The sequence below is a fragment of the Breoghania corrubedonensis genome, assembly GCF_003053845.1.
GTDB lineage: Bacteria > Pseudomonadota > Alphaproteobacteria > Rhizobiales > Stappiaceae > Breoghania > Breoghania corrubedonensis.
Genome location: NZ_QAYG01000003.1, coordinates 343,219 through 400,889 on the forward strand (window position 1 = coordinate 343,219; position 57,671 = coordinate 400,889).

The 57,671-nt window shown below is 62.0% G+C and carries 49 protein-coding genes (2 of these 49 only partly in view); 40 read left to right on the forward strand and 9 right to left on the reverse strand.

The features are described 5' to 3' along the window. The 36 genes from nuoE to lpxB form a co-directional block, all read left to right on the forward strand. Positions 1-471: the final stretch of an NADH-quinone oxidoreductase subunit NuoE gene (gene nuoE / locus C8N35_RS11990; RefSeq protein ID WP_107989915.1), read on the forward strand. Its footprint begins 675 nt before the window's first position; only the last 471 of its 1,146 coding nucleotides appear in the window; its start codon lies beyond the left edge, outside the window; its stop codon occupies positions 469-471. A gap of 4 nt (positions 472-475) precedes the next feature. Next, on the forward strand, positions 476-1,780 hold the full coding sequence (gene nuoF, locus C8N35_RS11995) for an NADH-quinone oxidoreductase subunit NuoF (RefSeq protein WP_107989916.1): 1,305 nt from the start codon (positions 476-478) through the stop codon (positions 1,778-1,780). 4 nt (positions 1,781-1,784) lie between these two features. Then, entirely contained in the window at positions 1,785-2,132 is a 348-nt protein-coding gene (locus C8N35_RS12000) for a pentapeptide repeat-containing protein (protein ID WP_107989917.1), read from the forward strand. After that, positions 2,132-4,228 carry an NADH-quinone oxidoreductase subunit NuoG gene (gene nuoG / locus C8N35_RS12005; RefSeq protein WP_107989918.1) on the forward strand — a complete coding sequence of 699 codons (2,097 nt, stop codon included), beginning with the start codon at positions 2,132-2,134 and terminating at the stop codon, positions 4,226-4,228. The genes C8N35_RS12000 and nuoG overlap by 1 nt, the downstream gene beginning before the upstream one ends. Positions 4,229-4,244: 16 nt before the next feature. Then, positions 4,245-5,300, forward strand: coding sequence for an NADH-quinone oxidoreductase subunit NuoH (nuoH, locus tag C8N35_RS12010; protein WP_107989919.1), 1,056 nt, complete (start codon positions 4,245-4,247; stop codon positions 5,298-5,300). 9 nt (positions 5,301-5,309) lie between these two features. Next, positions 5,310-5,552 carry a hypothetical protein gene (locus C8N35_RS12015; protein WP_107989920.1) on the forward strand — a complete coding sequence of 81 codons (243 nt, stop codon included), beginning with the start codon at positions 5,310-5,312 and terminating at the stop codon, positions 5,550-5,552. A gap of 56 nt (positions 5,553-5,608) precedes the next feature. Further along, entirely contained in the window at positions 5,609-6,097 is a 489-nt protein-coding gene (gene nuoI, locus C8N35_RS12020) for an NADH-quinone oxidoreductase subunit NuoI (RefSeq protein WP_107989921.1), read from the forward strand. A gap of 102 nt (positions 6,098-6,199) precedes the next feature. Further along, complete coding sequence (locus C8N35_RS12025) at positions 6,200-6,814, forward strand: NADH-quinone oxidoreductase subunit J (RefSeq protein WP_107989922.1); 615 nt, start codon at positions 6,200-6,202, stop codon at positions 6,812-6,814. Positions 6,815-6,890: 76 nt separating this feature from the next. Further along, positions 6,891-7,199, forward strand: coding sequence for an NADH-quinone oxidoreductase subunit NuoK (gene nuoK, locus C8N35_RS12030; protein WP_107989923.1), 309 nt, complete (start codon positions 6,891-6,893; stop codon positions 7,197-7,199). 6 nt (positions 7,200-7,205) lie between these two features. Further along, positions 7,206-9,176: an NADH-quinone oxidoreductase subunit L gene (nuoL, locus tag C8N35_RS12035; protein ID WP_107989924.1), complete on the forward strand. Its 1,971-nt coding sequence runs from the start codon at positions 7,206-7,208 to the stop codon at positions 9,174-9,176. Continuing rightward, complete coding sequence (locus C8N35_RS12040) at positions 9,176-10,693, forward strand: NADH-quinone oxidoreductase subunit M (protein ID WP_107989925.1); 1,518 nt, start codon at positions 9,176-9,178, stop codon at positions 10,691-10,693. The genes nuoL and C8N35_RS12040 overlap by 1 nt, the downstream gene beginning before the upstream one ends. 12 nt (positions 10,694-10,705) lie before the next feature. Beyond that, entirely contained in the window at positions 10,706-12,148 is a 1,443-nt protein-coding gene (nuoN, locus tag C8N35_RS12045) for an NADH-quinone oxidoreductase subunit NuoN (RefSeq protein ID WP_107989926.1), read from the forward strand. A 7-nt stretch (positions 12,149-12,155) separates the two neighbouring features. Further along, complete coding sequence (locus C8N35_RS12050) at positions 12,156-12,944, forward strand: biotin--[acetyl-CoA-carboxylase] ligase (RefSeq protein ID WP_107989927.1); 789 nt, start codon at positions 12,156-12,158, stop codon at positions 12,942-12,944. Beyond that, positions 12,941-14,608, forward strand: coding sequence for a ribonuclease J (locus C8N35_RS12055; RefSeq protein WP_107989928.1), 1,668 nt, complete (start codon positions 12,941-12,943; stop codon positions 14,606-14,608). The genes C8N35_RS12050 and C8N35_RS12055 overlap by 4 nt, the downstream gene beginning before the upstream one ends. A gap of 222 nt (positions 14,609-14,830) precedes the next feature. Further along, positions 14,831-15,235 (forward strand): methylmalonyl-CoA epimerase, encoded by a 405-nt coding sequence (mce, locus tag C8N35_RS12060; RefSeq protein WP_107989929.1) that lies wholly within the window; start codon positions 14,831-14,833, stop codon positions 15,233-15,235. Positions 15,236-15,366: 131 nt separating this feature from the next. Next, a complete protein-coding gene (locus C8N35_RS12065; RefSeq protein ID WP_107989930.1) occupies positions 15,367-15,651 on the forward strand; it encodes a DUF1467 family protein in 285 nt (94 codons plus the stop codon). A gap of 615 nt (positions 15,652-16,266) precedes the next feature. Further along, a complete protein-coding gene (locus tag C8N35_RS23660; RefSeq protein WP_146177388.1) occupies positions 16,267-16,491 on the forward strand; it encodes a hypothetical protein in 225 nt (74 codons plus the stop codon). 49 nt (positions 16,492-16,540) lie between these two features. Continuing rightward, the gene (proS, locus tag C8N35_RS12075; protein WP_107989932.1) at positions 16,541-17,866 is read left to right on the forward strand and encodes a proline--tRNA ligase; all 1,326 of its coding nucleotides are present in this window, start codon (positions 16,541-16,543) and stop codon (positions 17,864-17,866) included. A 115-nt stretch (positions 17,867-17,981) separates the two neighbouring features. Continuing rightward, positions 17,982-19,259 (forward strand): lipoprotein-releasing ABC transporter permease subunit, encoded by a 1,278-nt coding sequence (locus C8N35_RS12080; protein WP_210203496.1) that lies wholly within the window; start codon positions 17,982-17,984, stop codon positions 19,257-19,259. Beyond that, positions 19,256-19,990: an ABC transporter ATP-binding protein gene (locus C8N35_RS12085; RefSeq protein WP_107989933.1), complete on the forward strand. Its 735-nt coding sequence runs from the start codon at positions 19,256-19,258 to the stop codon at positions 19,988-19,990. Before C8N35_RS12080 ends, C8N35_RS12085 begins: the two co-directional genes overlap by 4 nt. A gap of 260 nt (positions 19,991-20,250) precedes the next feature. Beyond that, positions 20,251-21,363: a DUF3734 domain-containing protein gene (locus C8N35_RS12090; RefSeq protein WP_107989934.1), complete on the forward strand. Its 1,113-nt coding sequence runs from the start codon at positions 20,251-20,253 to the stop codon at positions 21,361-21,363. Positions 21,364-22,191: 828 nt separating this feature from the next. Then, positions 22,192-25,629 carry a DNA polymerase III subunit alpha gene (gene dnaE, locus C8N35_RS12095; protein ID WP_107989935.1) on the forward strand — a complete coding sequence of 1,146 codons (3,438 nt, stop codon included), beginning with the start codon at positions 22,192-22,194 and terminating at the stop codon, positions 25,627-25,629. A 204-nt stretch (positions 25,630-25,833) separates the two neighbouring features. Further along, the gene (gene rpsB / locus C8N35_RS12100) at positions 25,834-26,667 is read left to right on the forward strand and encodes a 30S ribosomal protein S2 (protein WP_107989936.1); all 834 of its coding nucleotides are present in this window, start codon (positions 25,834-25,836) and stop codon (positions 26,665-26,667) included. A 146-nt stretch (positions 26,668-26,813) separates the two neighbouring features. Then, positions 26,814-27,740 (forward strand): translation elongation factor Ts, encoded by a 927-nt coding sequence (gene tsf, locus C8N35_RS12105; protein WP_107989937.1) that lies wholly within the window; start codon positions 26,814-26,816, stop codon positions 27,738-27,740. 82 nt (positions 27,741-27,822) lie between these two features. Beyond that, a complete protein-coding gene (pyrH, locus tag C8N35_RS12110) occupies positions 27,823-28,542 on the forward strand; it encodes a UMP kinase (RefSeq protein WP_107989938.1) in 720 nt (239 codons plus the stop codon). 245 nt (positions 28,543-28,787) lie between these two features. Further along, a complete protein-coding gene (gene frr / locus C8N35_RS12115) occupies positions 28,788-29,351 on the forward strand; it encodes a ribosome recycling factor (protein ID WP_107989939.1) in 564 nt (187 codons plus the stop codon). Positions 29,352-29,384: 33 nt separating this feature from the next. Next, positions 29,385-30,155, forward strand: coding sequence for an isoprenyl transferase (locus C8N35_RS12120; protein ID WP_107989940.1), 771 nt, complete (start codon positions 29,385-29,387; stop codon positions 30,153-30,155). Between the two features lie 59 nt (positions 30,156-30,214). Then, positions 30,215-31,003, forward strand: a complete 789-nt coding sequence (locus C8N35_RS12125; RefSeq protein ID WP_210203497.1) for a phosphatidate cytidylyltransferase — start codon at positions 30,215-30,217, stop codon at positions 31,001-31,003. 79 nt (positions 31,004-31,082) lie between these two features. Next, positions 31,083-32,312 (forward strand): 1-deoxy-D-xylulose-5-phosphate reductoisomerase, encoded by a 1,230-nt coding sequence (locus C8N35_RS12130; protein WP_107989999.1) that lies wholly within the window; start codon positions 31,083-31,085, stop codon positions 32,310-32,312. A gap of 129 nt (positions 32,313-32,441) precedes the next feature. Then, positions 32,442-33,578 carry an RIP metalloprotease RseP gene (gene rseP, locus C8N35_RS12135; RefSeq protein WP_107989942.1) on the forward strand — a complete coding sequence of 379 codons (1,137 nt, stop codon included), beginning with the start codon at positions 32,442-32,444 and terminating at the stop codon, positions 33,576-33,578. 199 nt (positions 33,579-33,777) lie between these two features. Beyond that, entirely contained in the window at positions 33,778-36,111 is a 2,334-nt protein-coding gene (gene bamA, locus C8N35_RS12140; RefSeq protein WP_107989943.1) for an outer membrane protein assembly factor BamA, read from the forward strand. 73 nt (positions 36,112-36,184) lie between these two features. Continuing rightward, positions 36,185-37,237 carry a UDP-3-O-(3-hydroxymyristoyl)glucosamine N-acyltransferase gene (lpxD, locus tag C8N35_RS12145; RefSeq protein WP_107989944.1) on the forward strand — a complete coding sequence of 351 codons (1,053 nt, stop codon included), beginning with the start codon at positions 36,185-36,187 and terminating at the stop codon, positions 37,235-37,237. Positions 37,238-37,309: 72 nt separating this feature from the next. Further along, a complete protein-coding gene (fabZ, locus tag C8N35_RS12150) occupies positions 37,310-37,774 on the forward strand; it encodes a 3-hydroxyacyl-ACP dehydratase FabZ (protein WP_107989945.1) in 465 nt (154 codons plus the stop codon). Positions 37,775-37,781: 7 nt separating this feature from the next. Continuing rightward, positions 37,782-38,582, forward strand: coding sequence for an acyl-ACP--UDP-N-acetylglucosamine O-acyltransferase (gene lpxA / locus C8N35_RS12155; RefSeq protein WP_107989946.1), 801 nt, complete (start codon positions 37,782-37,784; stop codon positions 38,580-38,582). Positions 38,583-38,613: 31 nt separating this feature from the next. After that, the gene (locus C8N35_RS12160) at positions 38,614-39,519 is read left to right on the forward strand and encodes an LpxI family protein (protein WP_107989947.1); all 906 of its coding nucleotides are present in this window, start codon (positions 38,614-38,616) and stop codon (positions 39,517-39,519) included. Continuing rightward, entirely contained in the window at positions 39,512-40,699 is a 1,188-nt protein-coding gene (gene lpxB / locus C8N35_RS12165) for a lipid-A-disaccharide synthase (protein WP_107990000.1), read from the forward strand. Before C8N35_RS12160 ends, lpxB begins: the two co-directional genes overlap by 8 nt. Positions 40,700-40,862: 163 nt before the next feature. Here the strand turns inward: lpxB and gltA are convergent, their stop codons facing one another. Both gltA and gltX read right to left on the reverse strand, forming a co-directional pair. Next, on the reverse strand, positions 40,863-42,155 hold the full coding sequence (gene gltA / locus C8N35_RS12170) for a citrate synthase (protein WP_107989948.1): 1,293 nt from the start codon (positions 42,153-42,155) through the stop codon (positions 40,863-40,865). A 231-nt stretch (positions 42,156-42,386) separates the two neighbouring features. Further along, complete coding sequence (gene gltX, locus C8N35_RS12175; protein ID WP_107989949.1) at positions 42,387-43,820, reverse strand: glutamate--tRNA ligase; 1,434 nt, start codon at positions 43,818-43,820, stop codon at positions 42,387-42,389. Positions 43,821-44,105: 285 nt separating this feature from the next. Here gltX and C8N35_RS12180 point away from each other — a divergent pair, with 285 nt between their 5' ends. Continuing rightward, positions 44,106-46,721 carry a ComEC/Rec2 family competence protein gene (locus C8N35_RS12180; protein WP_146177389.1) on the forward strand — a complete coding sequence of 872 codons (2,616 nt, stop codon included), beginning with the start codon at positions 44,106-44,108 and terminating at the stop codon, positions 46,719-46,721. A gap of 451 nt (positions 46,722-47,172) precedes the next feature. Here the strand turns inward: C8N35_RS12180 and lexA are convergent, their stop codons facing one another. The 7 genes from lexA to C8N35_RS12215 form a co-directional block, all read right to left on the reverse strand. Further along, positions 47,173-47,895: a transcriptional repressor LexA gene (gene lexA, locus C8N35_RS12185; protein WP_107989951.1), complete on the reverse strand. Its 723-nt coding sequence runs from the start codon at positions 47,893-47,895 to the stop codon at positions 47,173-47,175. Between the two features lie 329 nt (positions 47,896-48,224). Next, entirely contained in the window at positions 48,225-49,040 is an 816-nt protein-coding gene (locus C8N35_RS12190; RefSeq protein ID WP_107989952.1) for a ferredoxin--NADP reductase, read from the reverse strand. 322 nt (positions 49,041-49,362) lie between these two features. After that, complete coding sequence (locus C8N35_RS12195) at positions 49,363-50,568, reverse strand: molybdopterin molybdotransferase MoeA (RefSeq protein WP_107989953.1); 1,206 nt, start codon at positions 50,566-50,568, stop codon at positions 49,363-49,365. 13 nt (positions 50,569-50,581) lie between these two features. Next, the gene (moaC, locus tag C8N35_RS12200; RefSeq protein ID WP_107989954.1) at positions 50,582-51,085 is read right to left on the reverse strand and encodes a cyclic pyranopterin monophosphate synthase MoaC; all 504 of its coding nucleotides are present in this window, start codon (positions 51,083-51,085) and stop codon (positions 50,582-50,584) included. A 4-nt stretch (positions 51,086-51,089) separates the two neighbouring features. Further along, positions 51,090-51,902 (reverse strand): indole-3-glycerol phosphate synthase TrpC, encoded by an 813-nt coding sequence (gene trpC, locus C8N35_RS12205; protein ID WP_107989955.1) that lies wholly within the window; start codon positions 51,900-51,902, stop codon positions 51,090-51,092. Positions 51,903-51,947: 45 nt separating this feature from the next. Continuing rightward, the gene (gene trpD / locus C8N35_RS12210; protein ID WP_107989956.1) at positions 51,948-52,961 is read right to left on the reverse strand and encodes an anthranilate phosphoribosyltransferase; all 1,014 of its coding nucleotides are present in this window, start codon (positions 52,959-52,961) and stop codon (positions 51,948-51,950) included. Positions 52,962-52,988: 27 nt separating this feature from the next. Beyond that, positions 52,989-54,878: a SurA N-terminal domain-containing protein gene (locus tag C8N35_RS12215; protein WP_107989957.1), complete on the reverse strand. Its 1,890-nt coding sequence runs from the start codon at positions 54,876-54,878 to the stop codon at positions 52,989-52,991. A gap of 174 nt (positions 54,879-55,052) precedes the next feature. Here C8N35_RS12215 and tpiA point away from each other — a divergent pair, with 174 nt between their 5' ends. From tpiA to pyrG, 3 genes are all read left to right on the forward strand, one after another. Further along, complete coding sequence (gene tpiA / locus C8N35_RS12220; RefSeq protein ID WP_107990001.1) at positions 55,053-55,817, forward strand: triose-phosphate isomerase; 765 nt, start codon at positions 55,053-55,055, stop codon at positions 55,815-55,817. Between the two features lie 145 nt (positions 55,818-55,962). Beyond that, entirely contained in the window at positions 55,963-56,448 is a 486-nt protein-coding gene (gene secG / locus C8N35_RS12225) for a preprotein translocase subunit SecG (protein WP_107989958.1), read from the forward strand. Positions 56,449-56,639: 191 nt separating this feature from the next. After that, positions 56,640-57,671: the 5' portion of a CTP synthase gene (pyrG, locus tag C8N35_RS12230; protein ID WP_107990002.1), read on the forward strand. The gene runs 597 nt beyond the window's last position; 1,032 of the gene's 1,629 nt are visible here — the first part of the coding sequence; its start codon is at positions 56,640-56,642; its stop codon lies off the right edge, out of view.

The following is a 57,671-nucleotide window of genomic DNA, read 5'->3' on the forward strand; positions in this document are numbered from 1 at the left end:
GGGGCTTCGATCAATGGCGGGCCGGGCGGCGCGCCGATGAATGGCGGCGTCGGCTCCAGGCCGGCAAAGGCGGTTTCGTCCGGCAAGGCGGAGCCGGTCAGCAAGCCTGCCGCCAAAGCAGCTTCCGCCAAGACACCGTCAAAGGCTGCCGCAAAGGCTGCCGCCGAGACGGAGGAGGGGCAGCCTGAGCTTCTCAAGGCGCCGCGCGGCGGAAAAGCCGACGATCTCAAGAAGATCAAAGGCTTGGGCTCAAAAATTGAAGGTATGCTGAACGATCTCGGTGTTTTTCATTTCGACCAGATCGCCTCTTGGGGCGATGTGGAGAAGAACTGGATCGACGGCAAGTTGACATTCCGCGGCCGGATCGAGCGCGAGAACTGGGTGGAACAGGCCAAGGCCCTGGCGGCCGGCGAGGAAACCGAGTTCTCAAAGCGTGTCGAAGCCGGCGACGTGCCGACGAGCAAGGGGTGAGGCGATGCTGAAGGATCAAGACCGCATCTTCACCAATGTCTACGGCCTTCACGATTGGGGGCTGAAGGGCGCTATGCAGCGCGGCCAGTGGGATGGCACCAAGGCCATTCTGGAAAAGGGCCGCGACTGGATCATCGAACAGATGAAGGCGTCGGGCCTGCGCGGGCGCGGCGGTGCCGGCTTTCCGACAGGACTGAAATGGTCTTTCATGCCCAAGGAAGTTGGTGAACGGCCGCATTATCTTGTGGTCAATGCCGACGAATCCGAGCCCGGTACCTGCAAGGACCGCGAGATCCTGCGTCACGACCCTCACCATCTGGTGGAAGGGTGCCTGATCGCCGGTTTCGCGATGAGAGCGCATACGGCCTTCATCTACGTGCGCGGCGAGTTCATCCGTGAACGCGAGCGTCTGCAGGCTGCGATCGATCAGGCCTATGAGGCGAAGCTGATCGGTAAGAACAACAAGAATGGCTGGGACTTCGACATCATCGTCCATCACGGCGCAGGTGCCTATATCTGCGGCGAGGAGACGGCGTTGCTGGAAAGCCTGGAAGGCAAGAAGGGCCAGCCACGGCTGAAGCCGCCTTTCCCGGCCAATGTCGGTCTTTATGGCTGCCCCTCCACGGTGAACAACGTGGAATCGATAGCTGTCGCTCCCACGATCCTGCGCCGGGGCGCGTCATGGTTCTCCGGGCTCGGCAAGCCGAACAATACCGGTACCAAGCTTTTCGCGATCTCCGGCCACGTGGAGCGTCCCTGCGTGGTGGAAGAGGAGATGGGCATTCCCTTCCGCGAGCTTGTCGAGAGGCATTGCGGTGGCATTCGGGGCGGCTGGGACAACCTGAAGGCCATCATTCCGGGTGGTTCGTCGGTGCCTCTTCTGCCGGCTTCCGAATGCGACGAACTCGACATGGATTTCGATACGTTGCGCGGCAAGCAGTCGGGCCTTGGCACGGCGGCGGTGATCGTGATGGACAAGTCCACGGACGTCATCAAGGCGATCGCGCGGATCGCGTATTTCTACAAGCACGAGAGTTGCGGTCAGTGCACGCCCTGCCGGGAAGGAACCGGCTGGATGTGGCGCGTGATGGAACGCATGGCCCGCGGTGAGGCGCAGAAGAGCGAGATCGACACGCTGTTCAACGTCACCAAGCAGGTCGAGGGCCACACCATCTGTGCGCTCGGCGATGCGGCGGCCTGGCCGATCCAGGGTCTGATCCGCCACTTCCGCCCCGAGATCGAGCAGCGCATTGACGAATTCACGCGCAATGCCAAGCCGGCGGAAGCGCCGTTGGCGGCGGCGGAGTAGCGTCATGAAGATCCACGATGAAAAACACCGCATCAGCGTGACACACAGCGATCTTTCCGGATCGGTCTTCGATGATGTGAACCTGTCCGGCAGTCGCTACGAGAACGTGAACATGTCGGGCAGCAAGTTCCACAACATCAATCTGTCAGGCTGTACGTTCGAGGACATGAACATGTCCGGATGGACGGTGAACGACGCGAACCTGTCGGGCATGAGCGTTAGCAAGGCCAATCTGGCGGGGGCGGCCGTCGTCGGTTGCCGCCTTGAGGGCATGACGATCGACGGGATCGAAGTATCCGCGCTGCTGGCAGCGTGGAAGGAAACCAACACGACAGGCGGGGCCGAGAAGTGATGGCCAAACTCATCGTCGACGGAAAAGAAATCGAGGTCCCGGCCGAATACACGCTGCTTCAGGCGTGTGAGGAGGCTGGCGCCGAAGTACCGCGTTTCTGCTTCCATGATCGCCTGTCGATCGCCGGCAACTGCCGCATGTGCCTTGTGGAAGTGAAGGGCGGGCCGCCGAAGCCGACTGCTTCCTGCGCCATGTCCGTCCGCGACTTGCGGCCCGGCCCCAACGGCGAGCCGCCGGTCGTGGAGACCAAGTCGCCGATGGTCAAGAAGGCGCGCGAAGGCGTGATGGAGTTCCTGCTGATCAACCATCCGCTCGACTGCCCGATCTGCGATCAGGGCGGCGAGTGCGATCTGCAGGACCAGGCGATGGCCTACGGCATCGACGCATCGCGCTTCCACGAGAACAAGCGTGCCGTTGAGGACAAGTACATCGGTCCGCTGGTGAAGACGATCATGACGCGGTGCATCCACTGCACCCGCTGCGTTCGCTTCACGACGGAAGTCGCCGGTATTTCCGAGCTTGGCCTGATCGGCCGTGGTGAGGATGCCGAGATCACGACCTATCTGGAAGCGGCTCTCACGTCCGAGTTGCAGGGGAATGTCATCGATCTCTGCCCTGTCGGAGCGCTGACCTCCAAGCCTTACGCGTTCAAGGCGCGGCCGTGGGAACTGACCAAGACCGAGTCCGTAGATGTCATGGACGCGGTAGGTTCCGCCATTCGCGTGGATACCCGTGGTCGCGAAGTGATGCGTGTTCTGCCGCGTCTCAATGAGGCGGTGAACGAGGAGTGGATCTCCGACAAGACACGCTTCATCTTTGACGGCCTGAAGACCCAGCGTCTCGACCGGCCCTACGTGAAGGTCGAGGGAAAGTTCAAGGCTGCCGACTGGAACACGGCGTTCGATGCCATTGCGGCGAAGCTCAAGGGTGTCGACGGCAAGCGCATCGGCGCGATCGCCGGCGATATGGCGAGTGTGGAAGAAATGTTCGCGCTCAAGCAGCTGTTGGAAAGCCTCGGCTCGCCGAACATGGACTGCCGTCAGGATGGAGCCGCACTCTCTCCCGCTTTTGGTCGGTCGTCCTATCTCTTCAATTCGACGATCGATGGCATCGAGGACGCGGATGCGATCCTGATCATCGGTTCCAATCCGCGCAAGGAAGCCTCTGTTCTGAATGCGCGTATCCGCAAGCGCTGGCGGCGCGGCGACCTCAAGATCGGCGTTATCGGTGAGCAGGCGGATCTGACCTACGACTACGATTTCCTCGGAGCCGGACCTCAATCGCTGGCGGATCTTGTTGCTGGCAAGCTCGCTTTTGCCGAAGTGCTCAAGACTGCGGAACGTCCGCTGATTATCGTCGGGCAGGGCGCTCTGGCACGCAAGGACGGCGCGGCCGTGCTCTCCAACGCCGCGAAGCTTGCAAAGGCCGTCGGTGCGCTTTCCGATGACTGGAACGGCTTCAACGTGCTGCACACGGCGGCTGCAAGGGTCGGTGGCCTCGATATTGGCTTTGTGCCGGGCGAGGGCGGTCTCGGGACGGCCGACATCATGCAGGCGGCCGGCAAGGGCGATCTCGACGTGGTGTTCCTGCTGGGCGCCGATGAAATCGACATGACGCAGTTTGGCGATGCCCTCGTCGTCTATATCGGTACCCACGGCGATGCCGGTGCGCACCGCGCCGATATCATTCTGCCGGGCGCGGCCTATACGGAAAAGAGCGGGCTGTTCGTCAACACCGAGGGGCGGGTTCAGGCGACCTCGCGCGCGGCCTTCCCTCCGGGAGATGCTCGCGAGGATTGGGCTATCCTGCGTGCCCTGTCGGCCAAGCTCGGCAAGACACTTGGGTATGACTCGCTGGCGGCTCTTCGTACGGTGCTCTTTGCCGAATTCCCGCACATGGCGGAACTCGATGAAATCGCGCCTGGCAACGCTGCGGATGTGGGCAAGATCACGGCCGGCGGAGCCCGTCTGGGATCCGATCCGTTCATGTCGCCGGTGAGGGACTTCTATCTCACCAATCCGATCGCACGCGCCTCGGCCATCATGGCCCAGTGCTCGGCGTTGGCAGCTGAACGCGCGCTCGACGCGGCCGAATGAGGGACGGACACCGGGTATGATCGACTTCTGGAACACATACGGTTTTCCCTTCATTCTCATGGTGGCCGAGAGCCTTTTGCTGCTCGTCGTGCTGCTGGTGATCATCGCCTACGTGCTCTATGCCGACCGCAAGATCTGGGCGGCCGTGCAGATCCGGCGCGGCCCGAACGTGGTGGGGCCGTGGGGCCTTTTCCAGAGCTTCGCGGACCTGATCAAGTTCGTGCTCAAGGAGCCGGTTATCCCGGCCGGTGCGAACAAGGGCGTGTTCCTGCTGGCACCGCTGCTGAGCGTGACACTGGCGCTGGCAACCTGGGCGGTCGTGCCGGTCGCCCACAACTGGGTGATCGCGGACATCAACGTCGGCATCCTCTACATCTTCGCCATTTCCTCGCTGGAGGTTTACGGCGTGGTTATGGGCGGATGGGCGTCGAACTCGAAATACGCCTTCCTCGGCGCGCTTCGGTCCGCGGCGCAGATGGTTTCCTACGAGGTGTCCATCGGCTTCGTCATCGTAACGGTGCTGATGTGCGCCGGAACGCTGAACCTTTCCGAGATCGTAGAGGCGCAGCGCACCCATGGGCTGGCGACGCTTCTGGGCGTTCCCTGGCTGGCATTCCTGAACTGGTACTGGCTGCCGCTGTTCCCGATGTTCGTGGTCTTCTTCATCTCCGCGCTTGCGGAGACGAACCGGCCGCCGTTCGACCTGCCGGAGGCGGAATCCGAACTCGTCGCCGGCTTCATGGTCGAATACGGATCCGCACCGTACATGATGTTCATGTTGGGCGAATATGCGGCGATCTCGCTGATGTGCGCGATGACGACCATCCTGTTCATGGGTGGTTGGCTGCCGCCGCTCGATTTCGCTCCGTTCACCTGGGTGCCGGGGATCGTCTGGTTCCTGATCAAGGCGCTTCTCGTGTTCTTCATGTTCGCGATGGTGAAGGCCATGGTGCCGCGCTATCGCTACGACCAGCTGATGCGGCTGGGCTGGAAGGTCTTCCTGCCGCTCTCGCTCGCGATGGTGTTCATCGTTGCTCTCGTCCTGATGGTGATGGGCTGGGCGCCGAACTAGGAGTTGCCGATGGCACTTTCGCTTGCGGGGATCGTCGGCGCGGCCATCGGGCTCTATCTGGGTTGGATCGACTACAAGCTCATGGCCGGCTATGTCCGGGCGGAGCAGAGAAAACGAAAACCGGGTCAGGCGGCCCCATTCGCCGACTGGCTCGAACGCAACACGGATCTTGTGCTCAAGATCCTGTTTGTGATCGCGATGCTGGGCTTCCCGGTCATCGGCTACCTGGCGGGCGCATCGCTCGCTGGTTGAGAAGCTGAACCGATGCTGCCGGCAACGCGGCACAAAGAGTGAGGAAAGGCGCGGACATGAGACTGGACCAGGCCGCGAAATCGCTGTTCTTGAAGGAGTTCGTATCGGCGTTTTTTCTGTCGATGCGGTATTTCTTCAAGCCGAAGCCGACGATCAATTATCCCTTCGAGAAGGGACCGGTGAGCCCGCGCTTCCGGGGCGAACATGCGTTGCGCCGCTATCCGAGCGGCGAGGAACGCTGCATCGCCTGCAAGCTGTGCGAAGCGATCTGCCCGGCCCAGGCGATCACCATCGAGGCGGGCCCCAAGCGCAATGACGGTACGCGACGCACGACGCGCTACGACATCGACATGGTCAAGTGCATCTACTGTGGCTTTTGTCAGGAAGCCTGCCCGGTCGATGCGATCGTGGAAGGGCCGAACTTCGAATTCGCGACGGAAACGCGCGAGGAGCTCTACTACTCCAAGGAGCGGCTGCTGGAAAACGGCGACCGCTGGGAGCGCGAGATCGCTCGCAATATCGAAATGGACGCGCCCTACCGATAAGGGCGGGGCGGGCGGTCTGATGGCCGCGGAGGGACGGGCGAGAGGAGCCGAGAGTGGCTCTGAAGTCCGCAGACGAGACAAGGCCTACAGGGGCACACCGAGATGATCCTTCACGCATTCTTCTTCTACCTGTTCGCCGCGGTAACGGTAGCCTCGGCCTTCATGGTCATCTCCGCGCGCAATCCGGTGCATTCGGTGCTGTTTCTGATCCTGGCGTTCTTCAATTCCGCCGGGTTGTTCCTGATGCTGGGGGCGGAGTTCCTCGCACTCATTCTGATCGTCGTCTATGTCGGCGCGGTGGCGGTGCTGTTCCTGTTCGTCGTGATGATGCTGGACGTCGATTTCGTCGAGCTCCGCCAAGGGTTTCTGCAGTACCTGCCCATTGGCGCGCTGGTGGGGATCATCCTGCTGATCGAGCTGCTGGTCGTGCTGGGAGGCTGGACGATTTCTCCCGATATCATCGCGGCGCCCACGACCCCCATCCCGGCGCTGGCCGAGATGTCGAATACCGAAGCGATCGGTGCGGTTCTCTATACGCGTTACATCTTCTTCTTCCAGATCGCCGGACTGGTGCTTCTGGTGGCGATGATCGGTGCGATCGTGCTCACGCTCAGGCACAAGGCTTACGCGAAGCGCCAGAACATCTCCGAGCAGGTGGGTCGCGATCCCAATACCGCCATTGAGGTTCGCAAGGTCGAATCCGGCAAGGGCATTTGAGACAAGACATGCGGCGATCAAGGTCGCCGGACCCGAAGAAATCAAAGAGGGACGGATCACCGTCAGGGCGAAGACAATGGAAATCGGACTGTCACACTATCTTTCCGTTGCAGCGATCCTGTTCACGCTCGGCGTGTTCGGCATCTTTCTGAACCGCAAGAACGTCATCATCATCCTGATGTCCGTGGAATTGCTGCTGCTGGCCGTCAACATCAATCTGGTCGCCTTCTCCCACTATCTGGGTGACCTGGTCGGCCAGATCTTCGCGCTGCTGGTTCTCACCGTCGCAGCCGCCGAGGCCGCCATCGGCCTCGCCATCCTCGTCGTCTACTTCCGAAACCGCGGTTCGATCGCGGTGGAAGACATCAATCTGATGAAAGGCTAACGCGGCATGTACACGGCAATCGTCCTGCTGCCGCTCCTGGGCTTCCTGGTTGCGGGCATTTTCGGTCGGGTGATCGGCGCCAAGGCGTCGGAATATATCACCAGCGGCTTCCTGATCATTGCGGCGATCTTGTCATGGGTCGCGTTCATCTCCGTCGGTCTGGGCGACGGGGAAACGCAGATCATCCCGATCGCGACCTGGATCGTCTCTGGTGCGCTTGATGTGCAATGGGCCATCCGCGTCGATACGCTGACCGCTGTCATGCTGGTGGTGGTCAACACGGTGTCCGCGCTCGTTCACGTCTACTCGATCGGGTACATGCACCACGATCCGCACAAGTCGCGTTTCTTCGCCTACCTGTCGCTTTTCACCTTCGCGATGCTGACGCTGGTGACCTCGGACAACCTGGTGCAGATGTTCTTCGGCTGGGAAGGGGTGGGCCTTGCCTCCTACCTGCTGATCGGCTTCTGGTATCAGCGGCCTTCGGCCAACGCGGCCGCCATGAAGGCGTTCGTGGTCAACCGCATCGGTGACTTCGGTTTCGCGCTGGGCATCTTCGGTGTTTACTATCTCTTCGACAGCGTCAATCTCGCCACGATCTTCGCCAATGCGCAGGGCTTCGTCGAAAGTGGCGCCGAAGGGGGCGGGGCGGTGCTGACGTTCCTCGGCACGCCCTACGAGCCGGCCACGGCAATGACAGTCGTCTGCCTGCTGCTATTCATGGGCGCCATGGGCAAGTCGGCGCAGTTCCTGCTACACACCTGGCTGCCGGATGCGATGGAAGGCCCGACGCCCGTTTCCGCGCTGATCCACGCAGCCACCATGGTGACCGCCGGCGTCTTCATGGTCGCGCGCCTGTCGCCGCTCTTCGAGCTGTCGCACACGGCGCTGACCTTCGTGACGTTCATCGGCGCGACCACGGCCTTCTTCGCGGCCACGATCGGCCTCGTACAGACCGACATCAAGCGCGTCATCGCCTATTCGACCTGTTCGCAGCTCGGCTACATGTTCGTGGCGCTGGGTGTCGGCGCCTACGGGGTCGGTGTTTTCCATCTCTTCACGCACGCCTTCTTCAAGGCGCTGCTGTTCCTCGGTGCCGGTTCGGTTATCCACGCTGTCTCCGACGAGCAGGACATGCGCAAGATGGGGGGCTTGAGAAAGCACATTCCGCTTACCTACTGGATGATGATCGTCGGCACCCTTGCGCTGACCGGCTTCCCCCTGACCGCCGGCTACTTTTCCAAGGACGCGATCATCGAGGCGGCATTCGTTGGCGACAACGCCTTCGCCCAGTACGGTTTCTGGATGACGGTGATCGCCGCGCTGATGACGTCCTTCTACTCCTGGCGGCTCATCTTCCTCACCTTCCACGGCAAGCCGCGCGCCTCCGTCGATGTGATGAAGCATGTCCATGAATCCCCGCCGGTGATGACGGTTCCGCTGATGGTTCTGGCGCTCGGCGCGCTTGTTGCCGGCTTCGTCTTCTCCGGCTCCTTCATTGGTCATCATCAGGGCGAATTCTGGAAGACGGCGCTCTTCATGTCGGCGGACAACCATGTGCTCGAAGAGATGCACCATGTCCCGCAGTGGGTGAAATGGTCTCCCTTCGTGATGATGGTGATCGGCCTCGTGGTCGCCTGGTACTTCTATATCAAGGCTCCGGACGCGCCGAAGCGGCTGGCCGCACGCCACGACGGGCTCTACAAGTTCCTGCTCAACAAGTGGTACTTCGACGAGCTCTATGACTTCCTGTTCGTGCGCCCGGCCATGAAACTCGGACGCTTCCTGTGGAAGCGCGGTGACGGCACTGTCATCGACGGCTTCGGTCCCGACGGGATCTCGACCCTTGTGCAGGATGTCACCGCCCGCGTGGTGCGGCTGCAGACCGGCTACATCTACCACTATGCCTTCGCCATGCTGATCGGCGTCGCGCTACTTGTTACCTGGACCATGTTTGCGGGCGGGGGAGCTCACTGATGAACGACTGGCCTCTGCTCACAATCGTCACGGTACTGCCGCTGGTTGGCGCGCTGTTCGTGCTTGTCGTCCAGGGAGACGACGACAGCGCCAAGAACAACATGCGCATGGTGGCGCTGCTGACGACGGGCTTCACTTTCCTCGTCTCGCTGTTCATCTGGGCCGGCTTCGATCCGTCGAACCCCGGTTTCCAGATGGTCGACAGCGTCGACTGGCTCGACGGCAAGATCGGTTACAAGATGGGTGTCGACGGCATTTCCATGCTGTTCGTCATCCTCACCACCTTCCTCATGCCTTTCTGCATCCTGGCGAGCTGGAACGCCGTGCAGATCCGCGTGAAGGAATACATGATCGCCTTCCTCGTGCTGGAAGCGTTGATGATCGGCGTGTTCTGTGCGCTCGATCTGCTGGTCTTCTACGTCTTCTTCGAAGGCGGGCTGATCCCGATGTTCCTGATCATCGGCGTGTGGGGCGGTAAGCGGCGTGTCTATGCCAGCTTCAAGTTCTTCCTCTATACGCTGACAGGCTCGCTCCTGATGCTGGTCGCTATCCTGGCGATGTACTGGGACGCCGGCACAACGGACATCCAGACACTGCTCCAGCATTCGTTTTCGCCGGAAATGCAGTTCTGGTTATGGATCGCCTTCTTCGCCTCGTTTGCGGTGAAGATGCCGATGTGGCCGGTACACACCTGGTTGCCCGATGCTCACGTCGAGGCGCCGACGGCAGGTTCCGTCATTCTGGCGGGTATCCTGTTGAAGATGGGCGGGTACGGCTTCCTGCGGTTCTCGCTGCCGATGTTCCCGGTTGCCTCGGATTATTTCGCGCCCTTTATCTTCACCTTGTCGGTCGTCGCCATCGTCTACACCTCGTTCGTGGCGCTGGCGCAGGAGGACATGAAGAAGCTGATCGCCTATTCCTCCGTCGCCCACATGGGCTATGTGACCATGGGCATCTTCACCATGACCACGCAGGGCGTGCAGGGCGGCATCTTCCAGATGCTTTCGCACGGCATCGTTTCGGCCGCGCTGTTCCTGTGCGTGGGGGTCATCTACGACCGCATGCATACCCGTGAGATTTCGGCCTATGGCGGCCTCGTCAACCGGATGCCCTGGTATGCGATGGCCTTCATGGTGTTCACAATGGCCAATGTCGGCCTGCCGGGCACCTCCGGCTTCATTGGCGAATTCCTGACCCTGATGGGGGCATTCGAGACCAACACCTGGGTCGCGACCTTCGCAACGACCGGCATCATTCTGTCGGCGGCCTACGCGCTCTTTCTCTATCGCCGGGTGGTCTTCGGATCGCTGGAAAAGGAGAGCCTGAAGTCGATCCTCGACCTCTCGTTGCGCGAAAAGGTCATTCTGGTGCCGCTGATCGCGCTGACGATCCTGTTCGGTTTCTATCCGGCACCGGTCCTCAACGTGACGGCCGCTTCGGTCGACCATCTGATCACCAATTACCACGCAGCGCTCGAGACGGCCCAAAAGACCGCCGCGCTGGTCGTGGTCCAGTAGAGCAGACCCGCGATGCAGCCTGAGCTCACTCTCATGCCCGATCTGATGCCGGCGCTGCCGGAATTGTTCCTGGCCGTCGGTGCCCTTGTCCTGTTGATGATCGGCGCCTTCGGTGGCGAACGGGCAACGCCCGCCGTAACCGGAATGTCGGCGGCGCTGATCGCGCTCGCCGCTTTAATCCTGCTGTTCATGCCGGCGGAGGGCGCCACGTTCGGCGGCGCTTTCGTTCAGGACGCGTTCGCGCGTTACCTGAAGATCCTGACGCTGATCGGTTCAGGCCTGGCGATCGCCATGTCGGTCGCCTACGGGCGAGCAGAGAAGTTCGAGCGTTTCGAGTATCCTGTTCTGATCGTGCTCGGCACGCTGGGGATGATGCTGATCATCTCGGCGAATGACCTGATCGCGGCGTATCTCGGCTTGGAACTGATGAGCCTGTCACTTTACGTGGTGGCCTCGATCAACCGGGATTCCGTTCGCTCCACCGAGGCGGGCCTGAAGTACTTCGTTCTCGGCGCGCTGTCTTCGGGCATGCTGCTTTATGGCATGTCGCTGGTCTACGGGTTCACCGGTCAGACGGACTTTGCCGCGATTGCCCAGACGTTGGCACAGCATGGCGGCTCGCTCGGTCTGACATTCGGTCTCGTCTTCGTCCTGGCTGGCATGGTCTTCAAGATTTCCGCCGTGCCGTTCCACATGTGGACGCCGGATGTCTACGAAGGCGCGCCGACCCCGGTCACCGCCTATTTCGCGGCGGCTCCGAAAATCGCGGCCATGGCGATGATCACCCGCATCGTCATCACCGCCTTCGAGCCGGTGGCGATGGAATGGCAGCAGGTTGTCGTCTTCGTCTCCATCGCATCCATGGTGCTCGGCGCGTTTGCCGCGATCGGCCAGAAGAACATCAAGCGGCTGATGGCCTATTCCTCCATCGGCCACATGGGCTATGCGCTCGTCGGGCTCGTTGCAGGCAGCCAGGCAGGCGTGCGCGGTGTGATCATCTACATGTCGATCTACCTCGCGATGACGCTCGGAACCTTCGCCTGCATCCTGGCGATGCGGCGCAAGGAAGGCATGGTCGAGGACATTTCTGACCTCTCCGGCCTGTCGCGCACCAATCCGATGATGGCGTTTCTTCTTGCGATGCTGATGTTCTCGCTCGCCGGCATTCCGCCGCTGGCCGGCTTCTTCGGCAAGTTCTACGTCTTCCTCGCGGCCGTCGAGGCCGGCTTCTATGTTCTCGCCGTTATCGGTGTGCTGACCAGCGTGGTGAGCGCGTTCTACTATCTGCGCATCGTCAAGGTGATGTACTTCGACGAGCCGGCGGCGGGCTTTGTGCCGATGCCGAGCGAGTTGAAGATCGTACTCGGCCTTGCCGGCGTCTTCGTCATCTTCTTCGTCGCCATTGCCGGCCCGCTTGTCGGCGCCGCCGGCACTGCCGCCAAGACGTTCTTCTGAGGCGGGATTGGCAGAAGAAGCGAAGGCTGTTGCCGCAGCGCCGGGATATCGGCGCAGACACCGGGAGACAGTCGGTTCGACCAGTGTCGAGGCACTTCAGGCTGCGCGGGCAGGAGATCCTGGTCGCCTTTGGCTGACGGCCGCCTGTCAGACGGCAGGTCGGGGGCGGAGGGGGAGAACATGGGTTTCGGAGCGGGGAAACCTCTACGCCTCGCTCTTGTTGACGGACCCTTGTCCTGCCGAAAGGCTCGGCGATCTTCCGATGGTGTGCTGTGTGGCGCTTGCCGATGCGGTTGAGGCCGCAACCGGAAGTCTTGGCCTGGTGAAGCTCAAGTGGCCGAACGACCTGCTTGTAAACGGCGCCAAGATTTCTGGAATCCTGCTTGAATCCGAATATATGGCTGATGGGCGTCTCGTCGTTGTGGCCGGTATCGGTGTCAATTGTGGCCATCACCCGGGCGACGCGCTTTACGCGACCATTGATCTCGCCTCCCTGGGATATCGGGTCACGCCCGACGACATGTTTAGCCGGCTTGCCGCAGCGATGGCCTCGCGTTTGGAAGAATGGCAAGCGGGAAAAGGGTTTGACGCTATCAGAGCAGCTTGGTTGCGGCGTTGCGTTGGGATCGGCGCTCCGGTAACAGTGCGCCTGCCGGACCGCGAGATCGAGGGCATCTTCAGCGCACTCGACGAAGACGGACGGCTTCTTCTGGAGACGAACTCCGGTACGATGACGATTTCCGCAGGCGATGTTTTTTTCAGTCGCACCGCCGAGCGAAACAAGGAGAACACATGACCGATACTGCCGAACTGGTGTTCTGTCCGCTGGGCGGCGTCGGCGAGATCGGCATGAACATGGGGCTCTACGGCTTCGGTCCGGCCAAGTCGCGCATCTGGTTGATGGTCGATTGCGGCGTCAGTTTCGCCGGCCCGGATCTTCCCGGCATCGACCTCATCTTTCCCGACATCCGTTTCATCGAGGGTGAGCGCAAGAATCTTGCCGGCATCGTCATCACGCATGCGCACGAGGATCACTACGGAGCGCTGATGGATCTCTGGCCGCGCCTTCAGGCGCCGCTATACGTGACGCCGTTCACCGCGGGCCTGCTCAAGGCCAAGGTCTATGGGCACGGCGGGCTCGACATTCCGGTCAATGTGGTCGAGCAGGGCGCGCGGTTCGATGTCGGTCCGTTCGATATCGAACTCGTGGCCATGTCGCACTCGATCCCCGAGCCGACGGCGCTTGCGATACGCACCAAGCTGGGCACTGTCCTGCATTCCGGCGACTGGAAGATTGATCCTCAGCCCGGCATCGGCAAACCGATCGATCTGAAGCGTCTGGGCGAAATCGGCGGGGAAGGGGTCTTGGCCCTGGTGAGCGATTCCACCAACGCCGTGCGCGAGGGCGTCAGCCCCAGCGAAGCGGACGTTGCCAAGTCGCTTACGGAAATCATCCGGGGTGCCAAGCATCGCGTCGCGGTGACGACGTTCGCCTCCAACGTCGCCAGGCTCAAGTCGGTGGCGCTGGCGGCCGAGGAATGCGACCGCGATGTGGTCGTGATCGGCCGTGCGATGAAGCGCACGGTCGATGTGGCGACCGAGCTTGGCTACATGGAAGGCGTCAAGCCGTTCCTCGATGAAGAGGCCTATGGCTACCTGCCGCGCGACAAGGTGCTGGCGCTGTGCACCGGCAGTCAGGGCGAGGCGCGCGCCGCGCTGGCGCGCATTGCCGGCGACGATCATCGTTCCATCACCCTGAATTCCGGTGACATGGTGATCTTTTCCTCGCGGACCATCCCCGGCAACGAGCGGGCGGTGAATTCCATCATCAACAGCCTCGTCGCCGACGGCATCAATGTCGTTACCGACCGTGACGGGCTGGTTCACGTCTCGGGCCATCCTCGGCTTGGCGAGATGCAGGAGCTCTACGGTTTGATCCGGCCACAGATAGCGGTGCCGGTGCATGGCGAGGCTTTGCATCTGGCGGCGCACGCGCGTTTTGCCCGCAAGCAGGGGGTGAAGACGGTTCTGTCCGGTTACAACGGAACCGTGCTGCGTCTGGCTCCCGGCAAGCCGGAAGCGATCGCCGAGGTGCCCGTCGGGCGCCTTGTCATGGACGGGACGATGCTGGTTGCGCCGGAAGTCTCCGGCGTTGCGGAGCGCCGCCGCCTGAGTTTCGCAGGGGTCGTGATCGCCAGTGTCGTGCTCGACAAGGCGGGCAATTTCGTCGCTGATACCGAAGTCGCCGTTCTCGGTCTGCCCGATGTGGATGCGGAGGGCGACGACTTCGAGGATGTCATCGTCGATGCCATCGAGGGGGCAGTGGAGAGCATCCCGCGCAAACGCCGCAAGGATCCTGAACTCGTTCGCGAAGCCGCGCGGCGCGCGGCGCGTGCGGCGGTCGTCCAGCGCTGGGGCAAAAAGCCCGTGTGCAAGATCCTCGTGAGTGTGATCGACTGAGCCACGTGGCCCGCGAAGCCCTCGCGGGCGCTGTTCTTGAGCGGATGGCGGTCGGATTGAAACGATCCGACCGATCGGCCTATGTTCAAGCGATTGATCTGAATCGTTTTCCTGCTGTTCGGGCGTTTCCGTCTGCAGGAGGGTGCTTCAGGCTCGCGTTTGAGCCGGGCTCGGGAGTGGCCGGGCAGTACGTGTTTGGAATATCGGGGAGAATATTCGCAAATGATCGGACGTCTCAATCACGTGGCTATCGCGGTTCCCGATATCGAGGCGGCAACGGCCGTTTATCGCGATACGCTGGGAGCACACGTTTCGCAGGCAACGCCGCAGCCGGACCACGGCGTCACCACGGTTTTCATCGAGTTGCCGAACACCAAGATCGAGCTGCTGGAGCCGCTGGGTGAAAACTCGCCGATTGCAAAGTTCCTTGAAAAAAATCCGAGCGGCGGCATCCACCACGTCTGCTACGAGGTCGATGATATCCTCTCCGCGCGAGATCGCCTCGTGAGCCAAGGGGCGCGGGTGCTGGGCGATGGCGAGCCCAAGATCGGTGCTCACGGCAAACCGGTCCTCTTCCTGCATCCCAAGGACTTTCTTGGTACGCTGACCGAACTGGAACAGGCCTAGAGGACGTTGGGGGACGGGGGAACGGTTATCCGTCCGGGCCCGCGTGATAACAACGATCTGGGGGCGGGGTTCGTTTTGTCCGCAGACGGATCTGTTCTGGCCGCCAAATTCCGATCGGGGGAGGGAGATCGATGGGCTTTGTCAGTTGGCTTGCGATTTATTTCATTGTCTGGTGGGCCACGCTTTTCGCGGTGCTTCCCTTTGGCGTCAGGAGCCAGGAGGAAACCGGCGAGTGGATTGAGCCCGGCTCTATGCCGGGTGCGCCGAGCCGCCCGCTCATGCTGCGCAAGGTCCTTGCGACGACGGTCGTTGCCGCCCTCGTCACCGGCTTCGTCTACTGGATCATCACCTACTCGGGGCTGACGCTGGACGACATACCCATGCCCGTCGGCTTCACGAGTGAAAGCTACAGCTGAACACGCCGTCTGCCTGAAGACAGGGAGAACATGCAGCGGCGCGATGCTGACGGCTCATTTGCCCTCGGGTTATAGCCGTGCCGGCTTGCGCGGGGCCCTCGGGCCGGCTCTTTGATGCTGGCGGCTGTTTTTCCCCGGTCCTCTTTTTTGCGGCCATGCGTGGCCACTGCCGTCGTTCCTCCGGCGCCTGATCATTTCATGGTCCCGTTTCTGCTTCCCTGGACGATTCTGCCGGAACTTCCGCCACGGCTTACCGCAGCCGGCCTGCACTTCGCCGCGCTGCGGCATGCGCATGCACGCGCGTGAGGCGTGAAAAGTCCATTTTCGGCAGTGAGTTCGCGCAAGGAATTGAATCTGCCTCTGATATAGGCAGCGTGTCCGGAATGATCATATCCGGAGCTGGGCCGCGGCATTTCTCAATCAATGTGAGCAAATATTCGGTGCAAAAAATAAGCAAGGCCGAAGCCTTGCTTATTTAAGTTCCGCGTCCAAAAACTCTCTTGCCTCGGAATTCCGTGTTTTTCGGTTCCGGGCGGCTGCAACCTTGGGATCTTTGGGATCCTTTTAGTGCGCCTGAGAGATCTTCCTCCCAAGACTCAGACCGCGATGCCTCGTATGGATCTTTCCCTTGAGGGGAGATCCTTATTATTCAGTCAACATAACGGAACGTCGCATGGCTGTCACCTATTTGTGCGTGTGCTGCATAAAATTAAAGCAATAAGCTTCTTGAACAATTATCAGGCGGCAAACGGGCGCGGCTGTGGCGTCTGGAAGCGCCTGGAAAATCCGGAGCGGAATATCCTCGGCGGGGCTTGTGTTTTGGCCGGTCATGCGGTTTGACTGCCCGCCAGACTGCCGCGCGCAGCAACCCAGAACGAAGAGCTCCACGATGCGCCTTTCCAACTACTTCCTCCCCATCTTGAAGGAGGCCCCCCGCGAGGCGGAGATCGTCTCGCACCGCTTGATGTTGCGCGCGGGAATGATCCGCCAGCAGGCTGCGGGTATCTATTCGTGGCTGCCGCTCGGCTACCGGGTTCTGCGCAAGATTGAGCAGATCGTGCGCGAGGAGCAGGAGCGCGCCGGTGCTGTCGAAGTGCTGATGCCGACGATCCAGTCCGCCGATCTTTGGCGCGAGAGCGGGCGCTATGACGCCTATGGCGCGGAAATGCTGCGCATTCAGGATCGCCATGAGCGCGAGATGCTCTATGGGCCGACGAACGAGGAGATGATCACCGACATCTTCCGCACCTACGTTCGGTCCTACAAGGATCTGCCGCTCAACCTCTATCATATCCAGTGGAAGTTCCGTGACGAGCGCCGCCCGCGCTTCGGCGTCATGCGCGGCCGTGAGTTCATGATGAAGGACGCCTATTCCTTCGACACGGACAAGGAATCGGCTCGCCATGCCTATAACCGCATGTTCGTGGCCTATCTGCGTACCTACGCGCGTCTCGGGTTGCAGGCGATCCCGATGCGGGCCGACACCGGCCCCATTGGCGGCGACATGAGCCACGAATTCATCATTCTGGCCTCCACCGGTGAAAGCCAGGTGTTCTGCCACAAGGATGTGCTGGAACTGAAGGTGCCCGGCGAAGACACCGATTTCTCCTCGGACCTGACCCCCATCGTCGACGAGTGGACGCGCGCCTACGCCGCGACCGATGAAATGCACGATGAGGCAGCGTTCGCCGAAATCCCGGCAGACAAGCAGGTTTCCGCTCGCGGCATCGAAGTCGGCCACATTTTCTATTTCGGCACGAAGTATTCCGAACCGATGGGGGCCAAGGTCGCGCAGGCAGACGGCAGCGAGCAGGCCGTTCACATGGGCTCCTACGGCATCGGTGTTTCGCGTCTTGTCGGCGGTATCATCGAAGCCTGCCACGACGATAACGGCATCATCTGGCCGGAGGCGGTTGCGCCATTCCAGGTTGGCCTGATCAATCTGAAATCCGGCGATGCGGCGACCGATGCCGCCTGTGCCGACCTCTACGAAAAATTGAACAAGGCCGGTGTCGATGTGCTTTACGACGACACGGACGGGCGCGCGGGCGCCAAGTTCGCGACGATGGACCTGATAGGGGTGCCGTGGCAGCTCATCGTCGGTCCGCGTGGGCTGGCGAGTGGCGAAGTCGAGCTCAAGCGCCGCGCGACCGGCGAACGCGAGACCATGACGATCGAGGCGGCGCTGTCGCGGCTGACGGATGCGCAGGACTGACGCGTCTTTGCCGGGGCCATTGCGGCCGTGGTCCTAAACCGGTCAACTTGATGCGGCACAAGGTGATTCCCTTGAGGCGATCGCCCCAGGTGGTGTTGTCAGACGGGAGCAGGGTATGAACGCGGCGACCGAGCCGAGCGCGACGCGGCCATTCGCGGCCTTCGAATGGATGCTGGCCGGGCGCTACTTGCGCGCCCGCCGGCGCGAGACCTTCATTTCGATCATCGCGGGCTTTTCCTTCATCGGCATAATGCTCGGCGTTGCGACGCTCATCATCGTGATGGCGGTGATGAACGGCTTCCGCGGCGAGCTGATATCCAAGATACTTGGCATCAATGGCCATCTTCTGGTTCAGCCGATGGACAGTCCGCTCGACGACTATGATGCGGTCGCGTCCCGGCTGGAAAGTGTGCCCGGCGTGCGCTTCGCCATGCCCTTCGTGGAAGGGCAGGGGCTCGTTTCCGGACCTGCCGGCGCGTTTGGGGCGCTAGTGCGTGGTGTGACGCAACACGATCTCGACCGTCTTCCGCTCGTCTCGCGCAAACTTGTCGCCGGCAGTCTGGACAATTTCGACAAGGCCGGCGGTATCGCCATCGGCTCGCGCATGGCCCGCTCCCTGGGGGTCGTGGTCGGCGATACGGTCACGTTGATAACGCCGCGCGGCAGCGTGACCCCAATGGGGGTGACGCCGCGTATCAAAGGCTACAAGGTGGTGGCGATCTTCGAGATCGGCATGTCGGAATACGACAGCACGATCGCCTTCCTGCCTTTTCCCGAAGCCCAGCTCTATTTCAACAAGGATGGGCAGGCGACGGCCATCGACGTCTTCCTCGACGATCCCGACGCGATTTCCGGCATGCGGGAGACGATCGAGGAGGCTGCCGGCCGTCCATGCTTCGTCACCGACTGGCGCCAGCGCAACACGACGTTCTTTTCCGCGCTCGAGGTGGAGCGAAACGTCATGTTCCTGATCCTGACGCTCATCGTGATCGTGGCGGCCCTGAATATCATTTCCGGCCTCACCATGCTGGTGAAGGACAAGAGCCACGACATCGCCATCCTTCGTACGATGGGGGCAACGCGGGGGGCGGTCCTGCGGATCTTCATGATCACGGGAGCCAGTATCGGCACCTTCGGCACGTTCGCCGGACTGTTGCTCGGCTACATCGTCTGCCTGAACATCGAGAGTATCCGGCAGTTCATATCGTGGGTGACACGAACGGAACTGTTTTCGCCCGAACTCTATTTCCTCTCCAAGATGCCGGCCGACATGAATGCGGGGGAGACCTTTTCCGTCGTGCTGATGGCGCTGGTCCTTTCCTTCCTTGCCACGCTCTATCCCGCGTGGCGGGCCGCTCGTCTCGATCCGGTGGAGGCTTTGCGTTACGAATGAGTGTATCCGCCCCTACCCAGTCCGCCGGGGAAAACGCAGCCGGGAACGGTGCCCCCAACGCTGCTCTTGCTCTTGTCGGCATCGGACGTCGCTATAAGGAAGGCGACCGGACGCTGGAAATCCTCTCCGACGTCAATCTCATCCTGCGTCCGGGAGAAACCGTCGCGCTCGTGGCCCCGTCCGGGGCGGGCAAATCCACGCTCCTTCATATTGCGGGGCTTCTCGATCGGCCGGATGATGGCGAAGTCTACCTCGGCGGGCGCGCGTGTTCGAAGCTCTCGGAAGATGCGCGCACCCGCATCCGTCGGCTCGACATCGGATTCGTCTACCAGTTTCACCATCTGTTGCCGGAATTCACCGCGCTCGAGAATATCGCCATGCCGCAGCTGATACGCGGGCTATCGAAGGCGGAAGCGAACAGCCGGGCGATGCAGTTGCTGAAATACATGAAGCTGGAAGCGCGCGCCGAGCACCGCCCTTCGGAGCTTTCCGGCGGCGAGCAGCAGCGGGTCGCCATCGCCCGGGCGGTGGCCAATGCACCGCGTGTGCTGCTTGCTGACGAGCCGACCGGCAATCTGGATCCCAGTACCGCTTCGTATGTTTTCGAGGCGCTGGCTAGTCTGGTGCGGGCAAGCGGACTGGCGGCGCTGTTTGCGACCCACAACATGGAACTCGCCAACCAGATGGATCGCCGCATCACCTTGTCGAATGGCCAGGTTGTCGAGATCTAGAGCGCTTTGCCATCAAACGGACCCGTTTGATAAGAATATGCTCCAGGGTGTTTATCCCTGAAAGGAGCCGACTCTGATGCCGTGTTCCGCCGGACGGAACTGGGCGGGTGGACGCTCTCGAGCGTTCCCTTTCGCGTGATTTCAGGCGTTTCCGCGGTGGTCTTCGTCGAGAACCACTGGACGCCGCCATACCGAAACCCCATTTTGCAATGCAGCATTGCCGTTGAGAGGGCGATCTCGTGTTGCAGAAGGGACGTGTGATGGCGGACGATCAAAGAGCGGAACTGGTCGGCCTGGTTCTTCAGGGCGGGGGAGCGCTGGGCGCCTATCAGGCCGGTGCGTACGAGGCACTGATGAAGGCGGGATGGGCCCCGGACTGGGTCGCGGGGATCTCCATCGGGGCGATAAACGCCGCGATCATCGCGGGCAATCCGCCTGAGCGGCGCGTTGAACGGCTGGCCTGTTTCTGGAATCGATTGTCCGGCAACCTTATGGCGATGCCGCCCGAGGGGACGGATTATCGCTCCTGGTTCAACGAAGCCAGCGCGGCGATGACGACGGCTTTCGGTCTTCCTGGTTTTTTTCGTCCCCGCACCCTGTCGCCACTCTTCAGTGCGAGAGGCTCATGCGGCGCGATTTCCTTCTACGACACCGCGCCGCTGCGCGAGACGCTGCTCGAACTCGTTGATTTCGATCTTCTGAATTCCGGTGCGGTGCGCCTCAGCGTCGGCGCGGTCAATGTGACAAGCGGCAATTTCGCCTATTTCGACACCGAGAACATGACCGTCACGGTTGATCATGTCATGGCGAGCGGTGCGCTGCCGCCCAGTTTCCCGCCCATGGAGATCGACGGCCAGATGTACTGGGATGGCGGGCTCGTTTCCAACACGCCGCTGCAATACGTTCTGGAGGACGCCGGTCCGCATGAGGACATGCTGCTGTTCCAGATCGATCTGTTTGACGCACGCGGAGAGGTTCCGCAAACGATCTGGGACGTTGAGCACCGTATCAAGGACATTCGCTTTTCGTCCCGCACACGGCTGAACACAGACCGTTTCCGGCAATTGCAGCGGTTGCGGAGGGCGGCCCGGCGTCTTTACGGCAAATTGCCGGAAAACCTGAAGCAGGATGCGGATGCGCTGTTGCTGGAGGAGGCTGGATGCGATGCGGACGTCACCGTGGTGCATCTGATCCATCGTCTGGCCCCTTACACCAAGCAGTCCAAGGATTACGAGTTCTCGCGAGCTTCCGTCAACGAGCATTGGACTGCCGGCACCAACGATGTCGTGCGCACCTTGCGTCACCCCAAGTGGCTCTCCCGCGGCAAACCGAAGGAAGGTGTCGCTGTCTTCGATCTGGCGCGAGAAGGGTAGGCGGTCTCGTCTTCCGGCAATACGGCACATGTTATGCCCCGCCTTGCGATTGCCTGATAACCCGCTGAACCAAGCCGCCATACTCGCCCCCTTGGCGCCTCACCACTGTTTGTGGCTTGGATCGTGCCGTTAATGCCTAGTTTACCTACTTGTTTATCCGGAATTGCGGCCGCCAATAAAATCTTGCAGGACGAACAAAAATAGAACAAAGTGTGATCAAACAGTGGTTATCCTGTGGAGAGACAGATGCTTCAGATCGCTCGCGATATGCTCGCCTTTGGTGTTCTTGTCCTGTTTGGGCTCTCTCTGACTGTCTGGGTCGATGTGCTGGCGCAGGTTGGTTGAACTGGGACGGTCATATTTTTCTGTTACGCCCCTGCCTGTGCATAGCGGGAAGAGGTTGGTGCGGCACGCTCGACACGGCGAGCGGGAAGCGAAACACTGGACGCGGATTCGTGATCGCCGCGCGGCGCAAGGGTTCAGCCCGTACCGTTCGTTTGCCGGGGCCGTCTTTGCGCCGCTACGCTTTGTATTGCGGGGGAGGGCGTGACGAAAGGTCTGCCTTCGTTGGCTCGCGTGACGCCGTGTCGGGCCGGTGCGAGGCGCGGGCAGAACGGTGCACACGCGCAAGTCGCGGGCAAGCGCTGGCCATGACGTTTCCATGCCCGGTGGGATGCCGGGCACCAGGGTCTTGAACAAGTCGCGATTGGATTGTCTTGATCCTGTCGCTGTCACCCTGTTCAAGGCAGTGATTCTGGAGCGTCTTCTTGTCGTTCGGACGATGTGTCCGGGGTGGGGCGCTCCGTCCGATTTGCGGGAAATCGCCTCATGGCCGATGTCGGCTTCGTTCACCTGCGCGTTCATTCAGCCTTTTCGCTTCTGGAAGGCGCCTTGCCGGTCGCCAAGCTGATCAAGCTGGCCCAGGCGGATGCCCAGCCCGCGCTAGCGATTACCGATACCGGCAATCTCTTTGGCGCGCTTGAATTCTCCGAAAAGGCGGTGGGGGCCGGTATTCAGCCGATCATCGGGTGCCAGCTTGCCGTCGACTGGGGAGGCGAGGCGTCCGCGCGCAAGTCTGCGGACGCCTATCCCGAATGCGTTCTGCTGGCCGCGGACGATGAGGGCTTTGCCCGCCTCGTCGAACTCGTCAGCCATTCCTTCATCGATACCGAACCTGGTCTGCGCCCGCATGTGCCGGCTGATCTGCTCGCATCGCATTCCGGTGGTCTCGTTGCCCTCACCGGCGGCGTCAATGGACCGATCGGCCGCGCCATCCTGGCGGGGCAGGAAGATGTCGCGCGCGCCCGCCTGCAACGCATGAAGGCGATGTTCGGCGATCGACTCTATGTCGAATTGCAACGCCATGGAATGACCGAGGAGCGTCAGTGCGAGGGACTTCTCGTCGATTACGCTTACGAGGAATCCTTGCCGCTGGTGGCGACCAACGAGCCGTTCTTCCCCACAGCCGATGATTATGAAGCCCATGACGCGCTGATCTGCATTTCGGAAGGTCGCGTGATCATCGAGGATGACCGCCGTCATCTTTCGCCGGAGCATTATTTCAAGTCGCGCGCGGATATGCTGGAGCTGTTCGCGGATCTGCCCGAGGCGACGGAGAATACCGTTGAAATCGCGCGACGGTGTCATGTGCGCGTTCCCAAGCGCCCGCCGTTGCTGCCCCGCTTCGCGGGCGCGGATGCCGATCCGGAGGAAGCGGAAAAGGCGGAGGCCGAGGAACTGGCCCGTCAGGCGCGCGAGGGGCTGGAGCGTCGGCTTGCCGCACATGGGCTAGCACCCGGCCACGAGCACAAGGACTACGAGGACCGTCTCGACTTCGAGCTCAACATCATCACCTCGATGAAGTTCCCGGGCTACTTTCTCATCGTTGCGGACTTCATCAAGTGGGCCAAGGGGCATGGCATCCCTGTCGGACCGGGCCGTGGTTCGGGCGCGGGTTCGCTTGTCGCCTGGTCGCTCACGATCACCGATCTTGATCCGATCCGCTTCAATCTGCTTTTCGAGCGCTTCCTCAATCCCGAACGCGTGTCGATGCCCGACTTCGACATCGATTTCTGCCAGGATCGCCGCGAAGAGGTGATCCGCTATGTGCAGGGCAAGTATGGACGCGGGCAGGTCGCCCAGATCATCACTTTCGGTACGCTTCAGGCGCGCGTGGTCCTGCGTGACGTGGGCCGTGTTTTGCAAATGCCCTATGGCCAGGTCGACCGGCTGTGCAAGCTGGTGCCCCAGAACCCGGCCAACCCGGTCACACTGAAGCAGGCGATCGAGGAGGAGCCGCGCCTGCAGCAGGCGGCTCAGGAAGAGGAGATCGTCAACAAGCTCCTCACCATCGGCCAGAAGCTGGAAGGCCTTTATCGCCACGCATCGACTCATGCCGCCGGCGTGGTGATCGGCGATCGGCCGCTGGAACAGCTCGTCCCGCTCTATCGCGATCCGCGTTCCGACATGCCGGTCACCCAGTTCAACATGAAGTGGGTCGAGAAGACCGGCCTCATCAAGTTCGACTTCCTGGGCCTGAAGACGCTTACGGTGCTGTCCACCGGTGTAAAGCTCGTCGCGCGCCGGGGTGTCGACGTGGACCTCTCCACCATCCCGCTGGACGATCCGCCCACCTACAAGCTTCTGACGAACGGCGAAACCGTTGGCGTTTTCCAGCTGGAAAGTGCGGGCATGCGCCGCGCCATCGCCGGCATGAAGCCGGACCGCTTCGAGGACATCATCGCGCTTGTGGCTCTTTATCGACCCGGCCCGATGGACAACATCCCGACCTACAACCGCCGCAAGCACGGCGAGGAAGAGCCCGACTTCCTTCACCCCAAGCTGGAGCCGATCCTCAAGGAAACCCACGGCATCATCATCTACCAGGAGCAGGTGATGCAGCTGGCGCAGATCCTGGCCGGCTATTCGCTTGGCGACGCCGACCTGCTGCGCCGAGCGATGGGCAAGAAGATCGCCGCCGAAATGGAGGTCCAGCGCTCCCGCTTCGTCGAGGGCGCGGCAAAGAACAGTGTCCCGGCGGCCCAGGCCAAGACGATCTTCGATCTCGTCGCCAAATTCGCCAATTACGGCTTCAACAAGTCTCACGCCGCAGCTTACGCACTCGTCGCTTATCAGACTGCCTGGATGAAGGCGAACCATCCGGTCGAGTTCCTGGCCGCGCTGATGACGCTCGACATAGGCAATACCGACAAGCTCAACGATTTCCGTCGCGAGGCGCAGCGCATGGACATTGAGGTCGTCTCGCCCGACATCAATCGTTCGTGCCATTATTTCGACGTGCAGGACGGAGCGATCATCTATTCCCTGGCTGCGATCAAGGGGGTCGGCAGCCATGTGGTGGAGCATATCGAGGACGTCCGGACCGCTGGTGGTCCTTTCCGCGACATCGGCGATTTCGCCCGCCGTATCAGCCCCAAGCAGATGAACAAACGCACGCTGGAGAGCCTGATCGCGGCTGGTACCTTCGATTGCCTCGACCCGGACCGTGCGAAGCTCATGGCGGGTATCGATCGCATCGTGGGCGAGGCGCAGCGCGCGGAGGAAAACGCGACCTCGGGGCAGGGCGACATCTTCGGCATGGGCGCACCGGAACCGTTGCGCCTGTCTCGGGTGGAGGCGTGGCTTCCTGAGGAAAAGCTTGCCCGCGAGCATGCCGCTGTCGGTTTTTATCTCTCCGCTCATCCTCTCGATGAATATCGCGGCGTGCTCGACCGCATGCGGGTGCAGATGTGGGCGTCTTTCGAGGCGTCTGTAAAGCGCGGCGCTGCGGCCGGTCGGCTTGCTGGCACGATCACAGCGAAGCAGGAACGCAAGACCAAGACCGGCAACAAGATGGGGATCGTGCGTGTGTCCGATCCCACCGGCCAGTACGAGGCTGTGCTTTTTTCCGAAGGTCTGGCGCAATTCCGCGATCTTCTGGAAGTGGGGCGTTCCGTTGTGCTCATCGTTGCCGCGGAGGTGAAGGAGGAGGGGATCGGTGTGCGCATCCAGTCGGTGGAGCCGCTGGAAGTGGTCGCTAACCGGATTCACAAGAGCCTGAAGATCTTCCTGCGCGACGGCACGCCGGTTGCCAACCTCAAGCGCTATCTCAGCCATCGTGGCGACAGCGATATTTCCATCGTCTGTCTGCTGGAGGGTGGAGCGCGGGAGGTGGAGGTGCAGTTGCCCGGCCGCTATCAGATCTCGCCCCAGGTGGCGAGCGCACTGAAGGCCGTGAAGGGCGTGGTGCAGGTGGAAATGGCCTGAAGGTCGGCTTGTTGGGAGCGGAACAATACCGTCTGTGTCCGGCTTCGCGCCAATGATGCCTTGAAACGCTTCTCCGTGCGCACTATAAGGCGCGCATTCCACACGTGGAGCAGGGCGGCGCAAATGCGCCTCAGTCCATCCGGTGATCGGGTCTTCCCGTTACCGCTCCGCGGAGGCTAACCGGAAAAACGGAGTTACCAAGGCATGGCTTTGCCTGATTTCAACATGCGCCAGCTGCTCGAAGCCGGCGTTCACTTCGGACATCAGAAGCACCGCTGGAATCCGAAGATGGGCAACTATCTCTTCGGCGTTCGCAACAACGTCCACATCATCGACCTGTCGCAGACGGTTCCGCTTCTGCACCAGGCGCTGAAGGCGGTTTCCGACACTGTCGCAGCCGGTGGTCGCGTGCTGATCGTCGGCACCAAGCGCCAGGCCCAGGAGCCGGTGGCTGATGCCGCCCGCAAGTCCGCGCAGTACTTCGTCAACGCCCGCTGGCTCGGCGGCATGCTGACCAACTGGAAGACGATCTCGGGCGCCATCCAGCGCCTGCGCAAGCTTGAGGAAATGCTCGCCAGCGAGCAGGTCACCGCTCAGCTCACCAAGAAAGAGCGGCTCTTCATGGACCGCGAGCGGGACAAGCTGGAGCGCAACCTCGGCGGTATCAAGGATATGGGCGGCATCCCCGACCTTATCTTCGTGATCGATACCAACCGTGAGGGCATCGCCATTCAGGAAGCTCGTCGACTGGGCATTCCGGTCGCCGCGATCCTCGACTCCAACTGCGATCCGGCAGGTATCACCTATCCGGTTCCCGGCAATGATGACGCCGGCCGCGCCATTCAGCTTTACTGCGACCTGATCTCGCGCGCCGCCATCGACGGCATCGCCCGCGCCCAGGGTGGCATGGGCATGGATCTCGGTGCAGCCGAAGAGGTGCTCGACGAGCCGGCTCTGGAAGCCGAGGCGGTTGAGGAAGTCGCCGCTCCTGAGACGGAAGTCGCCGCGAGCGAGAATACGGCCGCCGGCGAAGCCTGAGCGTTCGACGCCGCGCCTCGCGCGGCACGTTGCAAGACAGAACGAGGGGCCGCCGGCGGGGTGAACCGCTGTGCGGCCGTCGTTTCACGTATCATCCCCGACGCGGCCCTGCCGGTCGGGGATACTCAGCATCACGAGAGGCACCGATGACCATTACCGCTGCGATGGTGAAAGAGCTCCGCGAAAAGACCGGAGCCGGGATGATGGACTGCAAGCACGCGCTCAGCGAAAACGGCGGCGACATGGAAGCCGCGATCGACTGGCTGCGCACCAAGGGTCTTGCCAAGGCTGCGAAGAAGGCCGGCCGCGTCGCCGCGGAAGGTCTCGTCGGCGTCGTCGAGGCTGACGGCAAGGCGGCAGTCGTGGAGGTGAATTCCGAGACCGACTTCGTTGCCCGCAACGAGGGCTTCCAGGCATTCGTGTCCGACGTCTCCAAGGCCGCGCTCAATGCCGAGGGTGATGTCGAGAAGCTGGCCGCTGCGGATTATCCCGGCAAGTCCGGCACCATCGACGCCGCGCTCAAGGAACTGATCGCCACCATCGGCGAGAACATGACACTGCGCCGCACGGCGATGATATCGGTTTCCTCCGGTGTCGTCTCCACCTATGTGCATAACGCGGTTGGCGATGGAATCGGCAAGATCGGCGTGCTGGTCGGCCTGGAGTCCACTGGCGACACCGCCAAGCTCGCGGCCCTCGGCCGTCAGATTGCCATGCACATCGCCGCGACCAACCCGCTGGCTCTCTCTGCCGAGGAAGTCGATGCGGATGTGGCCGAGCGAGAGCGTCAGGTCTATTCCGAGCAGGCGCGCGAATCCGGCAAGCCGGAGAACATCATCGAAAAGATGGTGGAAGGCCGCATGCGCAAGTTCTACGAAGAGTCCACGCTGCTGAAGCAGGCCTTCGTGATCGATCCCGACAAGACCGTGGAAGGCGCCGTTGCCGCGCTCGCCACCGAACTTGGTACTGCCGTGAAGGTTACCGGCTTTGTCCGTTTCGCCCTCGGCGAGGGTATCGAGAAGGAAGAGACGGATTTCGCAGCCGAGGTCGCGGCGGCGACCTCCGGAAGCTAAGCCTTTTGGGCGTCGGAGTGATCCGGCGCCCTTTTTCTGTCTGCAATCGGTCCCGCTCCACCCCCGCTGAAGGAAAACAACAATGACCGAAGATCTGCGCTGGCGGCGTGTCTTGCTCAAACTCTCCGGCGAAGCCCTTATGGGGAGCCAGGGCTTCGGGATAGACCCTGACGTGGTCTCGCGCATCGTCGGCGATATTGCCGATGCGGTGCGGCTGGGGGTGCGGATCGGCCTGGTCGTCGGTGGCGGCAACATCTTTCGCGGCGTTCAGGTGGCTGCCAAGGGCGCTTCGCGGGCGACCGGCGATCACATGGGAATGCTTGCCACGGTCATGAACGGCCTTGCGCTCGCCGATGCGCTGCGCGGGCAGGGGATCCCGGCGCGCGTCTTTTCCGCGGTTCAGATGCCGAGTATCTGCGAGACCTTCACACAGAGAGCCGCCGACGATCGTTTCGCGGCCGGCGAGGTGCTGGTCTTCGTTGGCGGGACGGGAAACCCTTTCTTCACGACCGATTCGGGGGCGGCGTTGCGCGCGGCCGAGATGGAATGCGATGCGCTCCTCAAGGCGACGAATGTGGATGGTATCTATTCGGCCGACCCCAAGAAGGACCCGAATGCGGTGCGCTTTGACAAGCTCACGCATCAGGAAGTTCTCTCCAAGGGACTGAACATCATGGACGCGGCGGCAATAGCGCTTGCCCGCGACAACGCTATTCCGGTAATCGTGTTCTCGATTCACACCCCCGGTGCGCTTGTCGACGTCCTGCGCGGCAAGGGACGCGCGACCGTCGTCAGCGACTAGCGGGAATCGTCTGGCCGAAGGTGGCGAGGCGGCGCAGGTGCGGCAATAGGCGTGAGCCAGGGACAAGGAGCGGTGCCATGATCCGTCTCTATTGCCTGGCAGGAACGCAGGTCGACGAAAGCGCTTTCCGCGCGGGCGAAGCCGCCTGAGCGACAAATGTTAATCGCGCTAGGGTTGATATGCTCTAGGGACCGCCGGGGAGCTGAAAGCGCTCTGTTCCGGCAAGGGACGTACGAGAGGACACGATGGCAGACGTTCAACTCGACATTAAGGATCTGAAGCGCCGTATGGAAGGCGCCATTTCGGTTCTGAAGACGGAGCTTTCCGGCTTGCGCACGGGGCGTGCGTCTTCCAGCATGCTTGAATCGATCACCGTGGATGCCTACGGCCAGCAGATGCCGATCAATCAGGTCGGCACGATTTCGGTTCCCGAACCGCGCATGGTCGCGATCCAGATCTGGGACAAGAGCATGGTCAGCGCGGTGGAAAAGGCGATCCGCAATTCCAGTCTCGGCCTCAATCCGGTCGTCGATGGCACCAACCTGCGCCTGCCGATCCCGGAACTGAACGAGGAACGGCGCCAGGAACTGGCCAAGGTTGCGCACAAGTATGGTGAGCAGGCCCGCGTTTCCGTCCGCCACGTTCGTCGCGACGGCATGGAACTTCTCAAGAAACTCGAGAAGGACGGCGACATCAGCCAGGACGAGCAGCGCGGCTTGTCCGATGACGTACAGAAGCTTACCGACGACATGATCAGCGAGATTGATACTGTGGTCGAGCGCAAGGAAAAGGAAATCTCGCAAGTCTGACGCCGCACACCGTGGACAAACGGCTGGACCGATATGACCTTTACCGCAGATGCGAGTGATCTGACCGCGAGGCGGCCGTCCATTGACGGCTGCGTGCCTCGTCATGTCGCCATCATCATGGACGGTAACGGCCGCTGGGCCAAGGCGCGCGGCCTGCCGCGCACCGAGGGACACCGGCGCGGCGCCGAGGTCATCCGGCGCATCGTTCGCCGGAGCATCGAAACCGGCGTCGAAATCCTGACGCTGTTCAGCTTTTCCTCCGAAAACTGGTCGCGGCCGGCGACCGAAGTTTCCTATCTGCTGGGGCTTCTGCGCCGCTTCGTGCGTACCGACCTTGCCAACCTGCACGAGAACGGTGTTCGCGTCCGCGTCATTGGCGAGCGAGACGGGCTGGCAAGCGACATTCGCGCGCTTCTGGAAGAAGCCGAACGCCTGACATGCGACAACACGGCCCTGACGCTGGTTGTCGCGTTCAATTATGGCAGCCGGCAGGAACTGGTGGATGCCGCACGCAAGCTTGCCGAAGATGTTGCCGCTGGGCGGCTCGATTCCCGAGAGATCGACAGCGACGCAATAGCCGAGCGGCTCTACACCCGCGATATTCCCGATCCGGACCTGATTATCCGTACGAGCGGCGAGCAGCGCCTCTCCAATTTCCTGCTGTGGCAGGCGGCCTATTCGGAGTTCTACTTCGAGCCGGCTTTGTGGCCCGACTACGACAAGGACGCTTTCGACCGGGCACTGGCGTCTTATGCCAAGCGGGACCGGCGTTTCGGACGCGTATCCTCGCAGGCGGCTACATGACAAACAGGGGAGCGCCCGCTTCGCGATCAGGAAAATCAGCCGGGCATTCGAACCTCTTCGTGCGTGTCGTCTCCGCCGTCATCCTTGCACCTCTGTTTCTGGGGGTCGTGTGGTACGGCGGGCCTCTTTTCCTGGTCGTTCTCGCGGTCGCTGCACTGCTCATTCTCAACGAATGGAGCCGCATCTCGCGCTCCGCTGATTTCGTTGCGCTGTTCGCCGGTTTCGGTCTTGTCGTGACGGTCGCGACCGTATGGTGGTCGAGCAATTTCTACGCGCTTATGATACTCCTCGACACGATGATCATCGTGGGATTTCTGTCTCTGCTGTCGGGGCGCCCGCCCTGGAGCGCGCTCGGTGTTCTCTACGCCGGGTTGCCGGTGGTCGCTCTTGCGGAACTGCGTCTTGGAGAAAACGGCTTGTGGGCCGTTGCCGTCATACTGGCGCTCACCTGGGCAACGGATATCGCGGCCTATTTCGTGGGGCGTACGCTTGGCGGGCCGAAACTGTGGCCCAGGGTGTCCCCGAAGAAGACCTGGTCCGGTGCTATCGGCGGGCTTGTCGGCGCAGCCGCCGCCGCTTGTGCGGTATCATTGATCAGTGGAATAGGATCCCCGATGGCGATCGCACTTGTCGCCATCCCGCTCTCCATCGCCTCGCAATTGGGTGATCTCGCGGAATCGGCATTCAAGCGGCATTTTGGAGTGAAGGATTCCGGCGCCCTCATCCCGGGCCACGGTGGTATCATGGACCGGGTCGACGGTCTCGTCGCCGCGGCGGTCGTTGCTTATGTGGTGGGATTGGTGGCCAGTGGCGGCGGTGATCCGTCGCTCGGTCTGGCGACGCTTTAGGAAGGCCGCAGCGGTCGCGCGCACCGTTAAGTGTGCCCGGCGACGAAGCTGATACGGGAACAGGAAATTGTCGGAAACCTTGAATGCTTCACTTGAGCGGCGCGAAAACCCGCTCCGACTTGTCGTGCTCGGCTCGACGGGGTCGATCGGACGTAGCACCGTCGATCTGATTTCGAGACATCGCGAGAGTTTTGAGGTTGTCGCTCTGGTGGCGAACCGCAATGTCGCACGGCTTGCGGAACAGGCCCGAATGCTTCGAGCGCGTCTCGCTGTTGTCGCTGATCCCTCTTGTCTTGCCGCTTTGCGCGATGCGCTTGCGGGAAGCGGCATTGAGGCTGCGGCCGGACCGGCGGCCGTTGTGGAAGCTGCCGCGATGCCGGCCGACATGGTCGTCGCCGCGATTGTCGGGGCGGCAGGTCTGGCGCCGACGCTCGCTGCCGTACGCGCGGGACGAGCGGTTGCGCTTGCCAACAAGGAATCGCTCGTTTGCGCCGGAAAGCTGGTGATGAGCGAAGCGGAGCGTTGTGGCGCGACAATCCTGCCCGTCGATTCCGAGCACAACGCGTTGTTCCAGGTTTTCGAGACCGCGAACGCCGCTCAGGTGGAGAAGGTGATCCTGACGGCTTCGGGCGGCCCTTTTCGGACGTGGAGCAAGGCGGATATCGCGGACGCAACGCCTGAGGCGGCGCTGCGTCATCCCAACTGGGAGATGGGCGCGCGCATAACAATCGATTCCGCGTCCATGATGAACAAGGGCTTTGAACTGATCGAGGCCTTCCATCTGTTTCCGCTCGAGGCAGATCAGCTCGAGGTTCTCGTCCACCCGCAATCGACCGTGCATGGTCTTGTGCAATATTGCGACGGATCGTTGCTGGCCCAGCTCGGGGCGCCGGACATGCGAACGCCGATCGCCCATTGCATGGCGTGGCCGCGGCGCATTGAGGTTGCGACCCGCAGGCTGGATCTTGCCGATCTCGGTACGCTGACCTTCGAGCGTCCCGACCCCGACCGTTTTCCCGCTCTCACTTTGGCGCGAAGTGCCTTGCAGACGGGGCGGGGGGCACCCGTGCTTCTGAATGCCGGGGATGAGATCGCTGTTGCCGCCTTTCTGGAACGTCGGATCCGGTTTGCGGACATTGTCACTGTCGTTGAGCGTACGATCGAGGTCGCCGAACGCGCCGGAGAGCTTGCCGAGCCCGACAGTCTGGATGCGACGCTGGCGCTCGATGCGCTCGGGCGCAGATATGCGCGCGAAGCGGTCGCGGCGGTTGGTGGTGAAAACCGGGCAATGGCGGGCGGCAGACGCTGATTCTGCCTCATTCGCGCCGTTGTGCGGGAAGAATGTGCTTTAGTTTCGCAACTGGTCCCTTCGCCGGCATCGAATTCGGTAACTCTCCTGTGTTACGGTGCTGGACGTTAAGCAGAATGGTTTGGGTGGATGGCTATACTGACAGATATCGGCACGTTGGTTTGGGGATATCTTGTTCCGTTCCTTTTTGTGCTGACCATCGTCGTGTTCTTCCATGAACTCGGCCATTTTCTGGTCGCGCGTTGGTGCGGTGTGAAGGTGGCGGCCTTCTCGGTTGGATTCGGCCGGGAACTGGTCGGATTTGACGACAGGCAGGGCACGCGCTGGAAGATTTCCATGATTCCGCTTGGCGGCTACGTCAAGTTTGCCGGGGACGACAACGCCGCTTCTGTGCCTGACCGCGAAACGATTGCTCAAATGAGCGAGGAAGAACGCGCCGGCAGCTTCTACGCCAAGTCCGTATGGCGGCGAGCGGCTGTCGTCGCGGCGGGGCCGATTGCCAATTTCATCCTTGCCATCGTGATCTTCGCCGCGCTCTTTGGTCTTTACGGTCGCACCTACACTGTGCCGCGTGTGGACTCCGTCCAGGCGGAAAGCGCAGCGGCGGAAGCCGGTTTCATGCCCGGTGACGTGGTCGTTTCCGTTGACGGCGAGGCCATCAGGAGCTTCGCCGATATTCAACGCGTCGTGACAGTGAGCGCGGGGGTCCCGCTCAACATTTCGGTCGAACGCGACGGTAAGCGCGTTGATCTGGTCGCGACGCCGAAGTTGCGGGAGATGACGGACCAGTTCGGCAATGCCCAAAAGGTCGGCCTGCTCGGTTTGCGGCAGAATACGCGGCCCGACGATGTCTACACCGTGGCCTACAATCCGCTCGAGGCGGTTGGCGAAGGTGTGAAGGAGACGTGGTATGTCGTCGCCCGCACCGGGTCCTATATCGGCGGCATCTTCGCGGGGCGCGAATCCGCCGATCAGCTCGGCGGGCCGATTCGTGTCGCGCAGTTTTCGGGTCAGGTCGCGACGCTCGGTCTTGCGGCGCTTCTTAATCTGGCGGCGGTGTTGTCGGTCAGCATCGGGCTCATCAATCTGATGCCGATTCCGATGCTTGATGGCGGCCATCTCCTGTTTTACGCATACGAAGCGGCCTTCGGCCGGCCCTTGCCGGAGAAAGTCCAGGATTTCGGCTTTAGAATCGGGCTCGCGCTGGTCTTCATGTTGATGATCTTCGCGACATTCAATGATGTGAAACATCTCGTGGGGGGCTGACGTCAGAGGGGGAATGGCGGCTTGCCGGCCTTTCCGGCGTGGCGCGGAGGCAACGCTCGCCGCGAATTTCGGTGGAAACTCGCTAAGTGGTTGCGTCCCTTTCCAAAGCCTGTAAAACGACTAGCGTCGATCGGCGTAGCACTCTCGATGCGTGTGCGTTCGCTCCGGGGAATTCCAAGAAAAAGGGCATAGCGTCTCTATGCGCATTCTCAACAAACTGTTCCGGGTATCGGTTCTCACTCTGGCTCTGCTAGGCGTCGTTGCGCTGTTGCCGGGGGGCGTTGGTAACCTGGTTGGATCCGCGGAGGCTGCGGTCGCTCGCGCGATCGTCGTGCGTGGCAACACTCGTGTCGAGGACGAGACGGTTCGGTCATATGTGACCGTGAAGCCGGGGCGTCCCTTTGGACCTGCCGATATCGATGAGTCGATCAAGGCGCTGTTTGCGACCGGGCTCTTCGCCAATGTCGATATCGCTCAGTCCGGCGGCAATCTGGTCGTGACAGTGACGGAAAATCCGATCATCAACCGGATCTCCTTCGAGGGTAACAAGAAGCTCAGCGACGAGGCCTTGACGGGGGTTGTCCAGTCGAAGTCACGCGCTGTTCTGACCCGCGCCCGCATCCAGTCCGACGTCCAGCGTATTCTGGAAGCCTATCGCCGCTCCGGTCGCTTCCGGGCGACCGTCGAGCCGAAGATTATCGATCGCAGCAACAATCGCGCCGATCTGGTCTTCGAGATCAACGAGGGTACCAAGACCGGCGTCGAACGGATCACTTTCATCGGCAACAAGAATTTCTCGGACGGTCGTCTGCGCGATGAAATCCGCACCCGTCAGAGCGGCTTCCTGAGCTGGCTGCGCACGACCGACATCTATGACCCCGATCGTCTCAATGCCGACCAGGAACTGCTGCGCCGTTTCTACTACAAGCACGGCTATGCCGATTTCCGGATTGTCTCGGCCGTCGCCGATCTCGATCGTGAGCAGAACGTCTTCTATGTGACGTTCACCGTGGACGAGGGCGACAAGTACACGTTTGGCGATGTCGATGTGGTCTCCTCGCTGCAGGGCGTCAACAACGATACGCTGAGCTCCTATGTCCGGACTCATTCGGGTGACACCTACAACTCGGAAGAGGTGGAGAAGACTCTTGAGGACCTGACCATCGAGGCCGCCAACCGTGGTTACGCCTTCGCCCAGGTTCGTCCTCGCGCCGATCGCAATTATGAAAATCACACCATCTCGATCTCCTATTATATCGAGGAGGGGCCGAGGGTTTATGTGGAGCGGATCAATATTCGCGGAAACGATCGGACGCGTGAATATGTGATCCGTCGCGAGTTCGATATCGCCGAGGGTGATGCCTACAATCGCGTTTTGCTCGACAAGGCCGAGCGTCGTCTGAAGAACCTCAAGTACTTCAAGGACGTGAAGATCACGTCGGAGCGCGGAAGCTCGCCTGACCGGGTGATCGTGAATGTCGATGTCGAAGAGCAGTCTACAGGTGAGGTCTCGTTCGGTATCGGCTACTCGACGTCGGACGGTGTGATCGGTGACGTATCGCTCACCGAGAAGAACTTCCTCGGTCGTGGTCAGTATGTCCGTGTCGCGGTTGGTGGTGGCACCGACAAGCGCACCTATGACTTCAACTTCACCGAGCCGTTCTTCCTCGGTCGCCGGATCTCTCTGTCTCTGGAAGCCTATCAGCACGTTTACGAAGATAACTCGGTGCGTGACTACACCCAGCGTCAGACCGGTGGTGGCTTTGGGTTCGGTCTTCCGCTTCGCGATGACGAGCTGAAGCTGAACCTCTTCTACAAGATCTACCAGACGAAGATCACGGATCTTTCCAGCGATGCCTCGAAGGTCCTCCAGGATGCTGAGGGTGATTACCTTACGTCGCTTGTCGGATACTCGCTGGTCTATAACACGCTGGATGACAACTCCAATCCGCGTGAGGGCATCTACGCGAAGTTCCAGCAGGAATTCGCCGGTGTCGGTGGCGACTCTCGTTATCTGAAGACAACCGTCGAGGGGCGGTACTATCAGGAGCTTATCCCGGACTGGGGCGTGGTCGGCATGCTCAAGGGCACCGCTGGTCAGATCCAGGGTATCGGCAAGCGCCTGAAGTTTACCGATCAGTTCTTCATTGGTGGCGAGACGATCCGCGGTTTCGAGACCAACGGCATTGGTCCGCGTGATATGGGCAATAGCGATAAAGAGGCGCTTGGCGGGACCTACTACTTCGCCGCGACCGCGGAAGCGACCTTCCCCTTCCCGGGCGTGCCGGAGGAGTTCGGGCTTGCCGGTGCTGTCTTTGCCGATGCGGGCTCCCTGTGGGGTATTGATGACAACCTCAAGTCGAAGGCTGACAAGCTGGTATCGGATGACTTCGATCTGCGTGCCTCTGTTGGCTTCGGCATCTTGTGGAAGTCGCCGTTTGGTCCGCTTCGTGCCGACTTCGCGGTTCCGGTCATGAAGAATGATTCGGACGAGACGCAGATCTTCCGTATCGGTGGTGGCACGCGCTTCTGATCCGCCGCGACGCAACATTCGATCGGCCGTCGCTCAGCAGGGTGGCGGCCGTTCAAGTTTTTGGACAACCCTTATGAATGATCCGGTCTTCTTTCCGGTTCCGGCTCCGGTCTCGGTCAGCCAGATCGCGGCCTGGGCGGAGGCGGAAGTCGTCCGCGGCGATCCCGCAACATTGATTACGGGCGTGGCCCCGCTCGATGCCGCGGATCACGGCACTCTCGTTTTCCTCGACAATCCGCGTTATGCCTCGCAGCTTGAGGAAACCAGGGCTGCGGCCTGCCTCGTGGCGAAGAAATATCTTTCCCGCGTTCCCGATGGTGTCATCCCGCTTCTCGCGCGCGATCCCTACCGTTCGCTGGCAAAGGTCATGGGGCACCTCTACGCCGCCGCCATGCGCCCGCAAGGGGCCTTCGATGGTGGTGAGGCGGTCGTCGATCCCAGGGCCCATGTGGATCCGACCGCGGAGATCGAGGCTGGTGTGCGTATCGAGGCCGGTGCCGTTGTCGGCCCGGGTGTGCAGGTCGGCTCGGGCACGATAATCGGCGCTAATGCGGTCGTGGCCGCCGGCAGCCGGATCGGGCGCGACTGCTCCATTGGTCCGAATGTGACGATCCAGCACGCCTTGATCGGAAATCGCGTCATCCTCCATCCTGGCGTCTGTATTGGGCAGGATGGTTTCGGTTTTGCCATGGGGCTGGAAGGGCACTTGAAGGTGCCGCAGATCGGTCGTGTCGTAATTCAAGACGACGTGGAGATCGGAGCGAACACGACTGTTGATCGCGGCGCCAATCGCGACACCATCGTGGGCGAGGGGACGAAGATCGACAATCAGGTGCAGATCGGCCACAACGTCGTTATCGGTCGCCACTGCGTGCTGGTTTCTCAGGTTGGCATTTCCGGAAGTGCGACGTTGAACGATTATGTGGCGATTGGCGGTCAGACGGGCGTCAATGGACATGTGACGATCGGCATGGGTGCGCAGATTGCGGCGGTCAGTGTCGTGCGGGATGACATTCCTGCCGGCGGGCGCTATGGCGGCGTGCCTGCCAAGCCGGTAAGGCAGTGGTTCCGCGAGATGGCCGCATTGCAGCGCCTTGCCGAAAAGGGCGGCGCGGGAAAAAGCTGATAGGGAGCCGGAAACGGCAAGACTACGCCTGACGCGTGTGGCAGGCGCAAGACGGGACCGACGAGCAAGATCATGAGCGAAGAACAGCAGACGGAGTTGGGCAGCGCCGACATCCTGCGCATCATGCGGATGCTGCCGCATCGCTATCCTTTCCTGATGGTCGACAAGATCATCGAAATGGATGGCGATGAATCCTGCATCGGCATCAAGAACGTTACGATCAACGAGCCGCATTTCCAGGGGCATTTCCCCGGTCATCCGGTCATGCCGGGCGTTCTGCTGATCGAAGCAATGGCTCAGACAGCTGGTGCACTATGCGTCCACGCGCGCGGTACGGAAGGTTCTCCGCAGCTCGTCTATTTCATGACGATCGACGGCGCGAAGTTCCGCAAGCCCGTCGTTCCTGGTGATCGGGTCGAATTCCACGTCAAGAAGATCAAGAGCCGTGGCAGCATCTGGAAGTTCGCCTGTGTTGCCACGGTTGACGGCGTGAAAGTCGCCGAGGCCGAAGTTGCTGCAATGCTGGTTGATGAGTGAGCCTGAAATGACCAAGATCCATTCTTCCGCGATTGTCGAAGACGGTGCGGAGGTCGGGGAGGGCGTTACCATCGGCCCGTTCTGCCATGTCGGGCCTCAGGCGGTTCTTCAAGAAGGGGTGGAGCTGAAGTCGCACGTCGCCGTGGCGGGTACGACGCGCATAGGTGCGCGTACCGTGGTGTTTCCCTTCGCCTCCATCGGCCATCAGGCGCAGGATTTGAAATATCGGGGCGAACAGGCGACGCTGGAGGTCGGCGCCGACTGCATCATCCGCGAAGGCGTCACGATGAACGCCGGTACCGAGGGCGGCGGTGGCCGCACCATCGTCGGCGAGCGCTGCGCGTTCCTCGCCAATTCCCACGTCGGCCACGACTGCGTGCTTGGCAATAACATCGTTCTGTCGAACAACGTGATGATCGCGGGCCACGTTTCTGTCGGTGACAATGTCATCATGGGGGGCGGGGCTGCTGTCATCCAGTTTACCCGCGTTGGCGCACATTCCTTCGTCGGCGGTCTCGCTGGCCTCGAAAACGATCTTATTCCCTTCGGCATGGTCATGGGCAACCGGGCCCGTCTTTCCGGCCTCAATCTTGTCGGCCTGAAGCGGCGGAATTTTCCGCGAGAGCAGATTCATGCTCTGCGCGCGGCTTACAGGGAACTTTTCGACAGCGAGCAGGGCACGCTTCAGGAGCGCGCTGAAAGCGTGAAGTCGGCCAATACGGATGAGCCGCTGGTGCAGCAGGTCGCCGATTTCATTCTGGAGGCCGGCGACAGGCGGATCTGCACGCCGCGTGTCGGCGGCGCGTAGGCCGCTATGCGGGGCGGGGGCAAGCCTGGCTATGGCGGATGAAACCGGGGCGAGTGAAGGTACTCGGACTGCCGTCATTTGCGGCAACGGCGTCTTGCCGGCCGAAGTCATCGCAGCTGCTCATCTGGCCGGGCGCAATCCGCTCGCTGTCGGCATCAAGGGTGAGGCTTCCAGCGCCATAGAGACGGATGCTCCGGCGCTCTGGTTCGACTGGGGAGAGATCGGCCGGCTCGTCAATGCCTTGAAGCGCAATGGCGTACATGACCTCGTCCTCATCGGTGGCGTCACGCAGCGTCCTGATTTCCGCTCCATTCTCGGCGACTTCGGCACCATGCGGCGCTTGCCGCGCATCCTCAAGGCCTTGCGCAAGGGGGATGACGGCCTGCTGAAAGCGGTCATCATGTTGTTCGAGGAGGAAGGGTTCCGCGTCGTTGGCGCGCACGAAATCGCGCCCTCGCTCCTTGCGACGGCCGGTTCGGTTGGGCGTCACTCGCCCGGCGACGATACCTTGCGCGATATCGAACTTGCCAGAGCCGCTGCCAGGGCACTCGGAAGGCTGGATATTGGCCAGGCGGCGGTGGCGGTCAATGGCAGGGTAATCGCAACGGAGGCGGCCGAGGGCACGGACGGAATGCTGCGCCGCTGTATCGATCTGAAGCGCGAAAGACGCGTGCGCTGGAAGGGCCGGGCAGGTGCTCTCGTCAAATGCGTGAAGCCGACGCAGGATCTGCGCGTGGATCTGCCCTCCATCGGGCCCGATACCGTTGAATACGCGACAGAGTTGGGCTTGGCCGGCATCGCTGTCGATGCCGGCCATGTGTTGATTGCGAGCCGGCAGGAAACCGTGACGCGGGCCGATGCGGCGGGCCTGTTTCTCTTCGGCTTTGATGAAACGGCGCAGGAAAGCAGTGACAGTCATGGGGCGGCAGATGTCTGAAGAAGAGGACGTCCGTCCGTTTCGTGTTTTCATTGTCGTCGGCGAGGATTCCGGAGATCAGCTCGGCGCGCGCCTAATGCATGCGCTCAAGCAGCGCTACCCGCGGGTGGAATTCGCCGGCACCGGGGGATTCCGCATGGCCGAGGAGGGGCTGGAAACCATCTTTCCTCTCTCCGACATCGCCGTGATGGGCCTTACCGCCGTGCTGGGGCGACTGCCGACCATCGTGCGCCGGGTTCATCAGACGGTCGATGCGGCGGTGGCGGCCGGGCCGGACGTTCTGGTGATCATCGACAGCCCCGACTTCACACACGCGGTCGCAAAGCGGGTACGCAAGAAAGCGCCGCATATTCCGATCGTCGATTACGTCTCGCCCTCTGTCTGGGCCTGGCGGCCGGGGCGCGCACGCAAGATGGCGGTCTATGTCGATCACCTTCTCGGCATCCTGCCCTTCGAGCCGGCGGTTCATGAGCGTCTTGGCGGGCCTCCCTGCAGCTATGTCGGCCATCCGCTGATCGAGCGTATCGAGGAACTGCGCCCGGCTCCACACGAACGCAGGGAGCCTGGGAAGGGGCGTCCGGTCCTTCTGGTGCTGCCCGGCAGCCGGTCGAGCGAAGTTGGCCGCCTTCTCCAGCCGTTCCGTCAGACGGTCGAGCGTCTCGCTGTCGATATCCCCGATCTCGAGGTCCTGTTGCCGACGGTGCCGCACATGCTTGAACGTGTCCGCACGGAAGTGGCTGGCTGGGCCGTCGATGCGAAGGTCGTGAGCGGGGAGCGGGAGAAATTCACCGCTTTCCGCCGGGCACATGCGGCGCTTGCCGCCTCGGGCACGGTGACCCTGGAGCTGGCGATCGCGGGGGTTCCCATCGCCGTTTGCTACAAGCTCGACTGGTTCTATCGCCGCTTGAAGCAGATCAACCGGTTCGTTCCGATCGTCAAGACGAGTTCCATGGTCCTGCCGAACATCATCCTGGGGCGCAACGTCGTCCCCGAATTTCTGGATGACGAAGTGGATCCGGAAATGCTGGCTCCGTTGCTCGGCGATTTTCTGGGCGATACGGACGTACGGGCAGCGCAGATCAAGGCGTTTGAAGAGATCGAGGAGCGGATGGTGCTTGATAATGGCGAGACGCCGAGTGAACGGGCAGCACGCATCGTTGGCGAAGTGGCTGGCCGATAGGCGCTATCTGTCTTTCCAGAGGTGCCCGGCTATCCGGCAGACGCTCTCTTGCGGCAGAAGCCGTGATCGAGATGCACGGCCGCGATGGCGGGCCACTTTTCCTTCGCAAAACAAAAAGGGCGCCGGAGGCGCCCCTTTCCATATTCCGGTGGTCGCGACCGCTTTAGCGGCGCTGACCGATCGGGGTGTAGTCGCGCTGAGCGGCGCCCGTGTAGAGCTGGCGCGGACGGCCGATCTTCTGGGAGGGATCTTCCACCATTTCCTTCCACTGTGCGATCCAGCCGACGGTACGCGCCAGCGAGAACAGCACGGTGAACATCGTGGTCGGGAAGCCCAGCGCGCGAAGCGTGATGCCGGAATAGAAGTCGATGTTCGGGTAGAGCTTCTTCTCCACGAAGTAGTCGTCCGACAATGCGATCTTCTCGAGCTCCATGGCCACGTCGAGCAGCGGATCGTCCTTGATGCCGAGCTCGGCCAGAACCTCGTGGCAGGTCTTCTGCATGATCCGCGCGCGCGGATCGTAGTTCTTGTAGACCCGGTGTCCAAAGCCCATCAGGCGGAACGGATCGTTCTTGTCCTTGGCGCGGGCGATGTATTCGGGAATGTTGTCGACCGAGCCGATTTCCGCGAGCATGGTCAGCGCGGCTTCGTTGGCGCCGCCATGAGCGGGCCCCCACAGGCAGGCGATGCCGGCCGCGATGCATGCGAAGGGATTGGCACCCGACGAACCCGCCAGCCGCACCGTGGAGGTCGAGGCGTTCTGCTCGTGATCCGCGTGGAGGATGAAGATACGGTCCATGGCGCGGGCCAGAACCGGGTTCACCTTGTATTCCTCGCAAGGCACCGAGAAGCACATGTGCAGGAAGTTCGCCGCGTAATCGAGATCGTTGCGCGGAAAAACGAACGGCTGACCAATATGGTACTTGTAGGCCATGGCCGCGATTGTCGGCATCTTCGCGATCATGCGAAGCGAGGCAATCATGCGCTGGTGCGGATCGGAGATGTCGGTTGAGTCATGGTAGAAGGCGGAAAGCGCACCGACCATGCCGCACATGACCGCCATCGGATGCGCATCGCGGCGGAAGCCGGCGAAGAAGCGCGTCATCTGCTCGTGGATCATCGTGTGGTATGTCACGCGATGCACGAAATCTTCCTTCTGGGCCTGCGTCGGCAATTCGCCGTAGAGCAGAAGGTAGCAGGTCTCGAGGAAGTCGCCGTTTTCGGCAACCTGTTCGATCGGGTAGCCGCGGTAGAGCAGGGTGCCTTCGTTGCCGTCGATATAGGTAATTTTCGACTCACAGGAAGCCGTGGACGTGAAACCCGGATCGTAGGTGAACATGCCGGTTTGCGCATAAAGCGACGAGATGTTCAAAACGTCCGGCCCGATCGACCCTGAACGGACATCAAAGTCCCAGCTGTTATTGCCGAAATTCAAGGTCGCTTTGCTATCGCTCATGAAGAACCCCCTTCTGGAAGAGACCAACGTCCGCGTTTCGTTCAAAAGCGTCATGCTTCGGGACGCGGCGGACAAGCCGAGAGACGGCGGGAGGAAAATTGTCGCGGTCTGCGTACCCCATTTGATGCGGTGCCGCAAGCAGCACTGAAAATTGACAGTGGTGCCCCTGAGGAAGGCTCTCTCAGGGGCATGTTCGAGGTAGGACGGAAAAGGAGAGGTTTCGTGTCACCCTTACGAAGGGGTAGAAATCTGATCCTTGATGCGTCCCAAGGCTTCGTCGCGGCCGAGCACGACAAGCACATCGAAGATGCCGGGCGAGGTTGTGCGCCCCGTTAGGGCCGCTCGGAGCGGCTGTGCGACCTTGCCGAGCTTGACTTCTGCGTCTTGAGCGAAGGCACGCACGGCTGAGTCGGTCGCCTCCACGCTCCATTCGGAAACCGTCTCCAGTTTCGCCAGGACACCCTTCAGAACGGCGCGGCCAGCCTCATCGAGCAGCTTCGCGGCCTTTTCGTCGGGAGCGATCGGACGTTCGGCCCACAAATACCCGGCGCTGTCGGCGAGTTCGGCAAGGGTCTTGGCGCGGTCCTTCAGGCCCGGCATGGCCGCAAGCAGCTTGCCGTCCAGTTCAACGTCTTCATCCAGCCGCTTCAAGATCGCGGTGCCGCCCTCCGCATAAGGCAGGAAGGCTTTCAGCGCCGCATGCAGATCGGCATCATCGGTTGAACGCATGTACTGGCCATTGAGGGCTTCCAGTTTCACGAAGTCGAAACGCGCGGCCGATTTGCCGATGCCGGTGACGTCGAACCATTCCAGCATCTGGGCATCGCTCATGATCTCGTCGTCGCCGTGGGCCCAGCCGAGACGGACCAGATAGTTGCGCATGGCCTGCGGCAGGTATCCCATGGCACGGTAGGCATCGACGCCCAGCGCCCCGTGGCGCTTGGAGAGTTTCGCACCGTCCGGGCCGTGGATGAGTGGAATATGCGACATGACCGGGATGTCCCAGCCCATCGCCTTGTAGATCAACGCCTGGCGGGCGGCGTTGGTCAGATGATCGTCACCGCGGATGATGTGGGTCACGCCCATGTCGTGATCATCCACGACCACGGCAAGCATGTAGGTCGGGTTGCCGTCGGAGCGCAGTAGAATGAAGTCGTCGAGGTCCTTGTTCGGGAAACTGACCCGCCCCTGGACCTCGTCATCAATGACGGTCTCGCCATCGTGCGGCGCCTTGATGCGAACGACCGGGGAGACGCCCTCTGGTGCTTCGGAGGCATCGCGGTCGCGCCAGCGTCCGTCATAGCGCGGCGGCCGGCCTTCCGCACGGGCCTTCTCGCGCATCTCGGTCAGCTCTTCCTGCGTCGCATAGCAATAGTAGGCCTTGCCAGCGGCAACGAGCTCGCGGGCGACCTCGCGGTGGCGCTCGGCGCGCTCATACTGCGAAATCCAGTCGCTATCCCAGTCGAGCCCGAGCCATTTCAAGCCGTCCAGGATTGCGGTGATCGCCGCGTCGGTTGAGCGTTCGCGATCGGTATCTTCGATGCGCAACAGCATCCGGCCACCGCGGCCTCGCGCATAGAGCCAGTTGAACAGCGCGGTGCGGGCACCGCCAATATGCAGGAACCCGGTGGGTGAGGGAGCAAAGCGGGTGACGATCTCGGACATGGGGATGTGTCGGTATCTTTCTGGCGATCTGCAGGTGGCTCGTATGAGTGGGCCCAAAAGCGTCTGCAGACGATTGAACTTGAACGCAAAGTGCCGCCGATAGCGGCCGGCGTTGCCGACGTTTCCGTTGAGGGAAGAAGCGGGTCGGCATCACGGTGCGCGTTGGTGTAGCATAGCGACGCCGCAGGCAGAAGAGCCGCGAGCGACAGGCTGTCACCGCGTCGCTCTCGTGCGAGGTCGGCAGGCAAGCCACGGGCTCGGGCGACCGCAAACGGCCCGAGGTTGGTGAGTTACAAAACCTGGTCAGGCATGGGAGACGATCGCACGCGCCTGATGATCGGTCTGAAACGCCGTATCGGGCAGCGCAGGCGTCCCGGGTCCTTCGACTTCGAGCCAAACGGAATATTCCGGGGAGGGCGCATCCGCCGTCTGTTGGCGCGCCTTGAGCTGGCCCGTCTCTCCTTCGTGGCGGCGATGGCGCACGATCTTGAATACGGGCGCGGTTTCCCCTGGCTCGTTGTCTGTTTCGCCATCGGTGTCTGGGGGTATTTCGAGCTTCCGCGTGAGCCGCAGCCGTGGGCGACCGTGCCGCTCGCCGCATTTCTCGCCATTTTCGCCTTCCGGCGACGCCGGCGCGGTCATGCGGCGATCATTTCGCTGATACTGGCGAGCCTTGCCACCGGAGTGTGCGCCGGGAATGTCAGGACATGGAGCGTCAACGCCCCAAGACTTGTGAAGGATGGTACCCGCTCGGTAACCGGCTGGGTGGAAGAGGTCGAGCCCCGTGAAAGAGGGTATCGACTGACGATCCGTCCTGTGCGGATCGGCATAGACGAAGGAGATGCTCTGCCGCGGCTTGTACGCGTGACCGGACGTGCACAGCCGCCGCCGCGACCCGGCGATGCGATCACCTTCCGCGCGAGGCTTTCCCCGCCGCAAGGGCCGGTTCTTCCAGGCGGCTATGCCTTCGATCGCGCGGCCTATTTCGAACAGATCGGAGCATATGGGTTCATATATGGACGTCCCGAGCCCGCCTTGCTTGGCCGAAGTCCCGGGTGGCGGCTTGAAGTGGTCGCGGCGATTTCGAGGTTGCGCACGCAGATCGGCTCGCGAATTCGCGAGGCTCTTCCCGGCGATTCCGGTGCCATTGCCGCCGCACTCATTGTCGGGGATCGTGGCGCGGTTTCCGAGTTTGCGCAGGAAAATCTGCGCATTGCCGGTCTCGCGCATGTTCTGGCAATTTCCGGGATGCACATGGCGCTGGTTGCCGGGGCAATCTTTTTTGTGGTGCGCGGTGGTCTCGCGCTGAGCCCCGGCCTTGCACTGAACTGCCCGATCCGAAGCTGGGCGGCTGCCGCCGCGCTCGTCGCCGCGACCGCATATCTGGTGATTTCCGGCGCCTCCATCGCGACCCAGCGCGCCTACGTCATGGCGGCGGTGATCTTCGTGTCGATGATTGTCGGCCGACCTGCCGTTACCATGCGGTCCGTGGCGCTCGCAGCGGCCATCGTACTCGCATTGTCGCCTGAGGCCCTGCTCCAGCCGGGCTTCCAGATGTCGTTTCTGGCTGTCATCGCGCTCGTTGCCGCCTATCGCGGTTGGTTCGAATGGCGAAAGGGCTCCCCCCGTATCGATGCGTCCGAGCTTGTGGGCCGTTCCCGGTTGCTTTCCGCCATACGGTTCGTCGGATTTTGGGTTGGTGGGCTTGCCATGACGTCTGTCATCGCCGGGGTGGCCACGGGACCCGTGGCGCTCGCCCACTTCTATCGCGCGAGCCCGCTTGGTCTTGTCGCCAACATGGCGGCGATGCCGTTCGTAAGCCTCCTCATCATGCCGTTCGCTGTCGTGAGCGTCCTCGCAATGCCCTTCGGCCTCGATCCATTGACGCTCCAACCGATGGGCATCGGCATCGATGCGATGCTCGCGATCGCGGGGAAGGTGGCAGGGTGGACCCCCTCTGGGGGTGTCGTCGGTGCCCTGGGCGATTGGCCGGCCGTTCTGTCGGCCGCAGGACTCTTGTGGCTGGCACTGTGGACGTCGCGATGGCGGCTGCTGGGCATCATTCCCGTCGTCGCGGCGCTCGGCGTTGCTGGACTTCACGAGCGGCCGGATATCCTCATCAGTGAAGACGGGCGCACGATCGCCGTTCGCACTCCGCAAGGGCCGCTCGCCGTCTCGACAGGTCCGGGTGGTCGGTTCGCCGCGGAAATCTGGCTCAAGGCCGACGGCGATCCTGCGTCCTTGAGCCAACGCAAGGCCAACGCGCAGGTGATGCGTTGCGACGACCGCGCCTGCGTATTCCAGGTCGCCGGCGCCGGCGACCATCATGGCAGCGAAGGGCAGATTCCGCACGCGGCAGCCCCGGGAACGCCATCTGGAGCATCCATTCCGCTGCCCGGACCCTTGCAGCAACCAGATAGATCGGGAGTGGGACTGACACCGATCGCAAGGAGCCGCGAAATGCGGGATCGTGAAGAGCGCGCGCCCGCCGTCACAGACACAGCTCCTGTCGGCTCGGTACTCGTTCTCTCGCGCGTCGAACGCCCGGAAGCCTTTGACGAGGATTGCAGGCGCGCCGATATAATCGTCACCCATCTTGAAGCGCCGAAAGACTGCGCGCTGCATGCGCTTGTCATAGACACGCGGTTTCTCGAAATGCATGGCGCCGCAGCCCTCTTCTTGAAACGACCCCCTCCAGGCCAACGGGTCCTGAGCCAGCCCAACGGTCCCGTGATCGACGGAAACGACGGCGGAAACGATGACGGCAATCTCGATCGCAATACCCCAGCCGCCGCCATGCGCAGTCTCACGGGTGTACGACGTCTGGACGTCGGGTTCGCGCATTTCGAGAGCGCACGCTCAGGCATTAATCGTCCCTGGCAGCCGTCCGGGAAGCGTTGATCCAGGCAGCTAACAACCGTCCGGATTGCGCCGCACAATTGGGAAAAATGGTGCCGTCGAACCGCGATATCTAACTGCCGGCATGCAGCATCGGAGGTACGCACGAACGCCGCGAAAACAGTAAGATCGGTCCTGAACGGAACGGATGATCATCGCGATGTCGGCAATGTCGTGAGCCGCTTTCCCATGAAAAACACGGGAAACGAAACAACAGTGTTACCCCTTGCTTGGGGCTTGCCGGGCAGATGGGGCCAATGTGCATCAACGCGATGCTACCACGCGGAAAAACCGACTCTTCACTCGAAATAGCGTCTTCACTCGAAATAGCGTTTTACAAAACGTGCCTGGCCATCAAGGTTCCAGCATCGCAAACAGCGCCCGCTCCCGCCGCATTGCCATCTCCCGCCCCGTTATTCTCAGGCGATGCGATCAGAAAAAAGCGGTGACAAGCCTAGTAACGACGGAACAGGGCAGCGAGCTTGCCCTGAATGCGCACCCTGTCGGGGCCGAATATGCGTGTCTCGTAGGCGGGGTTGGCCGCCTCCAGGGCGATCGAGGCGCCCTTGCGGCGCAACCGCTTCAAGGTCGCTTCCTCATCGTCGATGAGGGCGACGACAATGTCACCGCTTTCGGCGGTGTCGCCTCGGCGGATCAAGACGGTGTCGCCGTCGAGAATGCCGGCTTCGATCATGGAATCGCCGCGCACTTCAAGCGCGAAATGATCGCCGTGGCCGAGCATGTCGAGCGGAACGGCAATGGAATGGCTATGCGTCTCGATGGCTGAAATCGGAACGCCCGCCGCGATCCTGCCCATGACGGGAATTGTCGCGACGTCGGAAGATGTGTCGTCCTGCGCCGGGGCCGGTCGCGCCGTTCCTTTTGGCGCCCGGCCGAGCGAGCCTTCAATGACACTTGGGGAAAAACCGCGCCCCCGCTGGGCGGCCAATCCGGGGGAGACGGAATCCGGCAGGCGAACGACTTCAAGCGCCCGCGCCCGGTTCGGCAATCTGCGGATGAAGCCCCGTTCCTCCAGCGCCGTGATGAGGCGGTGGATCCCCGACTTTGATCGCAAATCGAGCGCATCCTTCATTTCGTCGAAGGAGGGCGGCACACCCGTCTCCTTCAGACGCTCGTGGATGAACATGAGAAGTTCGAATTGCTTGCGGGTCAGCATGTATCTTTCGCCTGCGGTCGTCTTGGTACAAAACGCGAACGGCACGTTACACGTTCTATATGTGTTCCGCAAGAGTTAAGGCCGGGTTAACCATCGCTGCGCGCGGTAAGAGGAGCGGAAGGGCCAGGCGAGCCGAACGGACCCTCTGAATGAAGCCGTATAGGCAAGTTACTGGAATAATAAATGAAAAGAATGCGACTGCCTTGGCCCTTTGGGCAGAGAAAGCGGAGGGACATGCCGTTTTATGCCTGCGATGGAGAAGGGAGCGACACGAAAAAGGCCGAAGCATCGCTGCTCCGGCCTGTCCGTATTTCGCAACGTTCGATTCTCTATTCCGCGAAGGCGCGCTCGATAACGAATTCGGCGGGGCGATTGTTCGCGCCCTCGGTGAGGCCGGCCTTTTCAAGGAGTGCCTTGGTATCCTTCAGCATCGCCATCGACCCGCAGATCATGCCGCGATCGGTCGCCGGGTCGAGCGGGGGGATGCCGAGATCGCTGAAGAGCTTGCCGCTCTCGATGAGATCCGTAATACGGCCCTGGAAGGGGTAATTCTCGCGTGTCACCGACGTGTAATGGCGCAGCTTGGAGGGGGCGAGCACTTCGCAGAGCATCTCGTCGTTACGGATCTCCTCAACGAGATCCACACCGTACTTGAGCTCCGCCACCTCGCGGCACGTATGCGTCAGGATCAATTCGTCGAATTTCTCGTAGGTTTCCGGCTCGCGGATGAGGCTCGCGAAGGGAGCGATGCCGGTGCCGGTCGAGAACATGTAGAGTCGCTTGCCCGGAATGAGCGCATCGTTGACCAGCGTGCCAGTCGGCTTCTTCTTCATCAGGATGGCGTCGCCGACCTTGATATTCTGCAGATGCGAGGTCAACGGCCCGTCGGGCACCTTGATGGAGAAGAACTCCAGCTCTTCGCCCCAGGCTGGGCTCGCGATCGAATAGGCGCGATAGAGCGGCTTGCCGTCGATCATCAGGCCGATCATCACGAATTCACCCGAACGGAAGCGGAATTCGGCCGGTCGGGTCATGCGGAACCGGAAGAGGCGCTCGGTATAATGGGTGACCTCGGTTACCGTCTGCACATAGGTGTTTGCCGGCGCGTGCGCGATGAGGTCCTCGGGGCGCGTCATAACGTTCATGTCGAAATCCTGGGCGTCATTGGTCAGCCAGAGCTGCGATCGATCTTCGCGGCCCCTCTGGCGTAGCCGGGGCGGTGAGAAGAAGCGTTCCCGCTCGCGAAAACATGCAATCGATGCCGTTATCCGGTTTCGTGGCCACCACGGCACCCATGGCGGCCATGCCCGCCGATCTTGCTCATACCTTATACAGCAAAGACCGCGTCGGGAAACGCGTCGGATAAACCCATATCTCCGGCCGCGATGAAAGAGCTTTGCGTCCTCCGGGAGGATGGCGAAAAGCGATACCCCGATGCCCGTTTGCCTCGTTTTCGCAAGGGCCGATCTAGAACCTGATCACCGCAACCGTATCGCCGGCCTTCAGCGCGGGCGCATGAGGCGCACGTACGATGAGCCCGTCTGCCGCCGCAAGACAGGAGAGAACGGAGGAATCCTGTTGAACGAAGGGGGTTGCGACCAGAACACCGGCCTCGTCGTGGTGAAGCCGGGCGCGCAGGTAATCCTGCCTCCTGTCGTTCTCCGCAAGCGGCGCGGCGAGAATCGCCTGTTCCTGTCGCTCGGCTTTCTCCAGGCGTCCCAGGAGGGCCGCAAGGAGAGGGCGCAGGAACAGATGGCCGCAAACGAGGCTTGAAACCGGATTTCCGGGAAGACCAAGTACCCGCATCGGCCCCAGATGGCCGGCCATCAACGGTTTGCCGGGCCGCATGGCGATGCGCCAGAAGGAAAGCTCCATGCCTTCGTTTCCAAGCGTCGCCTGGACCAGATCATGATCGCCCACGGAGGCGCCGCCAAGCGTTACCAGAACGTCGGCGTTCCAGGACAGCGCCTCGCGCACATGGCCGGCGATTTCCGTTTGGCTATCGCGGGAAATGCCGAGCCGGCGAGCTTCGCCGCCACAGGCTTCCACAAGTGCCGCGATCCCGTACTGGTTGGAAGCGACAATCTGGTCGGGTCCCGGCTCCTCTCCCGGTTCCACCAGTTCGTCGCCTGTCGCAAGGACCGCCACGCGAGGGCGGCGGCGCAGGGAAACCTGCGCATGGTTCATGGCTGCCGCCAGCGCCAGCGCCCGGTAGTCGAGTATGGCGCCCGCTTTCAGCAGAACGTCGCCCTTGTCGAAATCGAGACCGGCTGGGCGCACATAAGTACCCAACGCCGCGCCCTGTTTTGCGGTCATCACATCGCCGGCACGCTCGGCGTTTTCCTGGATGAGAATGGTGTCGGCGCCTTGCGGAAGCGGGGCGCCGGTGAAGATCCGCACGGCCTCGCCCGAATTGACCGTTCCGGAAAAACCATGTCCGGCAGGCGCTTCGCCGATGACCTTCAGGTCACACGGAATATTCGCCAGGTCCCCCGCGCGCACCGCATAGCCGTCCATGGCGGAAGCGGAGAAGGGGGGCTGGGTGCGGGTGGCGGCGAGATCGCTCGCCAGCGTGCGCCCGCCTGCTTCGGCGAGCGGAACGCGTTCGGCCCGCGTCGGTCCGACGCCCTCGAGCAGACGTTGCAGCGCTTCGGCAACAGGAATGAGGTCCATTTCTTCGCTCCGCTCAGGCGGCTCCGTTCCAGTCCGGGGCCTTCCAGTCGCCGGACTGCCCGCCGCTCTTCTCCACCACCTGAATGCCGGAAAGCACCATGAACCGGTCCACGGCCTTGGCCATGTCGTAAATTGTGAGACATGCAACGGAAGCCGCAGTCAGGGCTTCCATCTCGACGCCCGTCTTGCCGGTTACCTTGGTGGTCGCCTTGACGCGCAACCCGGGAAGGGTCTCGTCCGGATCGATCTCGACGGTGACCTTGGAAAGCGCCAGCGGGTGGCACAGAGGGATGAGTTCGTGGGTGCGCTTTGCGGCCATGATGCCGGCGATGCGCGCGGTGGCGAGCACGTCGCCCTTCTTGGCGTTGCCGGAAAGGATCATCGCCAGCGTTTCAGGCTTCATGCTGACGGAACCGATCGCGGTCGCGGTGCGGGACGTGTCGGCCTTTTCCGCCACGTCGACCATGTTGGCGGCGCCAGAGGCGTCGATGTGGGTGAGGCGATCGCCTTCGGCCATTGTACTATTCCGCAGCTTGAGAATTGTCGCGGGCCAGCAGCTTGCGCGTCGCGGCCGCAACGTCGTCCTGGCGCATCAGGCTTTCGCCGATGAGGAAGGTGTGAATGCCGACCGAGGCGAGGCGCGTGCAGTCGGCGGGTGTGAAAACGCCTGATTCTCCCACGATCAGCCTGTCTGCCGGCACCATGGGGGCGAGGCGTTCGGACGTGGCGAGGCTTGTCTCAAAGGTCTTCAGATTTCGGTTGTTGATGCCGAGAAGGGGCGATCGCAGCTTCAGGGCGCGTTCCAGCTCCTCTTCGTTGTGGACCTCCAGAAGCACCGACATGGAAAGCGCGAGCGCAGCGTCCTCAAGAGCCGCAGCCTCGTCATCGTTCACCGCCGCCAGGATGATCAGGATGCAGTCTGCCCCCCAGGAACGCGCCTCGTAGACCTGATAGGGCTCATAGAGGAAATCCTTGCGGAGAGCTGGCAACGAGCAGGCGTCGCGCGCTGCCTTCAGATAGTCCGGCCTTCCCTGGAAGGAGGGGGTATCGGTGAGAACCGAAAGACAGGTGGCGCCACCCGCCTCATAAGCGCGTGCGAGCGCTGGCGGGTCGAAATCCGGCCGGATCAATCCCTTCGACGGGCTCGCCTTCTTGATTTCGGCAATCAGCCCGTAGCGGCCGGCCGCGACCGCTGCCCGCAGGGCTCCCTCGAAATCGCGCGGCGGTGCGGCAGCCTCGGCGGCTGCACGGATCTCCGCTTCCCCGACGCGCTCCTTCGCCGCCGCGATTTCCTCGCGTTTGTAGGCCTCGATCTTCTTCAGGATATCGCTCATGTGGAAACCCGCGCCGCGCCTCGTCGATTTTCAGGCATGCGCCTTTCAGGAATTGGAGATTGCGACGAGCTTGTCCAGCCGCTTCAGGGCTGCCCCGCTGTCAATGGACTTCCGGGCGAGTTCGATGCCTTGGGCGAGGTCGGAAGCCTTGCCCGCCACGATAAGTGTCGCGGCGGCGTTCATCAGAACTGCGTCGCGATAGGCGTTCCTTTCTCCCGACAGCACGCCGCGCAGCGCGGCCGCGTTTTCGGCGGGTTCGCCGCCCTTCAGTGCCTCCGGCGCGGCCGTCTCAAGCCCGACATCGCCCGGTGCGATTTCGAAGGTCGTGACCTTTCCTTCCTTCAGTTCCGCCACGCTGGTCGGCCCGCAAACGGTGATCTCGTCGAGCCCGTCCGAACCGTGGACGATCCAGGCATGTTCCGCCCCCAGATTGTTGAGCACATGCGCCAGCGGCTCCACCCATTCGCCGGAGAAGACGCCGATCATCTGTCGTGTCACGCCTGCGGGGTTCGATAGGGGGCCCAGCAGGTTGAAGATCGTGCGGGTGCCAAGCTCCGCGCGTGCCGGCCCCACGTGCTTCATCGCGCCATGATGGGCCGGGGCGAACATGAAGCCGAGCCCCGCTCCGGTGATGCACTGCGTGATCTTTTCTGGTGCGATGTCGATGTTGACGCCGAGCGCCATGAGGGCATCCGCGGCCCCGGACTTCGACGACATCGAGCGATTGCCATGCTTGGCGACCGGGACGCCGCAACCTGCCACGACAAAGGCGGTGCAGGTGGAGATGTTGTAGCTGCCCGACGAATCTCCCCCGGTGCCGACGACGTCGACAGCCCCCTCCGGCGCGGTCACCGGCACCATGCGAGAGCGCATCGAGGCGACGGCGCCGGTGATCTCGTCCACCGTTTCGCCGCGCACCCTGAGTGCCATCAGGATGCCGCCGATCTGCGAGGGGGTGGCATTGCCGCTCATCAGGATGTCGAAAGCGGCAGTGGCTTCGTCGCGGGTCAAAGGGGTGCCTGCGGCGGCTTTGGCAATCAGGGCCTTCAGATCAGACATGCATCCCCCAAACGCGACGCGAACCGACTATTCATTGCTGGTGCCGATGGCATTCGACAACGCAGCCTGATTGATGTTGACGCCGATGGTATCCTGGACACCGGTGACGAACTGCGAAATGAGCGAGGTCTGCAACATGTCCGACAGCTCGTTGTCGAGCTTGGTCATGATGTCGGACTCCGCGAAGAAGGCCGGCGTGGTGACGGAAGCGACCTGCAACACGATCCGTCCGCCGTCGGCCCCATCCGCGGTTGCGACGGTGCCCTCCGGGCCGGTAAACGCTTCGGTCACCGCCTGCGCGGACAACGCATTGTTGTTGCGATCGCGCGAGAACGGCTGCGAGGTCTCCAGCTTCATCTCGGAGGCTTCGGCAAGGCTGGAGAAATCAGCTCCATCCTTCAGCTTCTTCGCCATTTCCTCCGCGCTTGCGGCAAGGCGCTGCTGAACCTGCTCGTCCTTCCAGTCGGCCGCGACCTTTTCGCGCACCTCGTCGAGCGTGCGATCGCGCGACGGCGTGATATCGGCCACATCGAACCAAAGATAGCCTCGGCCGCCGACCGGCACCGGCGGCGCCTCGTCGTCGGGTTCCGTCTGAAACGCCTCGGTCAGGAGATCCGGAGCATCGGGCAGGGTGACCTTTTCGCCCTTCGGATTGGTACCATCGCGGGCGATGGCATCAATGGTGTCGAGCTTCAGGCTGAAGCGCTTGGCGATCTCGGCGAGCGTCGCGCCGCCGGCACGCGCATCCTCGATCTCGTCATGCATTGACAGGACCTCGTCCTCCGCCCGCTTGGTGGCGATCTCGCTCTTGAGGGTGTCCTTGACCTCTTCGAAGGGCTTGGTCGCGGCCGGCTTGATTTCCGTCACCTTGATGATGCGCGGGCCGAACTGGCCGTCGATCACATCGCTGACGCCATTCACCTCGAGTGAGAACGCGGTATCGGCGATGGAAGGGTCGATGATCTTGTCCTTCGTCATCAGCCCCAGATCGACGTCGGCAAGCGAGAGATCGTGTTCCTTCACGAGGTCTTCGAAACCGGTGCCGGCCTTCAGCTTGGCTTCATCGGCCTTGGCCTTTTCCGGATCCGTGTACGTGAGCTGGAACACGTGTCGCTGCTCGGTGGTTCCAAAACGGTCGGGATCCGCATCGTAACGGGCATGAGCATCCGCGTCGCTCACGTCTTCCGGTTTGGCGATATCGGACGGCAGAACCGTCAGGATTTCCAGCTTGCGGTATTCCGGAGCCCGATAATTGGCGGTGTGATCCTTGAAGAAGGTTTCGAGTTCATCCGCTGAGGGATCGGCGATGGGGGGAAGCGAATCCTTCGTCAGCGTCACGTAATTGATCGTGCGCTCCTCGAAACGGAAACGGTGTGCGGCCTCCAGCAGCGTCTCGGGTGGATTGATCGCGCCGGTCAGCGCTTCGGCAACCTGACGACGCTCGGCGAGCTTGCGCGCCTGCTCGACATACTGGTCCTCTCCCAACTGGTTGGCATAGAGCACCTGCACCAGCCTGTTCCGGTCGAAGCGTCCATCGGGGCCACGGAATGCCGGATTGGCGTGGATCTGCTTCACCAGCTCCTTGTCCGAGATGCCGACCTTGAGCGACTGGGCGATGTGGTCGAAAGCCGCCTCGGCGACGAGACGGCCCAGAACCTGGCCCGGAAGCCCCATGTTGACGGCCTGTTGGCGCGACAGGGGCTGACCGATGCGCTGGCTGAAGTTCTGCACCTCGCGCTGATAGGCGGTCTGGAACGCCCTGATCGTGACCTCCGCATCGCCCACCTTGGCGATCGTGTCTTGCCGGAAACCACGGAAGATGTCGGCGATACCCCAAATACCGAAGCTCAGCACGAGCAGCGCGATGAAGATCTTTGCGACAAAGCCGCCGGCGCTCTTGCGCAGGGCGTTCAGCATGGAGAATTCCTGTTGTCTGGGCGGCTTTCCGCCGTTCGGTCTGCGATTTGGCCGGGATAATAGTGAGGCGAAACGCGACGGGCAAGCGAAGCGGATTTGTAATGTCCGAGATATCTGCTAGCCAATATGCCGAATGATATTCGCAAGTTCGTCGTTGGAAAGGACGTGAGCGGCATGAGTGCGTCGATCAAACCCTTGGTTGCCGGCAATTGGAAGATGAATGGCCTGCGTGCGTCGCTGGGCGAGATCGCGGCGGTTGGCGGCGATTTTGGGCCGACGCTTTCGGCCAGGGTTGACGTCATGATCTGCCCGCCGGCGCCGCTCCTTTATACCGCGGCCGTCGCCTCTGTCGGTACTCCGGTGACGATCGGTGCGCAGGATTGCCACGTTGCGGCATCGGGCGCCCACACGGGAGACATTTCGCCCGAGATGCTGCGCGATGCCGGGGCAAGTGCGGTGATCGTCGGTCATTCCGAGCGGCGGGCCGACCACGGCGAGAGCGATGAGGATGTGCGCGCCAAGGCACAGGCCGCATGGCGCGCTGGCCTCGTCGCGATCATCTGCCTGGGTGAAAGCGAAGGTGAGCGCAAGGCCGGCACGACGCTTGACGTCATCGCAAGGCAGCTTTCAGGGTCCGTTCCCGATGGCGCAACCGCCGCCAACACCGTTATCGCCTACGAGCCGATCTGGGCGATCGGCACCGGCCTCACGCCGACGGCGAGCGATGTGGCGGAGGTTCATGCGGCCCTTCGCAAGGATCTTGAAAGCAGATTCGGCGTGGAAGGGGCCGCGATGCGCCTCCTCTACGGTGGTTCGGTAAAGCCCGGCAATGCGGCGGAACTGATGGCCATTGCCAATGTAAATGGCGCGCTAGTCGGCGGTGCCAGCCTCAAGGCGCAGGACTTCCTCGGCATCCTGGCAGCCTACGGCGACGATTGATCAGGGGGCCACTTTACCCCTCATAACGGCGACTGCGGGCACACGGCGTTGCAGACGGCTTGAAACTCCCTATCTGGCAAGGGTGGAAAGCCGGTGCGTGATCGTGTAGAAGGCGCGCAACGTGTAATCAGGTATCCGATACAAGATGCAAACCGTCATCATCGTTATCCATCTCATGGTCGTGCTCGCCCTCGTGGCGGTCGTGCTTCTTCAGCGCTCCGAAGGCGGAGCCTTGGGCATTGGCGGCGGCGGCGGCTTCATGAGCAGCCGGGGCACGGCGAACGTGCTGACCCGCGCCACGGCCATCCTGGCGGCGATCTTCTTCGTTACGTCCATCGTGCTGACGATTCTCGCCCAGAACGGTGAGCGGCCTTCGTCGATTCTCGATCAGATCAATACACAGGTTCCGGCAACCGCGCCGTCGTCCGCTCCCGGCGAAGACGGAAACCCCTCGCTTCTCGATTCGCTGAAGCAGGCCAGCCCGCCGCAGCAGGGTGACGCGCCCGCAGGCGCCGCGCCGGCCGGGAGCACGCCGTCTGGAACCGATGCCCCGGCCAACGGCGCCGCCGCAGGCGACACGCCGGCAGCCCCTGCCGCGCCGAGTGGTCCGCAGGTTCCCGTCTCCCAGTAGGGTTCGGCGTTCATTGTGAAACTGATGGCCGCGGATGAAAGCTCGTCCGCGGCCCCTTCGTTCGTGCAGACAGCGGTTCGCCGTTTCCTGGTCATGCGTGTTTCATCGCATGGTCCTGCGGCGTCTTTCCTGTTTGAAACGCAGTAATACGGGTGGCCGAATCGTCGCCCGCAAGCATATGGTTTATGTCCATGGCGCGGTACATATTCATCACCGGCGGCGTGGTGTCGTCTCTCGGAAAAGGGCTTGCGTCGGCGGCCCTTGGAGCGAGTCTTCAGGCTCGGGGTTACAAGGTTCGGCTGAGGAAGCTGGACCCTTATCTCAACGTCGATCCGGGCACGATGAGCCCGACGCAGCACGGCGAGTGCTTCGTAACCGACGACGGCGCGGAGACCGATCTCGATCTCGGTCACTATGAGCGTTTCACCGGGCGTCCCGCCAACCAGCAGGACAACATCACCTCCGGCCGCATCTACCGCGACATCATCGCCAACGAGCGACGCGGTGAATATCTGGGCGGTACCGTTCAGGTGATTCCCCACGTGACCGACGCCATCAAGGCCTTCGTCCTCGATGGTAACGAGGATTTCGATTTCGTCCTGTGCGAGATCGGCGGCACGGTTGGCGATATCGAGGGACTGCCGTTCTTCGAGGCGATCCGTCAGCTCGGCAATGAACTGCCGCGCGGCGATGCGATCTACATCCATCTCACGCTGATGCCCTACATCCCGAGCGCGGGCGAGTTGAAGACCAAGCCGACTCAGCACTCGGTCAAGGAGCTGCGCTCCATCGGCATCCAGCCCGATATCCTGATGGTGCGTTGCGACCGGCCTATTCCCGAAGCCGAACGCCGCAAGCTCTCGCTCTTTTGCAACGTGCGCGAGAGCGCCGTCATTCCCGCGCTCGATGTCGCCTCCATCTATGACGTTCCGATCGCGTATCACGAAAGCGGGCTCGACGATGAGGTGCTGACCGCCTTCGGCCTCACCGGAGCGCCTCAGCCGGATTTGTCGCGCTGGGAAAAGATCTCCAAGGCGATCGCCAATCCTGAAGGCGAAGTGACGATCGCCATCGTCGGCAAGTACACGGGCCTCAAGGACGCCTACAAATCGCTGATCGAGGCGCTCGTTCACGGCGGTATCGCCAACAACGTCAAGGTCAATCTGGAATGGATCGAATCGGAGGTCTTCGAAAAGGAAGACCCCGCGCCGTGGCTTGAGGAG

Excerpts from the sequence above, each read along its gene's own strand:
- nuoF (WP_107989916.1), top strand. The coding sequence starts at position 476 with ATGCTGAAGGATCAAGACCGCATCTTCACCAATGTCTACGGCCTTCAC.
- C8N35_RS12000 (WP_107989917.1), top strand. The coding sequence starts at position 1,785 with ATGAAGATCCACGATGAAAAACACCGCATCAGCGTGACACACAGCGAT.
- nuoG (WP_107989918.1), top strand. The coding sequence starts at position 2,132 with ATGGCCAAACTCATCGTCGACGGAAAAGAAATCGAGGTCCCGGCCGAA.
- nuoH (WP_107989919.1), top strand. The coding sequence starts at position 4,245 with ATGATCGACTTCTGGAACACATACGGTTTTCCCTTCATTCTCATGGTG.
- C8N35_RS12015 (WP_107989920.1), top strand. The coding sequence starts at position 5,310 with ATGGCACTTTCGCTTGCGGGGATCGTCGGCGCGGCCATCGGGCTCTAT.
- nuoI (WP_107989921.1), top strand. The coding sequence starts at position 5,609 with ATGAGACTGGACCAGGCCGCGAAATCGCTGTTCTTGAAGGAGTTCGTA.
- C8N35_RS12025 (WP_107989922.1), top strand. The coding sequence starts at position 6,200 with ATGATCCTTCACGCATTCTTCTTCTACCTGTTCGCCGCGGTAACGGTA.
- nuoK (WP_107989923.1), top strand. The coding sequence starts at position 6,891 with ATGGAAATCGGACTGTCACACTATCTTTCCGTTGCAGCGATCCTGTTC.
- nuoL (WP_107989924.1), top strand. The coding sequence starts at position 7,206 with ATGTACACGGCAATCGTCCTGCTGCCGCTCCTGGGCTTCCTGGTTGCG.
- C8N35_RS12040 (WP_107989925.1), top strand. The coding sequence starts at position 9,176 with ATGAACGACTGGCCTCTGCTCACAATCGTCACGGTACTGCCGCTGGTT.
- nuoN (WP_107989926.1), top strand. The coding sequence starts at position 10,706 with ATGCAGCCTGAGCTCACTCTCATGCCCGATCTGATGCCGGCGCTGCCG.
- C8N35_RS12055 (WP_107989928.1), top strand. The coding sequence starts at position 12,941 with ATGACCGATACTGCCGAACTGGTGTTCTGTCCGCTGGGCGGCGTCGGC.
- mce (WP_107989929.1), top strand. The coding sequence starts at position 14,831 with ATGATCGGACGTCTCAATCACGTGGCTATCGCGGTTCCCGATATCGAG.
- C8N35_RS12065 (WP_107989930.1), top strand. The coding sequence starts at position 15,367 with ATGGGCTTTGTCAGTTGGCTTGCGATTTATTTCATTGTCTGGTGGGCC.
- C8N35_RS23660 (WP_146177388.1), top strand. The coding sequence starts at position 16,267 with ATGGATCTTTCCCTTGAGGGGAGATCCTTATTATTCAGTCAACATAAC.
- proS (WP_107989932.1), top strand. The coding sequence starts at position 16,541 with ATGCGCCTTTCCAACTACTTCCTCCCCATCTTGAAGGAGGCCCCCCGC.
- C8N35_RS12080 (WP_210203496.1), top strand. The coding sequence starts at position 17,982 with ATGAACGCGGCGACCGAGCCGAGCGCGACGCGGCCATTCGCGGCCTTC.
- C8N35_RS12085 (WP_107989933.1), top strand. The coding sequence starts at position 19,256 with ATGAGTGTATCCGCCCCTACCCAGTCCGCCGGGGAAAACGCAGCCGGG.
- C8N35_RS12090 (WP_107989934.1), top strand. The coding sequence starts at position 20,251 with ATGGCGGACGATCAAAGAGCGGAACTGGTCGGCCTGGTTCTTCAGGGC.
- dnaE (WP_107989935.1), top strand. The coding sequence starts at position 22,192 with ATGGCCGATGTCGGCTTCGTTCACCTGCGCGTTCATTCAGCCTTTTCG.
- rpsB (WP_107989936.1), top strand. The coding sequence starts at position 25,834 with ATGGCTTTGCCTGATTTCAACATGCGCCAGCTGCTCGAAGCCGGCGTT.
- tsf (WP_107989937.1), top strand. The coding sequence starts at position 26,814 with ATGACCATTACCGCTGCGATGGTGAAAGAGCTCCGCGAAAAGACCGGA.
- pyrH (WP_107989938.1), top strand. The coding sequence starts at position 27,823 with ATGACCGAAGATCTGCGCTGGCGGCGTGTCTTGCTCAAACTCTCCGGC.
- frr (WP_107989939.1), top strand. The coding sequence starts at position 28,788 with ATGGCAGACGTTCAACTCGACATTAAGGATCTGAAGCGCCGTATGGAA.
- C8N35_RS12120 (WP_107989940.1), top strand. The coding sequence starts at position 29,385 with ATGACCTTTACCGCAGATGCGAGTGATCTGACCGCGAGGCGGCCGTCC.
- rseP (WP_107989942.1), top strand. The coding sequence starts at position 32,442 with ATGGCTATACTGACAGATATCGGCACGTTGGTTTGGGGATATCTTGTT.
- bamA (WP_107989943.1), top strand. The coding sequence starts at position 33,778 with ATGCGCATTCTCAACAAACTGTTCCGGGTATCGGTTCTCACTCTGGCT.
- lpxD (WP_107989944.1), top strand. The coding sequence starts at position 36,185 with ATGAATGATCCGGTCTTCTTTCCGGTTCCGGCTCCGGTCTCGGTCAGC.
- fabZ (WP_107989945.1), top strand. The coding sequence starts at position 37,310 with ATGAGCGAAGAACAGCAGACGGAGTTGGGCAGCGCCGACATCCTGCGC.
- lpxA (WP_107989946.1), top strand. The coding sequence starts at position 37,782 with ATGACCAAGATCCATTCTTCCGCGATTGTCGAAGACGGTGCGGAGGTC.
- C8N35_RS12160 (WP_107989947.1), top strand. The coding sequence starts at position 38,614 with ATGGCGGATGAAACCGGGGCGAGTGAAGGTACTCGGACTGCCGTCATT.
- lpxB (WP_107990000.1), top strand. The coding sequence starts at position 39,512 with ATGTCTGAAGAAGAGGACGTCCGTCCGTTTCGTGTTTTCATTGTCGTC.
- gltA (WP_107989948.1), bottom strand. The coding sequence starts at position 42,155 with ATGAGCGATAGCAAAGCGACCTTGAATTTCGGCAATAACAGCTGGGAC.
- gltX (WP_107989949.1), bottom strand. The coding sequence starts at position 43,820 with ATGTCCGAGATCGTCACCCGCTTTGCTCCCTCACCCACCGGGTTCCTG.
- lexA (WP_107989951.1), bottom strand. The coding sequence starts at position 47,895 with ATGCTGACCCGCAAGCAATTCGAACTTCTCATGTTCATCCACGAGCGT.
- C8N35_RS12190 (WP_107989952.1), bottom strand. The coding sequence starts at position 49,040 with ATGAACGTTATGACGCGCCCCGAGGACCTCATCGCGCACGCGCCGGCA.
- C8N35_RS12195 (WP_107989953.1), bottom strand. The coding sequence starts at position 50,568 with ATGGACCTCATTCCTGTTGCCGAAGCGCTGCAACGTCTGCTCGAGGGC.
- moaC (WP_107989954.1), bottom strand. The coding sequence starts at position 51,085 with ATGGCCGAAGGCGATCGCCTCACCCACATCGACGCCTCTGGCGCCGCC.
- trpC (WP_107989955.1), bottom strand. The coding sequence starts at position 51,902 with ATGAGCGATATCCTGAAGAAGATCGAGGCCTACAAACGCGAGGAAATC.
- trpD (WP_107989956.1), bottom strand. The coding sequence starts at position 52,961 with ATGTCTGATCTGAAGGCCCTGATTGCCAAAGCCGCCGCAGGCACCCCT.
- C8N35_RS12215 (WP_107989957.1), bottom strand. The coding sequence starts at position 54,878 with ATGCTGAACGCCCTGCGCAAGAGCGCCGGCGGCTTTGTCGCAAAGATC.
- tpiA (WP_107990001.1), top strand. The coding sequence starts at position 55,053 with ATGAGTGCGTCGATCAAACCCTTGGTTGCCGGCAATTGGAAGATGAAT.
- secG (WP_107989958.1), top strand. The coding sequence starts at position 55,963 with ATGCAAACCGTCATCATCGTTATCCATCTCATGGTCGTGCTCGCCCTC.